This is a genomic window from Martelella mediterranea, from assembly GCF_021021415.1.
In the GTDB taxonomy this organism is placed as follows: domain Bacteria; phylum Pseudomonadota; class Alphaproteobacteria; order Rhizobiales; family Rhizobiaceae; genus Martelella; species Martelella mediterranea_C.
On record NZ_JAINWJ010000010.1, the window covers coordinates 55,722 to 113,392 of the forward strand.

Genomic DNA, 57,671 nt, shown 5'->3' on the forward strand with positions numbered 1-57,671 from the left:
GGCCTGCCCCCTGAAACATCATCCCGCGAATGGAGACCAAGATCATGTCCGAACCAACCGTAAAACCGGACAGGCCGCCGGTACCGATGGCAACCCCGATCCTTTCCTTCAGTCCCGTGACCTTCGAGGTCCCGGGACGCCAGGCGGCGCTCGAAATGCGGGTCGTGGTCCCGGCGACGGGCGACAAACTGCCGGTGATCCTGCTGTCTCACGGCCACGGCTCGTCCAATTTCATCGCCTCGATGCGAGGCTATGGCCCGCTGGTCGACTTTTATGCCTCCCATGGCTTCGTGGTGATCATCCCAACGCACCAGAACTCCAAGACCCTCGGCCTCGATACGAACGGTCCCGAGGGGCCGCTGTTCTGGAAATCGCGCCCGAGGGATATGAGCTTCATCATCGATCATCTCGATGAGATCGAAACCGCCGTCCCCGGTCTTGCGGGACGTATCGACAGGACCCGCATCGCCGCGGTGGGGCATTCCCTGGGCGGGCACACCGTCGCCATGCTGGCCGGCATGCGCGTGAAGGATCCCGCAAATGGTGAAGACGTGGACCTCTCCGAGCCACGAATAAAGGCGGCCGTCCTGTTCTCGCCGCCGGGCAGTGGAAGCGGTGCATCCGCAACGATAGCCGAACGCTATCCGGCCCTGGTCAACAGCGACTTCAGCTTCATGACAACGCCTTGTCTGGTTGTGACGGGCGACAAGGACATCAACCCGATGTTTTCCGAACGTGCGGACTGGCGGGCCGATGCGTACCGGCTTGCTCCGGGCCCCAAATCACTCCTGACCGTGAGAGATGCCGGGCACATTTTCGGCGGCATATCGGGCTATGACGCGGCGGAAACATCGGACGAAAGCCCTGAACGCGTTGCCGTCATCCAGCGCATCACCTGGGCCTATCTCAGAACCGCGCTTTATCCGGGCGATCCGGCCTGGAGCACGATAAAGAGCGAAACTGAAACCGGATCAGAGGGGCGGATCGAGAGCAAATAGACAGGGATTTCAGAAGTCGATTTCCGGCGGCGGACGATTGCACCGCCGGAATGATCTGTATGTCATGAACCTGTCGTCCGGCACCAGCGTTCGGCCAAAGCGCCCCGCCGGAGCGGGCAGCCCTTTTATCCCCGTAATGCTGCTGCAATCTCGGCAGGCAAGGCTGCTGCATCTTAAAACCCGGAGAAGCGATGAGACTCCTGCTGATTGAAGATGAACGGGAGTTGGCAACTGCACTGTCGGCTGCGCTGAGCAGGCACGGCATTGTCATCGACCATGCCGTGTATCTTGCGGATGCATTTGAGCTTACACGTCAAAACACATACGACGCCATTCTGCTGGACCGGCGCTTGCCCGATGGCGAGGGCCTGACATTCATTCCGAAGCTGAGGCGGGCCGGGGTTGATACGCCCGTCATCGTGCTGACCGCAAGAAACGAACCGATGGAGCGCGTCGAGGGGCTGGACCTTGGCGCGGACGATTACCTCGGAAAGCCGTTTCTCGTCGAGGAACTGATGGCGCGGGTGCGCGCCCTGCTGCGGCGGCCGCCAACCCTGGAGGAACAGACTATCCGGGTGGGGCGATTGCACATCGATCCGCTGCATCTCGACGTCATGGCAGGCACCGTGCCGCTCGATCTTCCCCGGCGTGAACTTCTGGTCCTTCAGGCGCTCGCCAGACGGAAGGGAAAGACCGTTCTTCGCTCCACGCTCGAGGAGGCGGTCTACAATTACGAGGAGGAAATACAATCCAACGCTCTTGATGCCCATATTTCGAGGCTGCGAAAGCGGCTGGCGGATGCCGGTGCCGGGGTAACGATCCACAATATACGAGGCGTCGGTTATCTTCTGAGGGAAGAGTGATGCGGGCAGGACGCCAATCCAGTCCCTCGCTCAGATGGCGATTGAGCTGGCAACTCAGTCTCGTGATCACGGCTGTCATTGCCGTCGTCATCGTCGGGCTTTCCGTCTATGCCACGATGGTGCTTTCGCCGAATATCGCCATGGAGCAAGCGGTCAAATCCGCCGTGGCGGAGGCGATTGAGCGCGACCGTGAAGGCGATCTCGCGCTTAAAGATACGCCGGTCCTTCGATCGTTGATCGCGCGCAACGACGGGCTCTGGTTCGTGGCTGCCACAACCGACGGCGATTCCGTCTCCCATGGAACCGTCCCTGCAAACTATGCCGCCATCGCGCCGCTCGTGCATCTGTTTCATTCCGCGGATATTCGCGGGGCAAGCGGTGTGCGTGAAATCGCTTCGATCGAGGACGTCGAGACGCCGATCGGCGACGTCAGGATACTCTTTGGCGGTGCCGGCGGCAAAGGTTGGCCTGTTCTTGCGATCCTGGCGGAGGCCTATCCGATCTACCTCTCGCTGCTTGCAATTGCGCTGCCGGCCATCTTTCTCGCGGTTCCCCGCATCGTCGGGCATGCAATCGCGCGCGTCAGCGACGTCGCTGACATGGCGTCGCACATTGAACCCCACCGGCATGGGGACCGTCTTCCTGTCGCTGGCATTCCCAAGGAGGTTGCGCCTCTGGTCATAGCATTCAACGGCGCGCTCGACCGTATCGAGAATGAGTTCAGGAAACGCCAGCGTTTTTTGATCGACGCGGCGCATGAACTCAGAACGCCGATCGCGATCATGCAGACGCGCATCGAGGGCCTGTCCGAAGGGCCGGAGCGCCGGCGATTGCTGGATGATGTCGCGCGCCTGGCGGATATGGCGGAGCAGCTTCTCGATTTCGAGCGCGGCGGTCAGACGATCGATCTCAACGAAACGGTGGATCTCATCGATATCGCGCGTATAGCGGTAGCGGATCTCGCGCCGCTCGCCATCGCTGCGGGTTACGAGATATCGTTTCATGGCGGCGAAATGCCCGTCGAGCGCAAAGGCGACAGCGCCGCCCTGCGCCGCGCGATCGGAAATCTCATCCGCAACGCCATCGAGCACGGCGGCGGACATGGGACAATCACGGTTACAGCATTGGCGGGCGGCGAAATCAGCGTGAGCGATGAGGGGCCCGGCATTGCGGCGGATCATCTCGAACTGGTGTTCGAGCCTTTCTATCGCGTGGTTCCGAGCAGCCGCGGGGCAGGCCTCGGACTGAGCCTGGTAAAGCAAATCGTCGAGAGACATGGCGGGCATGTCAGCATCGAAAGCGGCTCCAGCGGCACCAAAGTGACAATGCGACTTACCACTACTTTGGCAGAAATATATTTTTTGGAATCCCCGTGACGCTGATTGCGTGATTCACGGGAGCCAGCTTTGACGGAGGCTGGCGATGGACGAGGACTGGCATGCGGATCTTGAGCGGTGGCTGGCGCCACCGCGCGATCGATTTCGACGCTTTTCTCGAAGTCGATCACATGAGCAGGCTCTCCCGCTATTATGGGCGACGAGGAAGCTCATTCAGTGCGGCGGGACCGGTAGAAAAGATGCCGCTGTCAGCCCACTAGACAGGCGCATTTTCTGAACACAAATTGTCGACAACTGGCCGGCGGCGACGTATGCTCAAAGCCCGGACGTCGCCGGCCTGGTCGGATCAAGCCGGCTGAGCGGATAGCATACAGCACCCGCGGGCTTGTGTTGAAGCCCGTGAACCAGAAAAGAGGCAGCGATGGCGGCAGCGGTAGAGGCGGGAAAAACGAAAACGCGCGGTTCCGGAACCCAGAAGGTCTACGAAACGCTGCGCCGCGAAATTCTGGCGATGGAGCTGACGCCGGGCAGCCCACTCGATGAGGTCAGGCTGTCGGAACGCTTCGGCATGTCGCGCACGCCGGTGCGCGAGGCGCTGCTCAGGCTTGCCAGCGACACGCTGGTGACCACGCTGCCCAACCGCAACACGATCGTTTCCGCCATCAACTTCGCCGACATGCCGCACTATTTCGAGGCCTTGACGCTGATGTACCGGATCAGCACCAGGGGCGCGGCCGCGCGCGCGCCGCATGCCCGGGCGATGATGGCGAGCATCCGCAGCCGACAGGACGAGTTCGTCGCCGCGGTGGAAGCGCAGGACGCCTTTGCGATGATCGAGGCCAATCGCGAGTTCCACGTCGCCATCGCCGAACTGGCCGGCAATGCCTACTACACCGGCTTCTTCTCCCGTCTGCTCGACGAGGGCCGTCGTATCCTCAGGCTCTATTATTCCACCTTCGAGGACCAGCTTCCGCGTCAATATGTGAACGAGCACGAGGATATTATCGCGGCGATCGAAGCCGGGGATGCCGAAAGGGCCGATCGGCTGGCCGTCGCCCATGCCGGGCAGATCGTGCGCCAGATCCAGGAATATCTGGCGCGGGAAGCCGATCAGGCGCGCGCGCTGTCGCTGGGGTGAGCCATGGTTCATGATTATGGCGCATTGCCGCCACCTGCCCGCACAACATGAGGACTTGATGAAAGACCAATCCGAAGCAGACGTCGTTGTGATCGGCGGCGGCATTATCGGCTGCATGGCCGCGCGCTACCTCATGGAGGCCGGTCGAAGGGTCACGATCCTGGAACGCAGCGCGATCGCGGCTGGCAGCAGCGCCGGCAATGCCGGCATTCTCGCCTTCCCCGAGATCGTCCCGATTCCCGCGCCGGGGGTCACCTGGAAGGCGCCTGGATGGTTGCTCGATCCGCTGGGACCGCTCACCATCCGTCCGGCCTATGCGGCACGGCTCGCGCCATGGTTCTGGCATTTCTGGCGGGCGAGCTCCAGGGCCGGTTTCGAGCGCGGGCTCAAGGTTCAGGCGGCGATGATGCGGCTGGCGGCCGCCGAATATGAAACGGTCCGCAAGGACGCGCGGCTGGCTTCCTTTATCGTCAATACCGGCACGCTCGACCTCTACGACAGCGAAAAGAGTTTTTCCGCCGCGGCGCCCGACTGGGCGAGAAAGCGCGAAGCCGGCTTCGATTTCCACCGCGTTGGCCGCGGCGAGATCGAGGCGCTTCAGCCCGGCCTCGCCCCTCAGTTCGAACATGCGATCTACAGCGAGGACGGGCTGCAGGTCTCCGATCCGGCCGGCTTTACTCGCGCGCTCGCCGAAAGCCTGCAGGAAGACGGCGCCACGATCACGATCGGTGAAGCCGCCGCCCTCGAACCGACCGACGCCGGTGCGCGCATCCGCCTTGCCGATGGAGGCGTCCTTGAGGCGCGCACCGTCGTGGTTGCCTGCGGTGCGTGGTCCAAGACGCTTGCGAAAAGCCTTGGCGAATCGGTGCCGCTCGACACCGAGCGCGGCTACAACACCACTTTGCCGGCGACCGCCTTTCCGCTGAAGCGCCAGCTTTACTTCAACGATCATTCCTTTGTCGTGACGCCGCTCTCGTCCGGCATCCGCGTCGGCGGCGCGGTGGAGTTCGGCGGCCTCGACCTGCCCGCCAATTTCAAACGCGCCGACATGCTGCTGAAGCTCGCAAAACGGTTCCTGCCCGGGCTTGAGACCGAGGGCGGCGAGCGGTGGATGGGGTTCCGCCCTTCCATGCCCGACTGCCTGCCGGTGATCGACCGGTCCAAGTCCGCGCCGAACGTGCTCTACGCCTTCGGACACGGCCATCTGGGATTGACCCAGTCTGCGGCGACCGGCCGGCTGATCGCGGAGCTGGCCGGCCAGCAGAAGCCGTCCGTAAACCTGGAACACCTGCGCGTCGACCGGTTCGCCGGCCGGTAGCGCTCTCAGGCTTCAAGAGCCCGCGTCGATCGCATGAGAAAGTCGCGGGCATCGTCGCTGACATGGTCGGCAAGCGTTTCGCGCACCGTTGCGTGATAGTCGTTGATAAAGGCGATTTCCTGCGGGGAAAGGGCAGCGATGTCGACCGGCTTGAGGTCGATCGGCGCAAGCGTGAGGGAGCGGAACCGGCAGAAGCCGGGCAGGGCGGCTGTTACTTCCACCTGGTTTTCGATCCGCAGCCCGTAGCCGTCGGCTTCATAATAGCCCGGCTCGATGGTCATGATGTTTCCGGGTTCGAGCCCGTAATGATTGGCCTTCTTGGCGAAACGGTGTGGATATTCGTGCACCAGAAGATTGTGCCCGACGCCGTGGCCCGTGCCGTGATCGTAGTCGAGCCCCATCTGCCAGAGCGGCAGGCGGGCGAGCGCATCGAGCTGATGGCCGCATGTGCCTTCGGGAAACTGCGCCGTGATCAGCGCAATAAAGCCCTTGAGCACCGCCGTATAGGTGGCGCGCACACGGTCTTCGGGGGCGGCCAGAAACAGGGTTCTGGTGACATCCGTCGTGCCGTTTTCATACTGGCCGCCGGAATCAATCAGATAAGGGCCGTCTGGCGTGATCGCCGCGTCGCTTTGCGGTCCTGCATTGTAATGGCACATGGCCGCATTGGCGCCCGAGGCCGAAATCGAACGGAAGCTGGCTTCGAGAAAACCCTTCCGCCGCGCGCGAAAGGCCAGAAGCCGATCCTCCGCCTCGATCTCGCGGATCGGATTGCCGTTTGCGGCGCGCCCCGGCGCTTCGCGTTCCAGCCAGGCCAGAAATTCGGTGAGCGCGATCCCGTCCTCGACATGGCAGGCGCGATAGCCGGCAAGTTCAGCGGGCGTCTTGCGCGCCTTGGCCAGCGTCAACGGGTTGTCGGCCGAGAGAACCGTGCCGCCCGCGCCTTCCACCGCAAGCCGCAGGGCCACAGGCGCGAAGGATTGGTCGATCAGCACAGTCCTGCTCGCGGCGGCACTGTGCACGAAAGGAATAAATTCCTCTGCCGGTCTGACGCTGACCTCCTCCAGCTCGAAAGCGGTAAGGTCATTCGGCAGTTTGCGGCTGTCGACGAACCAGACGACCGCGCCATCGGCGTTCAGGACCATGAATGACTGGGGCACCGGGTTCATGGCGATATCGCTGCCGCGCAGATTGAGCAGCCAGGCGATATTGTCCGGCAGCGTCTCCGCCATCATGTCGGCCCCGGCATCGGCAATCTTCCTGCCCAGGCGCGCCGTCTTCGCCGCAACGGTTTCGCCGGCAAGGGTAGGCGACATCGGGCGAATGCGACCGAGGGGCTTTTCGGGCCGGTCAGTCCAGATCGCGTCGAACGGGTCTTTCGAAATGGGCACCAGTGTGAAGCCGGCCCGTTCCGCCGAGGCTGCAAGCCGGTCGTAAAGCGCGGTGTCGATCAGCATCGGATCGAAGCCGATCCGCCATCCCTTGCTTCCATGGGCTGCAAGCCAGCTGTCGATTGGATCGTTGTGCAGGTGGTGAACCTCGTAAAGCGCAGCGCTGACCTCGTGGCGCACCTGGATTTCATAACGTCCATCGACGAAGATGAGCGCCTTGTCTTCCAGAACGAGCGCCAGCCCGGCGGAGCCGGTGAAGCCAGTGATGAAGGCCAGCCGGTCGTCGTGCGGGGCGGCGACCTCGCTTTGGTGGGCATCGGCGCGCGGCACGATTAGCCCGTCCAGCCCTTCGGATTTCAGCAGGGTTCTGAGTGCCGACAGGCGCGCGGCGATATCGGATTTTGAAGCCATGGAATTCCCCGGCCGTCAGGCGCCGCGCACGCGCGGGTCGAGAACGGCGTAAAGCAGGTCGACAATGATATTGGTGATCACGATGAAGAAACCGCCCATCAGCACAACACCGATGATCACGGGCCGGTCGAGATTGCGCACCGACTGCACGGCCAGCGCGCCGACGCCCTGCAGCCCGTAGATCTGCTCGATGACGATGACGCCGCCCAGAAGCAGCGCGATATCGGCGCCAAGCTGGGTGATCAGCGGCGTCAACGTGGCGCGCAGGCCGTGCTTGTAGACCACCTTCGCTTCCGAAAGCCCTTTGGCGCGAGCGGTGCGGATATAATCCTCGCCCAGCACCTCGATCAGCTTTCCGCGGGTCAGACGGGCATAGATCGCGGCCGTGACCAGCGCCAGCGTCGTCCACGGCAGGAACAGGTGCCATGCCCATGTGACCGGATCGTCGAGAAACGGCTTGTAGCCGCCGGGCGGAAACAGCATGAAACCGGCCTTGCGCGGCAGGAAATAGAAGACATAGAGCGACAGCATGCCAAGCACGAAGGTCGGGAAGGACAGGCCCAGCAGGATGAAGCCTTGCCCCAGACGGTCGCGGAAGCCGCCGGGAAACCGCGCCGACATGATGCCGATGGGAATGCCGAGCGCCAGCCAGAAAATAACGCCGCCGATGACCAGCGAGATGGTGGCGGGCAGGCGGCGCACGATCAGTTCCGTTACCGGCTGCTGGTTGCGGTAGGAAAAGCCGAGATCGCCGGTTGCCGCCTTGGCGATGAATTTACCGTACTGCAGGTAGATTGGCTGATCGAGCCCGAGATTGGAGCGGATCTGCGCAAGCTGGGTTTCCGTCGCCTTGTCGCCGGCGATCATGCGCGCGGGATCTCCGGGTGCGACGAAGAACAGGACAAAGACGAAGACGCTCAGCGAAAACAGGATGAGCACGGCAAAGCCGATGCGCTGGATCAGATAACGGGTCATGGGCGCGCCTCCTTCTTCAGCCGTTTGAGGAACGACCGGCGCACCGGCCGCGCTTTCGGATCAAGCGCATCGCGCAACCCGTCGCCGAGAATGTTGAAGGCAAGCGTGGTCAGAAGCAGCGCCAGCCCCGGAAACACCACCAGCCACCACGCCACCAGATAGATCGAGTTGGCCGAGGCATCGGCCAGCATGCCGCCCCAGCTCGGCGTTGGCGGCACGATACCGAGACCGAGGAAGGAAAGCGTGGCCTCGAAGACGATGGCGGTCGGTATCATCATGGTCGTGTAGACGATGATCGGAACGGAAAGATTGGGCAGGATATCGCGCAGCACGATCGAAACCGGCCCGGCCCCGAGTGAGCGGCTGGCGGCGACGAATTCCCGGCGGCGCAGCGAGGTGACTTCGGCGCGGATCACGCGGCCCATTGTGGTCCAGGAGAAGAACACGATCACACCGATGCTGAGCGACAGGCTCGGCCCGAAGACCGAGACGAGGGCCAGCGCGCACAGAAGAAACGGGACGCTCATCACCAGATCCATGATCCGGCTCAGCACCATATCGACCTTGCCGCCGGCGAAACCGGCAATCGTGCCGATGGTGATGCCGATCAGGGCGGCGGCGAGCGAGGCGACGACGCCGACAATCAGCGAGATGCGCGCGCCATAGGCAAGGCGCACCAGAACGTCGCGGCCGAGGTGATCGGCCCCAAGCCAGAAGTCATGGTTCGGGCCGACGGGAAGACCCATCGGGCTCATGCCGATCTGGCGATATTGCTCGATCGCCGAGTGTCCGGTGATGTCGGCCACGAGCGGTGCCGCAAGCGCAAAGGCGATCAGAAGCACGATGAAGCAGGCGGCGACAAGGCTGGCGCGGTCACGAACAAGCCGCCGGAGCGTCAGTTCCAACGGACCGCGTTGAACCACTGCGTCCTTGTCGTCGTCTTCGATATCATGCTGCGTGACGGCGCTCATGCGGACTCTCCTCCGATGCTGTCGATGAGCTTGCGCCCGGGCAATGCCCCGGCCGCAACCTCATGCATGGAGGCGGCCATCAGCTCGCGGGTATAGGGATCGCGCGGCGCGGCATAGATGTCTTCGGCCGCACCGAGTTCGACGATGCGCCCCTTGTTCATCACGGCAATCCGGTCGCAAACATGGCGGACCACGGACAGGTCATGCGAAATGAACAGGTAGGTGAGGCCCATGTCTTGTTGCAGATGGCGCATCAGGTTGAGGATCTGCGCCTGAATCGAGACGTCGAGCGCGGAAACCGGTTCATCGAAGATGATGATGGCGGGATGAAGCGCAAGCGCGCGAGCGATGCCGATGCGCTGACGCTGGCCGCCGGAAAATTCCGAAGGATAGCGGTTGTAGTGTTCCGGGTTGAGGCCGACGCGCTCCATCAGCGCCTGGACGCGGCGCTTGCGTTCCGCGCCGGAACAGACGTTGTGGATACGGAACGGGTCGCCGATGATCGAACTCACCCGCCGGCGCGGATTGAGCGAGCCGAAGGGGTCCTGAAACACGAGCTGGATGCGTTTGCGCATGGCGCGCCAGTCGGCATGGGAGAGCTCGTCGAGCCTTTGGCCCTCGACCACGACATCGCCGGAACTGGCGGGGATAAGCCCTGCCAGCACCCGCGCGAAAGTCGATTTTCCGCAACCGGATTCGCCGACAAGACCAAGGGTCTCGCCCTTGCAGAGCGTCAGGTCGATGCCCTTGAGCACATGAAGCTCTTTCGGCAGGCCGCGCATGCCGCCGCCGGTTTCAAAGCTCAGATGCACATTGGCGGCCTCGATCATGGCCGTGCGTTCGCCGGGCGGCGCGACGGGTTCGCCGGCTTCGGCAGGTGCGCGGCTTTGCGCGCGATCCTCGCTCTCCTTCCAGCAGAGCGCTTCCGTGCCATCGTCGAACAACCTCAGCGGTGGCACCCGCGTACAGATATCCATGGCGCTGGCGCAACGGGGGCGAAACACGCAACCCTTCGGCGGGGCGAGCAGGCTGGGCGGGCGCCCGGTGATCGGCTCGATCATGGAGCCGGGCGTGTATCGCGCCGGCGACGAGTTCAGCAATCCAGCGGTATAGGGGTGCACGGGTGCGGAAAACAGGGTCGCGGACGGACCGAGCTCCATCCGGTTTCCGGCATACATCACCATGACCCTGTCGGCGATCGATGACAGCAGCGACAGGTCGTGGGTGATCATGATCACCGTCGTGCCAAGCTCGCGGCGCATCTCGTCCAGCAGGGCGATGATCTGTGCCTGCACCGTGACATCGAGCGCGGTCGTGGGCTCGTCGGCGATGATCAGCGGCGGGTTGAGGATCAGCGCCATGGCGATCATCACCCGCTGGCGCATGCCGCCGGAAAACTGATGCGGATAATCGTCGTAACGGTGCTTGGCATCACGGATGCCGACGCGCGACAGCATCTCGATCACCCGTGCTTTGGCCTCCTTGTGGCTGACCTTTTCATGGGTATGGATCATTTCGGCGATCTGCGCGCCGATCGTGTAATAGGGGTGGAGGCTGGAGAGCGGATCCTGGAAGATCATGCCGATGCGCGCGCCCCGCAGAGCGCGCAGCCGCCGCGATGAAAGCGTCAGAAGGTCGTCACTCTCAAATGTCGCCCGTCCGGAAATCGCGGCATTGGGCAGAAAGCCCATGATCGCCTGCGTCAGCACGCTTTTGCCCGAGCCGGATTCGCCGGCAATGCCAAAGAGCGTGCCCTTTTCGACGCGGAAGGAAACCTTGTTGACCGCATGAACGATGCCGTCCTCGGTCGGGATGTCGACGGTCAGGTCACGCACGTCGAGAATGGGTGTCAATAAACTGCCTCCAATACGGAACGGGAACAGGCGGAGAGACCCCGCCTGCCGGTCTGCATAGGGCGGCCGCAGCGCGCGGCCGCGGCGAATGTCAGCGGTTCAGCCAGACATTGGTCCAGTCGCCCTGGGCGCCGAGCGCGTAGGGCTGGAAGTTTTCGACCGCTGGCCCGCGATAGAGTATCACGTTTTCTGTGGTGTAGGGCGCCACCGGCGAATCCTGCATCACCAGTTCGTCGACCTGGCTCCAGAGCTCGGCCGCCTTTTCGGGCGTGGTCGCATTGATCGCCTGTGTGGCGATCTCGTTGGCCTCGGGGTTGTTGTAGTCGACATAGTTGTAGGTCTGGTGCGTGCCGTTATAGGTGAACTGCGGCTGGAACACCGAGCGCGCTGCGCCGCCGACCCAGTCCGGCGACCAGCCCACAGGCGCGATATCCCAGAGACCGGCCTTGGTGTTTTCCTGGTTGGTCATGAATTTCGAATAATAGTCCGACGGCGCGACCGGCGTCAGTTCCAGCTCGATGCCGGCCTTTTTCAGGCTGGCCTGAATGGTCTGGGCAATGGCCGGCTCGGCGTTCTGGTTGCGGAACGGCATTTTCAGCGTGATGCCATCCGGATAGCCGGCCTCTGTAAGCAGTTCCTTCGCCTTTTCAGGGTCGCCGGCGGCATTCTCGCTCGGATAGAGGTCGAATTCGTGGAAACCCAGCACGCCGGGGCCGAAAATGCCGTTTTGCGGCGCGGCCACCATCGGGCCGCCCATCTGCTGGACGATGGCTGCCTTGTCGAGGGCATATTGCACGGCCTGGCGGATGCGCAGGTCGCGCAGCGCGCCGTCATTATTGTCCGTCAGCGTGTTGAACCAGAGGAAGGACGTGCGACCGACCGACATGGTGGTCAGCTTGTCGTCGCCGGTTGCCGCCAGCATCTGCAGGATCGCCGGCGGAATGAGGATGTCATAGGTCATGTCGGCATCGCCGGCCTGAAGCTGCTGGATGGCCGCATCGGGCTGGATGCCGAAGGTGATGTCGATATTGTCGACATAACCGCCGCGCAGCGGATCGGATTCGGCGGTCCATGCGGGGTTGCGCGTCAGCTTGATGGTGCTGTCCGGCACGTAGGTTTCGACGGTGTAGGGGCCGGAGGCGATGAAGTTATCACGGTATTCCGGTCCGTCCGGCATATAATCCAGCACCTCGACGGGTGCGGGCGCCGCCGTCGGCAGCGAGAGCATGTAGACGAAATCGCCCGCCGTTTCGGTGAGGTTGATGACGATGGTCTTGTCATCCGGCGTCTCGATACCGGAAATATCGTTGTTTTCGATATAGTCCTTCATCGCGGCAGCCGTCGGCTCGACCTTGGCAAAACCGTCGCAGAACGTGCGCATGCCTTCGATCAGATCGATGAAATAGGTCAGCCCCGCCGAGCCGAGAGAGGGGTTGCACATGCGCTTCATGCCGCGCTCGAAATCGGCCGCGACAATCGGACGCGGGCCTTCCGGCGCATCCCAGGCAACGCCGTCGCGCAGGATAAACGTGTAGGTCAGTCCGTCATTGGTGGGCTGGGGAACTTCTGTCGCCAGATCGCCCTTCGGCTGAAGGCGGGCATCGTCATCGGTCGAAGCCTCGTAGCTGATCAACTGGCGGCTGACGGCACGCAGGAAATTGTTGGAGGTGACGAGCGCCGCCGAGGTCGGATCGAAGTGGTCGATATCGGCGGTTCCGACGATCTTCAGCGTTCCGCCGGTCTGCGGGTCTGCCGCAAGCGCCGCCGTGGCGGTCGAGGCGGCAAGTAGTGAGACGGCGAGTTTCAACAGTTTTCGTTCTGTGAATGCAGTCATGGAACTGTTCCCTTTCTTTTGGTGTCACGTTCATGCTCGTCGGTATCCGATGCAATTTTTGCGATTGTGAAAAGCTTGTCAACGATATTGTCGACAAACTGACGACAAATATGGTAGGCGGGTTGGTGAGTGAAAAATCTCGGTCATTGATCGAGTGAAGACGGAGAGACCGCTGCGATGACCAACCGCCCCGAACCGATCAGCAAAGACGAACGCAAGGGCCGGATCGCACGGCTGCGCGCGGCCATGCAGGCCGCCGGCGCCGATGCGGTGCTACTGGGCTCGACCACCAGTCTCACCTATTTCACCGGGCTTGTCTGGCATGCGAGCGAGCGACTGGTCGGCGCGCTGGTCACCGCCGACGGCCTGACCTATATCGCGCCCGCCTTCGAGGTCTCGAAGATCGAGACGCTCGATCGCCTCGACGGCGACATCGCCGCGTGGGACGAGCACGAAGATCCCGCGGCGCTGACGGCGAAGCTGCTCGGCCAGGGCCGGACGCTGGCGCTCGACGATGCGCTGCCGTTTGCCATCTATTCGGCGCTTGCCCGGCAGATCGCGCCGGAGCGGCTCGTTGACGGCGGGCCGATGATCTCTTCGCTGAGAGCAGTGAAATCGCCCGCCGAGATCGCGCTGATGCAGTATGCGATGGATGCCACCCTTGAGGTGCACAAGCGCGTTCACGCGCTGATCGAGCCGGGCATCCGCGCTTCCGAGGTCGTGCGCTTTATTGACGAGACCCACCGGGCGCTCAGCGGCTCGGGCAGCACCTTCGCGATCTGCTCCTTCGGCGCGGCGACATCGCTGCCGCATGGCGTCGATGGCGACCAGACCTATGCCGAGGGCGATGTCATTCTCGTCGACACCGGCACGATTGTCGGCGGTTACCAGTCGGACATGACGCGCACCTATGTGAAGGCGGAGCCTTCGCCCGAGTTTTCGCGGATCTGGATGATCGAACGCGAGGCGCAGCAGGCCGTGTTCGACGCGGCGAAGCCGGGCGTTGCGGCCGAAACCCTCGACGATGCGGCGCGCCGCGTGATCGCCGCCCATGGCCTCGGCCCGGATTACCGCCTGCCCGGCTTGCCGCACAGGGCGGGGCACGGGCTCGGCATGGATATCCACGAAGCGCCGTTCATCGTGCGGGGCAATGCCACGCCGCTTCTGCCCGGCATGTGCTTTTCCAACGAGCCGATGATCGTCGTGCCCGAAAAATTCGGCGTCCGGCTGGAGGACATCATTCATATGGGCGATAACGGGCCGCTCTGGTTTACCACGCCCGGCAAGGGGCCGACCGAGCCCTTCGCCTGAGCGCCGGGCTACCCATCGACTTCATCCATGGGGCAGATTGCTTCCGGCGCGCTTTCAGCAAGGCGCGCATGCGACACCACGCCTGAAGGGAGACGGCATGAGCGACGATTTCGAAACGATTGCGATCGATGAGGCGCGGGCGCTGGGCGAGGGCCTGTTGCTGGCGGCCGGCTATTCCGAAGACCATGCCCGCACGATCACCGATTGCGTCATGCGCGCGCAGATGGACGAGTGCCATTCGCACGGGCTCTACCGGCTGATCAGTTGCCTGGAGCTGATCGAGCGCGGCAAGGTCGATCCGACTGCCACGCCGGTGATCGAGGACCGCGCGCCGGCAATCGTCCGCGTCGATGCCCGCCGAGGCGTTTCGCTTGTCGCATTCGAGGCCGGACTTCCCGTTCTCGCCGAAAAGGCGCGGCATTGCGGGCTCGCGGCGCTTGCGATCAACAATTGCTTTCATTTCTCCGCACTCTGGCCGGAGGTGGAAAGGATTGCCGATCAGGGTCTTGTCGCCATTGCCGTCACCGTCAGCCATGCCTGGGTCGCGCCGGCGGGCGGCAGCAGGCCGGTATTCGGCACCAATCCGTTTTCATTCGGCTGGCCGCGGCCCGGCAAACACCCCTTCGTGTTCGATTTCGCCACCTCGGCGATCGCCCGCGGCGATATCGAGCTGCACCGGCGCACGAAAACGCCGCTGCCGGAAGGAACGGCGATCAATGCCGACGGCAAGCCCACGACCGATCCGGACAAAGCCGCAGAAGGCGCCATGCTCACCTTCGGCGGCCACAAGGGCTCGGCGCTTTCGGCGATGATCGAACTCTTGGCCGGGCCGCTGATCGGCGATCTCACCAGCGCCGAATCCATGGCGTTTGACGATGACGCCAAGGTCACGCCGCTTCATGGGGAATTGATCATCGCGCTCGATCCCGCCTCCTTCCTGGGGCAGGCGGCGCTCGATAATCTGAAGCGCGGCGAGACGCTGTTCGACGCGATTGAAGGGCAGGGCGCGCGCCTTCCCTCCGCCAGGCGTTACCGGGCGCGGTCCCGCAATACCAAGGCCGGCGTTATGCCGGTGCGCAAGAATGTGCTCGACGAGTTGCGGACACGCGCCGCGGCTTCGTCACCGAAATCGAACTGAGAAACAGACTGAGGATGTACCAATGAAGATCACCGGCGAATTGCTGATCGGCAACCAGACGCGCATGGGCGCAAACGGAACACTGACAGCCGTGGAGGCGGCCACCGGCAAGGCGCTTTCCGGCGCGTTCGGCGGCGCGAGCGCGGCCGATCTCGACGAGGCGGTTCGGCTCGCCTGGCAGGCTTTCTTCGCCTATCGCGAGACGGCGCTGGAAGACCGGGCGGCGTTTCTTGAAAAGGCTGCCGCAAATATCCTCGCCATCGGCGAGCCGCTGATCGAGCGCGCCATGGCCGAAAGCGGCCTGCCGCGTGCGCGGCTCGAGGGCGAGCGCATGCGCACGGTCAACCAGTTGCGTCTCTTCGCCGGTGTGGTGCGCGAGGGCGCGTTTCAGGATCTGCGTTTCGACCCAGCCGATGCGGCGCGCACGCCGCCGAAGCCCGACCTCAGGCTGCGCAAGGTCGGCCTCGGCCCGGTCGCCGTTTTCGGGGCATCGAATTTCCCGCTGGCGTTTTCGGTGGCCGGCGGCGATACCGCCTCGGCGCTGGCGGCCGGCTGCCCGGTCGTGGTCAAGGCCCATCCGGCCCATCCCGGCACATCGGAACTGGTCGCCCGCGCGGTACAGCAGGCGGTGATCGATTGCGGCATGCCGGCGGGCACGTTCTCGATGCTGCATGACACCGGCTATGAGATCGGCGGCGCGCTGGTGGCTCATCCGCTGATCCGCGCCGTCGGCTTCACCGGCTCGCGCCGGGGCGGGCTGGCGCTGGTGGATATCGCCGCAAAACGCGCCATGCCGATCCCCGTCTATGCCGAGATGAGCGCGATCAACCCGGTCCTCCTGTTTCCCGGAGCGCTGAAGGCGCGCGGCGGCAAGATCGGCGCGGCGTTCGCGGCATCGCTGACGCTCGGCGCAGGCCAGTTCTGCACCAATCCCGGGCTGATCCTCGCCGTCGAAGGCGAAGGACTCGATGCCTTCAAGGCGAGCGCTGTCGAGGCGCTGAAGGCCGTGCCGGCCCAGACGATGCTGACCGCCGGCATCTGCAAGGCCTATCGCGACGGTGTTGCAAAACTGGTCGGCCACAGTGATGTCACGCAGCTTGCCGAAGGGCAGGCAGGCGACGAGTTTCACGGCCAGGCCGCGCTTTTCGAAACGGCTGCCGCGTCCTTCCTCAACGATAAGAGCCTGCATGACGAAGTCTTCGGCGGTGCGGGCCTGATCGTCAAATGCCGCGATCTGGCGGAGCTCGAAACCGTGGTCGATGGCATCGAGGGCCAGTTGACCGTCGCGCTTCACATCGACGAAGGCGACCATCCGGCGGCGGCGAAACTGATGCCGAAGCTCGAAATGCTGGCCGGCCGCCTGCTCGTCAACGGGTTTGGCACCGGCGTCGAGGTGTCGCCTGCCATGGTCCATGGCGGTCCCTATCCGGCAACCTCGGACGTGCGCTCGACCTCGGTCGGCACGCTCGCGATCGACCGCTTCCTGCGCCCGATCTCCTATCAGGACATGCCGGCGGACCTGCTTCCGGACGCGTTGCGCGGGTAACGGCTGCCGGACCCTTCGAAAACCTGGCCGTGCTGCAAAGGCCAACGGTGATCGACAGCGCAAAAAAAGCCCGGCCGAAACCGGGCTTTCTCGACTTTCGGCGTGTCGACGCTCAGGCCGGGGCAGCGGCCGATGCGCGGATACGCACGCCGAACATCACCGTGGTCGCGGAGAGCAGCAGCAGGACGCCGCTTGCAAACACCGTCCCGGTGCCGCCCGCCGCGTCGAACACGATGCCGCCGAGGCCGGCTCCGAGCGCGATCGCGAGCTGGATCGTGGCGACGAACAGGCCGCCGGCGCTCTCGGCCTCGTCCGACACGGTGCGCGCGATCCAGCTCGACCAGGCCACCGGAACGCCGCCGAAGATCATGCCCCACAGTACGACCGAGACGGTGTCGCTCATCGGATTGCCGCCGAAGGCGACCATCACCATCGCCAGTGTCCCCATCGAAAGCGGCACGAGCACCAGGGTCAGGCGAAGGCTCAGCTGGGCCATGCGGCCGGCCAGGACGGTGCCGAAGAAATTGGCGATGCCGAAACCGAGCAGGATGATGGCAATCGCCTCGATCGAAAACCCGCCCCGGGTTTCCAGATAGGCCCTGAGATAGGTGAAGAACACGAAGTGGCCGCCGAAGACCAGGAGGACCGCCATCATGCCGATGCCGATGCCGGGGCGCAGCAGCACCTCGCCAAGCGTTCTCAACCGGGCCATGCCGGCAGGCCGCATGCTGGGCAGGCTGCGCCACTGCGCGACCAGCGAAATCGCGCCGAGAAGCGATGCCAGCAGGAAAACGCCGCGCCACCCGATGATCTCGCCGAGATAGCTGCCGACCGGCGCGGCGAAAACCGTCGCGGCGGATACGCCGCTCATCAGGATGGAGAGCGCCCGCGGAACCAGGCCCGGCGGAACGAGGCGCATGGTGACCGCCGTCGACATCGCCCAGAAGCCGCCGAGCGCGATGCCCAGCAGAACCCGGCCCGCCAGAAGCATATAGACGCCCTGTGCGAAAGCGACCATCAGATTCGAGACAATCAGCAGAACGGAGAAGATCATCATCATGTGACGCCGGTCGGCGCCGCGCGCGGCGGCCGAGATCAGCAGGCTCGCGGCAAAGCCGAACATCGCCGTCATCGTCACCGCCTGGCCGGCGGCGCCTTCGGAGATGCCGAGATCGGCGGCAATCGGCGTCAGCAGGCTCGCCGGCAGGAATTCGGCGGTGACAAGTCCGAAGACGCCCAGCGTCATCGCCGTCACGGCGCCCCATGCGGGCGCGCCGTCAGCGCCCGCCTTCTCGTTCATAACAGGGTTCATTGCGATATCCTTCGCGATGGGAGGTGGAGGAGGATGGGCTGAAGTTAGGCTGGACAGGCCGGACTTTCTATGCCAGTAAATCCGCTATGCATGATCATCCGTCCGAAACATCACCGCGTTCACGCGATGCCGATCTCGTCAGCGAGCTTCTGCTCGGCATGCGGCTTGTCGGCATCGACTATCGCCGCATCGAGCTTGCCGAACCGTTCTCCTATTCCTTCGGCGCTCAGGACGACCTGCGCGCGAAATTCATCTTCGTCGCGCGCGGCCGGACCGCGCTTCTCGCGTCGGGCGGCGAGGTCCATGTCATGGGCGCCGGCGATGCGGCTTTGTTGCCGCATGGCGGATTGCACCGGCTGGCGTCATCGCCCGACAATCCCGCGCCATGCGCCGACCTGACGGCCCTGCCGTCCTCCCCGATCTGCCCGAGCGTCAAGGAGATCAGGACCTGCGAGGCGACGCCGCCGGAAGAGCGGGTCGTGCTGTTTTCCGCGTGCATGGATTTTGACCTCGGCAGCATGCACCCGCTGGTGGCGATGATGCCGGAGGTGATGCGCGTCGGCACGCTGACCGACCGCTACCCGGAGATCCTGCCGATGCTGGAGGCGATGGCCCGGGAGGCCAGGGATGGCCGCGCCGGCTATGCCGGCATTCTCGCCCGGCTTGCGGATGTGGTCGCTGCCTGCATCGTCCGGGCATGGGTCGAATGCGGCTGCGGTGATGCCACCGGATGGATCGCGGCGCTGCGCGATCCGCGTCTGGGTCGCGTGCTCTTGGCGCTCCACCGCGAGCCCGGGCGCAACTGGTCCGTGGCCGAACTCGCGCGCGAGATGGGTGTTTCGCGCTCGGTCTTCGCCGAGCGCTTCCTCGATGTCACCGGCGTGACGCCGGTGCGTTATCTCACCGAAATGCGCATGCGCCTTGCCGCCGACTGGATAAGCCGCGAGGGCGTGCCGATCGAAACCGCCGCTCATCGCCTGGGTTACGGCTCGCAGGCCGCGTTCAGCCGCGCCTTCAAGCGCATTACAGGCCAGCCGCCAAGCCGCATCGCCGCCGGCACCACCGCCCAGATTTAGACGGTTACGCGGCCTGAACCGCGCCTGCGCTAGTGAACAGCGAGCGCCTGTTCGGTTTCGAGGTCGAACAGGTGCATGCGGTTGAGGTCGAAGGACAGCGGAACGGTGGTGCCGGCGCGCAGGCTTTCTTCGGGCTCGACGCTGGCGCAGATCTCCTGACCCGCGATGCTGAAATAGGCCATGGTGGTGGCGCCGAGCGGTTCGACGAGGTCGATTGCGGCATCGAAAGGCACGAAGCCGCCGCGCTCCTGCCGAAGCGTGATCGCCTCCGGGCGGATGCCGAAGGTAGCACCGCGGCCGGCATGAGAGCGGAAACCGGCGGCCCTTGTCTCGGGTATCGCCATGCGGTTGCCGTCCTCGAACACCACGAAAAGCCCACCGCCGTCCTCTTCGAGCCTCACCGGCAGGAAGTTCATCGACGGCGAGCCGATGAAGCCGGCGACGAACTTGCTGACCGGCCGCGAATAAAGCTCCTGCGGCGCGCCCATCTGCTCGACGAGGCCGTGGTTCATCACCACCACGCGATCGGCCATGGTCATGGCTTCCACCTGGTCGTGGGTGACGTAGACGGTCGTCGTCGGCAGCAACTGGTGCAGCCGCTTGATTTCGGTGCGCATGCTGACGCGAAGCTTGGCGTCGAGGTTGGACAAGGGCTCGTCGAACAGGAAGACCTTCGGATCGCGCACGATGGCGCGGCCCATGGCCACGCGCTGGCGCTGGCCGCCGGAAAGCGCGCCGGGGCGGCGTTCCAGCAGTTCCGAAATTCGCAAGGTATTGGTCGCCTCGGTGATGCGTTTTTCGATTTCGGCCTTCGGCAGGCGCTGTTGTTCGAGGCAGAAGGCGATGTTCTCGCGCACGCTCATATGCGGATAGAGCGCGTAGTTCTGGAACACCATGGCGATATCGCGCTTGCCCGGGGCCAGGCGGTTGACGACATCGTCGCCGATGAGGATTTCTCCGCCGGAGATGTGTTCCAGCCCGGCGATCATCCGGAGCGTCGTCGACTTGCCGCAGCCCGACGGGCCGACGAAGACCACGAATTCCTTGTCCTCGATATCGAGATTGATGCCCCGGACGGCCTCGTAGATGCCGTAGGACTTGACCACATTCCTCAGTGTCAGCCTTGCCATGTCCGTCTCCTATCTTTCCGCCAGCCAGACCTGCATGGCGCCCGCTTCCCGATTGGCCCAGAGGTGGTAGGGAATGGCGCGGAACGGCTTCGGCTTGAGGGCAGGGGGCGCGGTCCGGTAAAGCCCGCCGTCAAAGCCGTCCGCCGCCGCCTCATAGCCTTCGCCCTCCAGCACCACCGCGCCGCCGAGAAGATCGGCGTCATAGCGCGGCTCGAGGCGGGCATCGGGCGCGAGACGCAGGCGCTGCGGCTCGGTGCCGATATCGGCTTCCTCGACGCAGTAGACCACCGGACCGCGGCGAAGCGCCACCCGCCCGGCATCCTCGCCGACGGCCGGATGGGCATAGAGCCGCTCCACCGGCATGTCGAAGTGCAGGCGCAGTTCGTCGCCGTCCTTGAAAGTGCCGCTGACCTCGGCATAGCCCTTGACCGGGGCAAGCGGAATGTCGCGCCCGTTGAGCGTCGCCCGCGCCCCCCCCCCGCACCAGCCGGGAATGCGCAGTTTCAGCGTGAGGTCGGTCGGTTCGAAAAGGCCGAGCGCGATGCGGATGTCGCCGTCCCAGGGATAGGCCGTGTCCTGCCTGAGCCGCACGAAGGTGCCGTCGAGATCGAGTTCGGCGACATTGGCGCCGTAGAGATGCACCGCGATCTCGTTGCCCTTCGTGGTGTAGAAATACTTTCCGAGCGAGGTGATAAAGCGGGCGATATTGGTCGGGCAGCAGGGGCAGTAGTGCCATTTCCAGCGACGGTTCTGGCCGTGGCTTTCCAGCACGTTCTCGTAGAAATAATGTTCGCCATCGCGGGCGATGCCGGAGAGCGCGCCGTTGAACAGCACGGTTTCCAGCTGATCGGTATATTTGCCGTCGAGATCGATCTCGGCCATGCGCGAACACCAGAAGCCGAGCGCGACCGCCGCGCAGGTCTCGGCATAGGCGGTCTCATTGGGCAGGTCGAAGGCGCGGGTGAAGCCTTCGTTTGCGCCCGATGGTCCAAGTCCGCCGGTGACATAGAGCTGGCGACCGGTGAGATCGGCAAACAGCCGGTCGGCGGCGTCCTTCAGGGTCGGATCGTCGTTTTCAAACGCGAGGTCGGTCATCGCCGAGAGCAGATACATCGCGCGCACCGCATGGCCGACGACCTCGGTCTGCTCGCGCACTGGCTTGTGGGCCTGGCTGTAGGCATAAGTTTCGAACACGTAATCGGCCGGGTCTTCGCCGCGCCGGCGGGCTTCGTCATCGAAATAGGAGGGCATCTGGCCGCGTTCGTCGACCAGCCATGTCGCGAGCTTCAGATGGCGCGGATCGCCGGTCACCCGGTAGAGCTTGACGAGCGCCAGTTCGATTTCTTCATGCGCGTCATAGCCACGGAGCTTGCCGGGTTCGGGGCCGAAGGTGTCGATGATGTGGTCGACGGCGCGGATCATCACGTCGAGGAAGCGGCGCTTGCCAGTCGCCTCGAAATAGGCGACCGCGCCTTCCAGCAGGTGGCCCATCGAATACATCTCGTGCAGGTCGCGCAGATTGGTCCAACGCTTTTCCGGCTCGCGGCGGATGAACCAGCTGTTGAGATAGCCGTCCTGCATCTGGCCGTGTTCCAGCTTTTCAACGATGGCGTCGATCTTCGCCTCGATATCCGGGTTCGGATGGTTCTTCAAAGTGTAGCTTGCCGCCTCGATCCACTTGCCGAAATCGGAATCGAAGAAATGCTGCATCGACAATCCGCTCGGCTGGATCGGCCGCGCCAGCGGGCCGGGCGGGTTGTCGAAATCCAGAACTTCGAGAAAGCCTTCCTCCTCCAGCCGCTTGTGCTGGGTCGGAATGGTGACGTCGCGGACCGTCTCCTGCCAGCTCTTCCAGAAACCGCCATCAAAGGCGACGCGGGTGTGATCGACGGGCACATAACGTTCGAAACTGCGCGCAGACGCGGGAGACGTCTTTTCCGACGCGGACGATGACATGGAAACTCCTTGGGACATGGTATTCATTTGACGGCCCCGGCGGTCAGCCCACGCACATAGTAGCGCTGCAGCGCCAGGAACATCACGATGCAGGGGATCATGGTGAGCGAGATACCGGCCTGGAGCGCGCCCCAGTCGATAATGCCGTAAATGCCGGAGGAGACGTTCACCAGCATGATCGGCAGGGTGAACTTGTTCTGGTCCGACAGGAAGATCAGCGCGGCCAGGAACTCGTTCCAGGAATTGAGGAAGGCGAACATCACGACCGTGGCCACACCCGGCAGCGCCAATGGCATCAGGATGCGCCGCACCAGCGTCCATTGCGACGCGCCGTCGATCCGCGCGGCCTCGACCAGCGCCTTCGGGATGGCGTCGAAGGCATTGCGCATCATGAAGATCGAGAAGGGGAGCTGAAAGGTGGTGTAGATCAGCACCAGGCCCAGAAGGCTGTTCTGCAGATGCAGGAATTTCAGGATCAGGAACAGCGGCGTCAGGATCGACTGGAACGGGATCATCATCGTCGCCATGACGAGGACGAAGATCAGCGTCTGGCCGGGGAAGCGGAATTTGGAAAACCCGTAGCCCGCAGGCACCGCGACGGCCACGGTGAAGGCGATGGTGCCGAGCGCGATCAGCACCGAATTGGTCGCGTAGACATACCAGCCGGCGCCGACATTTTCGAGACGGCGGTAATTCTCCAGCGAAAACGCCTTGGAAAACAGCGCCACCGGATGGGCAAGCGCCTCGGCCGCCGGTTTGAAGGAATTGGCGAACGACCAGATGATCGGCATCAGGAAGAACACCGCCAGAATGATCATCGCCAGAAGCATGAGCAGACGGGTGGCAACCGCGCCATAGCCTTCATCGGCTTCCATGAACAGGCTTTTCACGCTCATCGTCCGTCCTCCGGCCGCTGGCGCATGAAGGAAAGCTGGATCGAGCTGATGGCGACGAGAACGACCAGCAGGGCGAAGGACAGCGCGGAGCCGTAGCCCAGCCGATAGGACGAGAACGACGCGAGATAGATGGTGAATACCGCCGAGATTGTGCTGTTGTTCGGCCCGCCCTGGGTGATGATGAAGAACTGATCGAAGGCAAGCATGGACGAGGTCACGTTCAGGATCAGCGCCAGCAGAACCGAATTGCGCATCAGCGGCAGGATGATCCGTCGGAAGCGGCTGAAGGGGCTCGCACCATCGATCCGGGCGGCCTCGATCACGTCATTGGGGATGCTCTGCAGGCCGGTCAGAAGGATGACCATGGTGAAGCCGGCGGTTTTCCAGACCACCATGAGAATGATCACGGCGAGCGCCGGCCAGAAGCTTTCAAGCGGGCGCGGCGCATGATCGACAAGGCCAAGCCCGGTCAGAAGCCGCGCGAACACGCCGCTATCGGGATTGAGCAGCCAGAGCCACAGCGTGGAAGCAGCACCAAAGCCGATGACGACCGGCATGAAGAACACCGTGCGGAAGAAGCCGACGCTGCGCAGCGGCCGGTCGACCAGGAGCGCCAGGGGCAGGGCAACGGCCATGATCGCGGTGGTGACGAGCACCGTATAAAGCAGGGTGAAGCCGAAGGACTGCCAGAGCTGGGTATCGCCGAGAAGTTCGGCGTAATTTTCAATGCCGATGAACTTGCGGCGGCCGAGCAGCGGCCAGCGGAAGAAGCTCATCCACACCGTCATGACCAGCGGAATGATGAACAGTCCGATGATGAACACCATGCTCGGCGCGATGAAGGCGAGGCCCAGCCAGCCATGCGGCTCATCGCTGCCCGCCTGCCGGCGTTTCTGTAACGCGCGCTTGAGAAACAAGACGTCAAATCCCTGGGTTCGGTGATGTCTGCGGGTCCGCGCGGCGGCTTTCCCGAGGCTCTGCTATCCCCTGCGGGGGGAGGGACGCGGGCGGCGCGGGCCGCCCGCAGCCGGGCGTCACGGATTGGTGCGGTCGAGGATCTTGGTGAAATCCTCCTGCGCGGTTTCGATCGCGCCATCCACATCATCGCCGAAGACCGCGCTCTGGATCAGGTTCAGAAACGGACCGGTGCGGCTGACGAAAAGCTCGTCCGAGGCATAGGTGTAGGGCGTGCGCGCCTTCGACAGGATGTCATAGGCGATGAGGTTGCGCGGGTCGAAATTGGCATAGGCCTCTTCCGCCAGATCGGTGCGCGAGGGCATGCCGGCTTCCTGTGTGATGAAGACCTGCTGCTCGGGCTCCATGTAGAACTTCACGAAATCCTCGATCACCGCCTTCTTCTCAGGCGCGATGCCCTTGATCATGGCAAGCGTGTCGCCGCCTGCAAAGCTCGACTGACCGCCCGTCGGGCCGGGGATCGGAGCGACGGCGAAGTTGACGTCCGGATAGGTGCTGGTCAGCAGGTTGACGATGTAGGAGCCGGTCATCAGCACGCCGACCTTGCCCGAGGCGAAGGCTTCCACGGCATTGTTGCCGTTGCCGGAGCGCGACGTCGGATGGATCGTGCCGGCCTGCCACATCGTGCGGTAGTCTTCCAGCGTTTCGCGCATGGCCGGCGTATCGATGGTCGCTTCGCGGCCGTCATCGGTCAGGATATCGGCATCGGCCGCCCAGATATGCGGCAGGAAGTCGTAGATCAGCCAGCTTCCGGAATTGGCAACGAAATAGAAGCCGTAGATGTCGTCGCCGAGCGCGCTGATCTTCTCGGCCGCCGCGACGATCTCGTCGAGCGATGCGGGGGCCTTCTCGGGATCGAGGCCGGCCTGCTCGAACAGGTCGGTGTTATAGGCGATGATCGATGCGTCGGGCAGGGCGGGCACGCCGTAGATATTGCCGTCATAGGTGGCAAGCCGGATATGGGACGGGCTCAGCGCATCGGCATAGGGCAGGCCCTCGACGAAGCCGGTCATGTCTTCCAGCGTATCGTTGGCGGCAAATGTCGGCAGATAGATCAGGTCGAGCACCGCGCCTTCGGGCGGCGCACCGCCGGCGATCGCGGCGCCGAGCTTCGGCACCATCTGTTCGGCGATCACCGCAGTGACGTTGACGGTGTCGTCGTGGGCGGTGTTGTACTTCTCGGCGAGCGCCTGCAGCACGGCGGCCGACGAGGTGCGAACCCAGAGGTTTACCTCCTCCGCCTGGGCCCATGAAGCGGATGCCGCCAGCGTGACTGCAGCAAGCATGAGTTTGGTTTTCAGCATGTCATTCCCCTTCTCGTTTTCGTCATTCCTCTTGACGTTTGATAACGGTATGGGAGAAAAATTTCGTTGTCGACAATTTGTGTTCATCTGCTTGCAAAAACCTTTTTGCAACATTGTTTTTGTTTGATAAAAGCTTTTATCAGCAAACTGGAACCGTCATGATAAAGCCCATTCAGCACCGCAGATGCACCCTCAGGGATGTCGCCAGGGCGGCCGATGTCAGCCTGTCGACGGCGTCGAATGCGCTGAACGGCGTCGGCCGTGTCAATGCCGAGACCCGGGAGCGGGTGCTGCGGGTGGCAACGGAAATCGGCTTCCGGCCGAACGCGCTCGCCCGCAGCCTTTTGAGCCGCCGAAGCCTCACCATAGGCATCATCACCGATGATACCTATGGCCGGCTGACCCTGCCGATCAGTTCCGGCGTGTCGGAGGTTCTGGTCGATCACGGCGTCTCGGCGTTCCTCTGCGCCACCAGTGGCGACAAGCGGCTCGCCGAGCTCCATCTCCAGGCGCTGCTCGACAAGCAGGTCGACGGCATCATCCTGACGGCGACACGCCTCGACGTCGATCCCCCCATCGATCTCACCGCGCTCAACATTCCTGTCGTCTATGCCTTCGCGGCCGGACCGCCGCACAGCACCAGTTTCGTTCCCGACGACGCCCACGGCGCGATGCTGGCAATCGCCTGTCTCGAGGAGGCCGGGTGCCGCGACATTCTCCACATTACCGGGCCTGAAAACTGGCTTGCGGCCCGACATCGCGCGGCGGCCTATCGTGCCCGATGCCGGCCGGCGTCACCGGTGATGTTCGGAGAATGGTCGGAAGAGTGGGGCCATGAGGCGATCGAGCAGGTGCTGGCCACGCGGAAAAAGCAGCCCGACGGCATCTTCTGCGGCAGCGATGAGATAGCGCGTGGTGTCCTCGACGGTCTGCGTGATCACGGCATCTCGGTGCCGGATGATATCGCCGTGGTCGGTTTCGATAATTGGGAAGTCGTGTCGCGCCAGACCCGCCCGCCGCTGACAACCATCGACATGGAGCTCAAGGAAATCGGCCACCGCGCCGGGCTGGCGATGTTGCGGCTGACCCGGAACGAGCCTGTCGACAAGGGCATCATCCGGCTTCCGTGTTCGCTGGTTCAGCGCGAGAGCGTTGCCAAGCCTGCGTAGACAGAAGCCGCTTCAACCTCTGGCGACGCTCAGGCAGAGCTGTGCGGGGATGGTAAGATCACGCACGATCGCCGCGACGCGCTCCGGCTTATAATGACGGGGCAAGCTTCGCCGAGGTCGGCATCAATTTCGACATCATTCCGGGGACCGGCGCGACCCGCAAACGGGGCGGCCTTTTTTCATTTCGTCTCGATGCCGCGGCAGCGTTGCGGGTCAAAGCACGATGCCGTTGCGGAAGGGGTCGTTGGGGTGGAATACCAGTTCGGCCACCGACATGACATAGGCTTGGCCGGTGATTGACGGGATCACGCCGCCCTTCTCTCCCGCCTTGTAGGAGAGCCGATAGGTGGAGCCGATAATGCTCTCCTGCACGATTTCCTGTCCCTCTCCCAGTTGACCGGCGGCGGCAAGGCAGGCGAGCCGCGCCGAACAGCCGGTTCCGCAGGGGGAGCGGTCATAGGCATCGTCCGGGCAGAGCACGAAATTGCGGCTGTGCGCCGCCGTATCGCCGGCAGGACCGTAAAAGATGACATGGTCGACCGGCTCGCCGTTCTCGCCGCCGATCTTCTGTGCATTGAGCGCGGTCCGGGTGGCGACGGCGAGATCGGTAAGCTGGCGGATATTGTCCGGCGTCACCGGGATGGGGCTCGGGTCGACCAGGAAAAACCAGTTGCCGCCATAGGCGACGTCGCCTGTGAGGACGCCGAACTCCGGCACCTCGATCGTGACGCCCGCTGCGACCCGGCGGCTTTCTATATTGGTGACCGTGACCGTGCTTTCATCCTGCACATCGACGGTGACGACGCCGGCGGGCGTTTCGATGCGATGCAGACCCGTGCCGATCCGGCCCATATGGTAAAGCGTAACCGCGAGACCGATCGTGCCATGGCCGCACATGCCGAGAACCGCGCCGACATCGAAATAGATGACGCCGGTGACGCAGGTCGGATCCACCGGCGGCACCAGCAGCGCGCCGACCATGGCGACCTGGCCGCGCGGCTCCAGCACCACGGCGCGGTAGTCGTCGTAGTAGCGCGTCGCAAGCAGCGCCGCGCGTTCGGAAAGCGGGCCCGAACCGAGATCGGGAAAGCCGTCGAGGATGACCCGCGTCGGCTCGCCCGCAGTGTGGCTATCAATCACATGCATTCGCTGCTCCCTGGCAAGGCCCGCTCCGCCGGTTTCAGGCCGCCCAGTTGGCGTACCAGGTCTTGAACTGCCGGTACTGTTCCTCGACGAAGGCCTGCTGCGGCGCGGTCAACACATCGGTCTCGTTGAAGTGCAGGCTATATTCTTCGTCGCCGTTCAGCACCATCAGATATTTGTAGAACAGCACGAGATCGACGCCCTCGTCGAATTTCGACAGCACCATCAGGGCTTCCTCGAGTTCGCGCGCCTTGACGCGGGCCTCGCTGTCGCCTTCGGCGGCGGTCTTGCAGAGCGAAACGAGATGCAGAACCTCCTTCGGCAGCGCATTGCCGATGCCGGTGATCGCGCCGGTGGCCCCGCATTTGACGAAGCCGTGGAAGACCTGGGTATCGACGCCGACCATCAGGGTCAGATCGTCATTGCCGGAGGTGATGTGCTCGGCTGCGTAGGAGAGGGAGGCCGCACCGCCGAATTCCTTGAAGCCGATCAGGTTGGGGTAATCGGCGCGCAGGGCGAAGAACAGGTCGGCGCGGGTTTCAAAGCCGTAATGCGGGCTGTTGTAGATCACGGCGGGCAGGCCGTCTGCCGCTTCGAGAATAGCCGAGAAATGCGCCTTCTGCGCAGCAACCGAACTGCCGCGCGAGAGAACGCGGGGGATGACCATCAGGCCGGCGGCGCCGACGCGGGCGGCATGGGCCGTGATCGCCACGGCGGACTTGGTGTTGATCGCGCCGGTTCCCACGATCACCGGAACGCCGGCCTCGACCAGCGCCTCGACGCCCTGCATGCGCTGCTCGTCGGTCAGAAGCGGCCAGTCGCCCATCGATCCGCAATAGACCACGGCCGACATGCCCGCCTCCACAAGCTCGCGGCCCTTGCGCGCAAGCGCGGCAAAGTCGGGCGTGCAGTCAGCCTTGCAGGGGGTCATCAAAGCCGGAATACAGCCGGTGAAAATCGTGTCGCTCATCTGGGGTCCTTTCATAGGCACAAGGGATCGATCTCGGCGGGGCAACCTGCTGGCAATCTATGGCGCTGCGGCCCGGAGCCGGTCAGTTGCAAATTCAGTAGCATCGATGATTCATCTTGTCGACAAATAAAATACTTAAAAGTGCGGCGCGCCTGTCCGTCCCTCGGGAAATTCGCGAACCCTACAGCGCGATTGAGGAAACGCTGCGGGAATCCGCGGAGATATAGGCCCGTATCTGGCGCACGATCTGGTCGGCATGCGCCGTTGCGAGCCGGTCGCATGCGTCTTGGTCACGCGCGATCATGGCGCTGACGATGTGCTCGTGCTCGGCCACATACTGGCGCGGCAGGTCGTCGTCATAGGAACGGTAGTAAAGGCGAAGAATCCGGCGTCCGTCATCGAGCAGGCGCCGGAACAGGTCGGTATAGTATTTGTTGCGCCCGGCCTCGGCGATGGCGATGTGAAAATCGCGGTTGGCCGCGATCATGCCGAGCACGTCGCGAGCCTCGACCGCCTCGGCAAAACGCCTCTGGTGGGCGCGTATCCCGGCCAGATCGGCCTCGTTGTAATGAATGGCCGCAAGCCGCGCGGTGACGCGGTACATCAGCGTCAGGGCATCAAAAAATGCGCCGAGCTGCACGAAATCGATGTTGGAAACGATCGTCGTGCGATTGGTCAGCGCCGTGATCAGCCCTTCCGCGGCAAGCCGGACGAGCGCCTCCCGGATGGGCGTGCGCGACATTGCGAAGCGCTCGGAAAGCTCGGTTTCGTCGATCGGGCTGCCGGGCGCGAGCTTCAACTCGATGATTTCGTTGCGCAGCGTTTCATAGACATGCGCCACGCCGCCGCCGCGCCTGACGTGCTGGCTCTGGAGCCCGCCGCTCTCCAACGATGTCTTGACCATGATGCTCCGCTCTCCGGTTATTTTCACCAATATGCAACACTCCATGCACACAATCCATCACGCGATTTAAATTTTTTTTGTCGACATAACAAATTTTCGGCATTAGTGTGACGACCTGTTCCACGATGATTGCCACCTGAAACGGACAGCGCCAACATGAAACCCGCCCGCATGAAAATCGCTCTGATCGCGCTTGCATCGGTCAAGTCTCCGCGCGGCGGCAGCGGGCCGGAGCGCTGTGGGCTCGCCATGAAGGGAGAAAGCTGATGCCGTGCGATACGGCAGAGATCTTTCGCCTTGCGGCGGAGCCGGACGCGGCGCGGCGGGTCTTTGCCTATCTGCTCGACGGCCTGAACGAAGATGTCGGCAAGGGCCTGACCACCGCCTCAATCTACGATCTCCCGCGCATGCGTTCGCGCCGGGTATTTTCCGAGGATGTCGAGGCTTATGAGCCCGGCGGCTTCAAACCGCTTGAGCGCAATCGCTATTTCGAGACGGTGATTGCCGGCAACCGGCATTTCAGCACCACCAGCATCGATGAGATCGCCGAGGTTTTCTTCGACTGGGAAAAGATCCGCGATCTCGGCTTCGAATCCAACATGAACCTTCCGGCGGTCGCCGGCGGGCGCGTGATCGGAACGGTCAACATGCTGGGCCCGAAGGGCCATTTCACGCCAGAAACCGTCGCCCGGGCCCTCGCCTGGCAGCCGGCGGTGACCATGGCATTCCTTCTTTTGCATCTTGAAGACATCGAGACGGCCACATTTCACCCGGCATGACGGAAACAACCCGACCAAGGATGTCCAAGGGACCGGAGAGTCCCACTAAATGGCCCTCAAAGGGCCGCATAATCAAAATGAAAATATCTCAACCCGGAGAAACCGACCCATGAAAACAGCACTCACAGCAGCAATCCTCGCCTCGGCGCTTGCCGCGCCGCTGGCCGCCGAGGCCGAGGATTTCAACATCGCCTTCCTTGCCGCCTCGTCGCAGAACGGCTTCAACCAGGCGATCTATGATGGCATCAAGGAAGCCGCGTCCGGCTACGACAATGTCAGCACCCAGATTTTCGACGGCGAGTTTTCCGCCACCGCGCAGTTCTCGCAGGTCGAGGACATCGTCGCCGGCGGCAAGTTCGACGCCATCATCATCACGCCCAACGATACGGTCGGCATCGCAACAGCGCTGGAAGACGCGGTAAAGGCTGGCGTCAAGGTCGGCACGACGCTGTTTCCCGTCGGCCCCGAACTGACGGAAATGGAACCCCAGGTGCCGGGCCTCACCGTCACCGTCGCCTCCGATCCCGTCGTCGGCGCCACCGCCCAGGCCAATGCGGTGGTCGATTACTGCGCCGACAAGGATCCGTGCAAGGTCGTGGTCCTGATCGGCCAGCTCGTCTTCCCCTTCGACAATGTGCGCAACGACACCTACAAGACAATCCTCGGCGAGCATGACAATATCGAGATCGTCGCCACCGGCGAGGGCAATTACTCGCCCCAGGATTCGATGATTGCCATGCAGGACATCCTGCAGGCCAATCGCGATATCGACGTCGTGCTCTCCAATGCCGACCAGCATCTGATGGGCGCCGAAGTCGCGATTGCCGATGCCGGTCTCGACATCACGCAGATCTACACGCTGGGCGGCGGGCTGAACCAGATCGCCGTCGACGCGATCAAGGCCGGCAGCTGGAGCGGCACGCTGGCGCAGTTCCCGAAATCCATGGGCGCGGCCGCGCTCGACGCCATGGTCGATACGCTCAACGGCGAAACCGTTCCGACCTGGATCGATGAATATTCGCTGCGCGAAACGCCGAAGATCATCACCCAGGAATGGCTGGACGAGAATCCGGACTTCGAACCGGAATGGCAGGGCTGATCCAGATATTCCCGGCGCGCATCTAACGCGCCGGAACCCGGCTTCACACGGCGCGCCGGCAAGGCTGGCGCGCCGAAGATGAAAAGGAAAGCCATGACCGATATCGCCATCCGGCTTCGGGGCGTCGCCAAGAGTTTTGGCGGCATGCGCATCCTGAATGACATCAATATCGACATTGAAAAAGGTTCGGTTCACGCGCTTGTCGGTGAAAACGGCGCCGGCAAGTCGTCGGTCGGCAAGATCATCGGCGGCTATTATTCGGCGGATGAAGGCGTCGTCGAGGTGTTCGGCGAGGCCGTCACCCGGTTTTCGCCGCGCGACGCCCTTGGCCGCGGCATTGCCATGATCCATCAGGAGCTTCAGCTCGTCCCGGAACTGACGGTTCTCGAAAACGTGTTTCTGGGGCTGGAAAGCAATACCGCGGGCTTCCTGCGCAAGGGCGATCTCGCCCGCTTCCACGCGCTTGAGGAGACCTGCGATTTCGGCCTCAACCCGCATACCCGGATCGCCGACATGCGGATCGCCGAGCGCCAGAAGGTCGAGATCATGCGCGCGATCGCCCGTGAGGCGCGGGTGATCATCATGGACGAGCCGACCTCGTCGCTGACCGAAGACGAGGCCGAGCGCCTGCACCAGTTGATCGCCCGGCTGAAAGCGCGCGACGTCACCGTGATCTATGTCAGCCATTTTCTCGATCATATCCTCGCCAATTGCGACCGGGTCACGATCATGCGCGACGGCAAGGTGATCCGCACCGACGCCATTGCCGGCGAGACCAAGAACAGCCTCGTCGATTCCATGCTGGGCGAGGCCTCTGAAATCAGCTGGCCCACCCTGCCGCCGCGCCCGTCCGAACAGGCGGCGCCGGTCGTAGAGATGGAGAATGTCGTTACGAGCACCGGCCTTTCCGATATCACCCTGAAGATTTTCCCCGGCGAGATCGTCGGGCTGATCGGCCTTGTCGGTTCCGGCCGCTCGGAGGTCGCGCGCGCGCTGTTCGGCGCCGATCCGATCGTCTCCGGTCGCTACGCCATAGGAGGCGTCGCGCAGAATCGCCGGCTTAAGGTGCCGCGCGCCATTGCCCAGGGCATTGCCTTTGTGCCCGAGGACCGGCGCAAGCAGGGCCTGGTACTCACCCAGACGACCCGTCCCAACATTTCGCTCGCCTCGCTCGGCAGCATCTCGCGTCACGGCTTCATCAATCACGGGCTGGAGCGCAGCCGGGCGCGCAAGATGATCGACCATTTCGGCATCGTCCCCTCCGCAACGGACGGCGAGGTCGCCTTTTACTCCGGCGGCAACCAGCAGAAGGTGCTGCTGTCGAAATGGGCGGTGGAAAAGCCGCGCCTGCTGATCCTCGATGAACCGAGCCGCGGCGTCGATATCGGCGCCCGGCAGAGCATCCACGAATTCATCATTGAAATGGCTGAGAACGGCGTGGCCGTGCTTCTGATCTCCTCGGAACTCGAGGAGGTCATCAACCTTTCCCATCGCGGCTATCTGATGAGCGACGGCCGCATCTTCGCGGAGACCGACTGCCGGGACACCACGGTCGACGAGGCACTGCACCGCATCTTTGAAGAACAAGGCGCCGTCTCCCGCGGCAAGGAGGTCACCCAACCATGAGCGACGTTCAGACACCTGCCCGGCGTTTTTCCATCACGCCCGGCGATTTCGCACGCGAATACGGCGTTCTCACCATCATCGTCATTTTGATGATCGGGCTCAGCCTGATTTCCGACAGTTTCCTGACGGCTCGCAACCTGCTCAACATCGTCAACCAGTCGGCGCCGCTGGCGATCATCGCCTGCGCGCTCACGCTGGTCATCATCGGCGGCGGGTTCGACCTGTCGACGGGGGCGATCTTTGGCGTGTCCTCGGTCGCGGCCGGCTGGATCGCCGTTCATGTCGATCCTTATACGGCCATTATCGCCGGACCATTGATCGGTTTTGCGCTCGGTACGCTGAACGGCGCGATCATCACCGGTTTCGGCGTGCACTCCTTCCTCGTCACGCTCGCCACCAGTCTCGTCTATCGCGGCATCGCCATCCTGATCACTGGCGGCGCGCTGATCCCGGTCCGGATCGCCGAATTTTCCTGGATCGGCCGTGGCCGCATCGGCATGGTCAATATCGCCGTGATCGTGCTGATCATCTTTATGGTGATCTTCATGGTGCTGCTGAACCGGACCACATTCGGACGCCGCGTCTTCGCCGTCGGCGGCAATGAAGAGGCCGCGATCCTGTCGGGCATCCGCACCAATCTGATCAAGATCGTCACTTTCTCGCTGTCGGGCATGGCCGCCGGTCTTGCCGGCGTCATCGCGGTGTCGCGCATCTCCATGGCCTCCCCGCAGGCCGGCATCGGCATGGAGTTCGAGGCGATCGCGGCGGTGATCCTCGGCGGAACGTCGATCATGGGCGGTTCGGGCGCGATCTGGCGCTCGGTCGCGGGCGTGCTGTTGATGGCGCTGATCGGCAACGGTTTCAACATTCTCAACGTGAACCCCTTCTTCAAGGACCTCACCACCGGCGTGATCATCGTGGTCGCGGTCGCGCTTGCCGCATCGGGCCGGCGCAGCCGTTGATATTCCTCACGCATTGAACAGAGACTTTCCATGACTGACAAAATCACGCGCGTCTCGACCGATGTCGGCGGCACCTTCACCGACCTCGTTTATTTCGAGACCGACCTTGAAACCGGCGTTCAGACCGTGCGCACGGAAAAATCCGACACCACGCCGCCGGATTTCGAAAAGGGCGTTCTCAACGTTCTGGAAAAGGCGAAGGTCGATGTCGGCTCGGTCGATTTCTTCGCCCACGGCACCACCGTCGTCATCAACGCGCTGACCGAGCGCAAGGGCGCGAAGGTCGGGCTGATCACCACCAAGGGGTTTCGCGATTCCATCGAGATCGGTCGCGGCAACCGGCCGGACTTCTTCAATCTCAGATACAAGAAGCCGGCACCCTTCGTGGAGCGTTACCTGCGCCGCGAGATCGTCGAGCGGATGGATTATCACGGCAACGAGGTCACGCCGCTGGACCTCGCCTCGCTCGACGAAACGCTGGAGCTGTTCCGCGCCGAAGGCATTGAGGCGATCGCGATCAGCCTGCTGCATGCCTATGCCAACCCCGAACACGAAATCCGCCTGAAGGCCGAGGTCGAGGCGCGCTGGCCCGAGGTGACGGTGGTCGCATCGCACCAGATCACCCGCGAATGGCGCGAATATGAGCGCACCAACACCGCCATCCTTTCGGCCTATGTTCAGCCCAAGGCCCAGCGTTATCTGGAGAAGCTGGAGGCCGGTTTGACCGGGAAGGGCTATTCCGGCCAGCTTTTCATCATGCAATCGAATTGCGGCGTCGATTCCCTCGATGCCATCAAGGCCGTGCCGATCACCATGGTCGAAAGCGGCCCGGCCTCCGGCTTCTGGGGCGCGGCCGAGCTCGGCCGGATCATCGGCGAGCCGAACATCCTGGCGCTCGACATCGGCGGCACCACCGCCAAATGCTCGCTGATCGAAAACAACCAGGTGACGATCAAGACCGATTACTGGATCGAGCGCGACGGCAAATCGGCGGGTTACCCGATCATGGTGCCGGTGGTCGATCTCGTCGAGATCGGCAATGGCGGCGGGTCGATCGCCTGGGTCGACGATTTCGGCAAGCTGCATGTCGGCCCGCATTCGGCCGGCTCCACGCCCGGCCCCGCCTCATACGGACGTGGCGGCGAGGACGCGACCACCACGGACGCCAATCTCGCACTTGGCCGGATCAACAAGGACTATTTCTGCGGTGGCTCCGTCGAGGCGGATATCCCGGCGCTGGAAAACGCGCTTGGAAAGCTAGCCGAGCGCATGGGCAATTCGCCCGAGGACGTTGCGCGTGGCATCATCCGAATTGCAAATTCCAACATGGTCAACGCGCTGAAGCTGGTCTCCGTCAATCGTGGCTACGACCCGCGCGACTTCACCCTGGTGGTGTTCGGCGGCGGCGGGCCGATGCACGGCGTGGCGCTTGGCCAGGAACTGGGCGTGAAGAAGGTGGTCGTACCGCGCGGCGCGCCGGTGTTCTCCGCCTGGGGCATGATGATGTCGGACCTGCGCCGCGACTATTTCGTCACCCGCCTGATGGATAGCGCCGACCGCGAGGGCCTCGATGCCCTGCTTTCCCACACGATGGAGCGGGCGCGCGCCGAATATGCCCGCGAGGGTTTCGGCCCCGAAAAAGTTTCGCTGAAGCCGATGGTGCGCTGCCGCTACCAGAACCAGGAATTCGCCGTCGAGGTGCCGGTGCCCGCCGGCCCCGTGACCGATGAAACCCTGTCGAAGATGGTCGCGGAATTCCACGAGATCTATGAGCGCGAATATACCTATCGCCTTGCCGCCGGCGTCGAGGTTATCGGCCTGCATCTGGTCGCCGCCGCCGAGGTTGGCAAGCTCGAACTGGTGGCGCTGCCGAAAACCGGCGCAAAACTGGAGGACGCGGTGAAGGGCAGGCGCATGGTCGACTACGCCACCGAGGGCCGGCATGAGGCCACCATCTATGACAGCACGAAATTCGAGCCGGGCATGCGGTTTACCGGCCCCGCGGTAATCGAGGATCCGGGCACGACCATCGTTGTCCATCCCGGTAACCGCGTCTTCATCGACGATTTCGGCAACACGCATATCGAGACGAGGGGCTGAACCATGACCGACAAGACCTTTGATCCCGTCACCTTCGACATCATCCAGAACGCGCTGGAAGCGATCGCCGACGAGATGTTCTATGCACAAGTAAAGACCTCGATGAGCGCGATCATCTACGAGGTGCTCGACCTCTCCACCTCGATCCTCAACCCGAAAGGCGAGATCGCCGCGTCGGGCGCAGGCATCCCGGCCTTCATCGGCGTACTGGACAAGGCGATCGCGGGCATTCTCGCCAAGTTCCCGCTCGAGGACATTCGCGAGGGCGATGTGTTCGCCTCAAACGACCCCTATTTCGGCGGCGTCACACACCTCAACGACATGGTGCTGGCAGCGCCTGTCTTCCATGACGGCGTGATGGTCGCCTGGGTCGCCAATATCGCCCACTGGAACGATGTCGGCGGCAATGTGCCCGGTTCGATGTCGGCTGAGGCCACGGAAATCTTCCAGGAAGGCATTCGCATTCCGGCGGTGAAACTGTTCACTGCGGGCGTCGAGAATTCCGCCGTCTTCGATATCATGAAGATCAATTCCCGCCTGCCGGATTACCTGAACGGCGATCTGTGGGCCGCGATCGCGGGTCTGCGCATCGGCGAGCGCCGGGTGCTGGAACTGGTCGCGAAATACGGCGCGGACACGTTCGCCGCGGCCGTGACCGACTATATGGACCTCGGCGAACGCCGCGCCCGGGCTGCACTCGCGAACATTCCCGAGGGCACTTACAGCTTTGCCGAGGAGCAGGACAGCGGCGTGGTCCACAAGGTCACGCTGACGGTCACCGCCGACGAATTCATCGTCGACCTCACCGACAACCCGGCCCAGTCCGGTTCGCTCAACTGCTCGCGCGAGGGCACGGAGATCGCCGTGCAGCTCGCCTTCAAGGATTTCACCGATGCCGACGCACCCGGCAATGGCGGCTTTTTCCGGCCGCTCAAGGTGGTGACCAAGCCCGGCACAATCTATCATGTCGAGGCCCCCGGCGCGCTCGGCTATTATGCCGAGGTCGAGATCCGGCTGTTCGACATGCTGCTGCGGGCGATGGCGGAGCATTTTCCGGGCTCCGTGCCGGCCGGCAATTTCGCCTCGATCTGCGGCACCAATATCGGCGGTCCGCATCCCGATACCGGCCGCCACTACACTATCGTCGAGCCGCAGGTCGGCGGCTGGGGCGCGTGGGAAGGCTCCGACGGCGTGTCGGGCCAGTTCTCCGGCTTCCACGGCGAGACCTTCAACTGCCCGGCCGAGGTCGCCGAGGCCCGCTACGGGCTGGGGATCGAGCAGGTGGCGCTGAATTCCGAACCTGGTGGCGAGGGCCAGTGGCGCGGCGGCAAGGGCATCGAGGTGCATTACCGGGTCCGCGCCGACAACAACTTCCTCTCGGTCGGCTACACCCGCTCGCGCATGCCGCCCTGGGGCGCTTCCGGCGGGCTGGACGGCTCGGTCAACTACGTCGAGGTGATGCGCCGTGACGGGACCCGCGACCGCCATGCCTTCACCACCAATCTCACGGTCAACGAAGGCGACATCATCCGCGTCGTCACCGGCAATGGCGGCGGGTACGGCGATCCGCGTGAGCGCAGCCGCGCCGATATCGAGCGTGACCTGAAGAATGACTACCTCACGCCCGAACGCGCCAAGGAAATCTACGGCTACGACGCCTGACCGACCGGGCGGTGTACGCCTGCCATCCCGCGCCATTGTGGCAAGGGATGGTGCGGCTTGGACAGAGCTGCTGTCTTGCGCGGCTCCGGCATCCCTTCGATCGGGTCTCTTGTATTAGCATGCCGGGCATCTTCGAGACGCGTCATGCGAGCATTGTCGCGCCTTCGGTGGCAAGACGCCAATGAGATCGAGAGGACGAACGTCGCAGTCTCTCTGCTGGGTCTTGTTTTGCCGCTAAGGCCATTGCAGCTGTGCATTTTGAAGGCGAACTCCTTTGGAATCCTGGCTGCAAGTATTATGGCCTCGCTTCGAGGAGTGTGTCGGCCGCCGCGTCGGAGAGGGAACAGGCCGCATACATTTCTTCGGCGCGGACGGCGGACACGTCAGCGGCCCTCGAACTGGCCGGGTCGCACCTGGCCAGCGCCTCAAGGAGGTCGAGTTCGAGTGCCGGAAGTCTAATCTGCCGCACCTGCGACAGAGTGACCGTGATCGCTTGGAAATCGTAGCTGCCATTTTGAAGCAGCGACGCCAACACGGGCGAGAATCGCGATGAGCGCATCGTTCCGAACGGAATCGTTCCCGATCTCCTGGCCGATGCGCGGGTCTTGTAGCGAACGAGAGACTGTGCCGTGACCCTGGCACTAGCCTGATCGCAGGCGTCAAAGGGTGAGACTGGTAAGGACTGCATGGCAGCCAGATCGCGCTGCAGCCGTTCACCGATCGTCTCGCTCTCACCGCGCAGCCTGTCTCCATGGCGCTTGCGGCACTGTTCTTCCAGAAAGGCATTGAAAGCATCCCAGGTCGCAAACTGCGGGATGGGCACCATGACGTTACGCCGGGCATAGCCCATGTGGCCCTCGACGAGGCAGTAGTGACCATAGACCTTATAATGCACATATGTGCATATTATCTCCAAAAATTATTCTTGTTTTATAAAATAGTATTTTAAATCAAAAAGTTATGACGATATAGAAGATGCACACAAGTGCTATATCTATCTTTTTCTCTTTGACATCGCCCGTTATTGCTGCGAATGTGAGGCCCAAATTGTCGGGTAGCAGCCGCATGGCTTTCAGGGATGCAAGGGAGTGCATCGAATTAGAACGGTCAGATGGCCTGCTCGATCCGTCATGCTTGGGAGGAAATAGATGAAACAAAACCTTTTGCCGCACACACTTGCGCATGCGAGGTTTGCTCGATGAGCCACGCCGCAGAACCCGTAGGCCGGCCGGTCAAAACGAGTTGGGTGACGAGGCTGAAATACCGCACCCGGATCGCGATGCGGGAGCCGACCACGGTGATCGGCCTGCTGATGGCGGCCCTGTTCACCTATCTGATCGTCGTTCCGATCATCTCGATCCTGCTCGACGCCGTGCAGACGCAGTTCGGCGATGCGCGTCGCACCGGAACCGCCGTCGGCGAGTGGACCTCCTACTACCTGCACAGGACATTCTTCTCCCCTGTCGCCCGCGACATGTTCTGGGAGCCGTTGCGCAACACGCTCAGCGTCGCCTTCGGCGCGATCATCGTATCGGTAATCGTCGGCGGCATCCTCGCCTGGCTGATCAGCCGCACCGACATGTTCGCAAGGCGCTGGTTCGCGACCGCGCTGATCGTGCCCTACATGCTGCCGGCCTGGACCTTCGCGCTGGCCTGGACCACGCTGTTCAAGAACCGCACGGTCGGCGGCCAGCAGGGCTGGGTCGAGGCGATGGGTTTCTCGCCGCCGGACTGGCTGGCCTATGGCCAGGTGCCGATCACCATCATTCTGGCGCTGCATTATACGCCCTTCATCATCCTGCTGTTCGGCAGCGCGCTGCGCCGCTTCGACAGCCAGCTCGAGGACAGCGCGCGCATGCTCGGCGCCAGCCGCGGCCGGATCGCCTGGTCGATCGTGCTGCCGCTGATGAAACCGGCGCTGATCTCGGCGATCGTGCTGATCTTCGCAAAATGCCTCGGCGAGTTCGGCGTCGCCTATGTGCTGGGCCTGCCGGTGAAGTTCGACGTGCTCGCCACCTCGCTCTACCGCAACCTCGGCTCGCGCCAGACCGGCGTTGCCGGCGTTCTCGCCGCATCGATCATGATCCTCGGCATCATGACGCTGCTGATCGACGCCTATCTGATCCGCGAGGCGCGCCGGTTCGTCACCGTCGGCTCCAAGGGGTCGATGAACCGGCTGAGCCGGCTGCGCGGCCTGCGGCTGCCGGCAACCGGCTTCGCCGCCTTCATCTTCCTGATCAGCGTCGGCCTGCCGGTCCTGACCCTGTTCCTGTCCACCGTCATGCACGTTCCGGCGCGCTTTACCTGGGACAATTTCACGCTGGATTACTGGCTCGGCACCAATCTGGACACGGTCGCGCTGCAGCAGGGCATCCTGTTGACGCCGGAGCTCTGGAGCGCTGCCTGGAACACACTTTGGATCGTCGGCTCGGCCTCGGTCGTGTCGGGCCTGCTTGGCCTGTTGGTCGGCTATGCCGTGGTGCGCACGCCGCTGCGCCCGCTCGGCACTTTCCTCAGGCAGGTGACCTTCTTCCCCTATCTGGTGCCGGGCATCGCGTTTGCCGCCGCCTATCTGTCGCTGTTTGCCGTGCAGCGCGGCCCGATACCGGCGCTTTACGGCACGATGGCGATCCTGATCCTCGCGCTGATCGCCGATCAGATGCCCTATGCCTCGCGCGCCGGCATCTCGGCGATGATGCAGCTCGGCAAGGAGCCGGAGGAGGCCGCGCAGGTCGCGGGATCGGGCTGGTTCCACCGGATGACCCGCATCGTGGTGCCGATCCAGAAGGGATCGCTGGTCACCGGCGTGCTGCTGCCGTTCATCTCGGGCATCAAGGGCCTCAGCCTGTTCGTGGTGCTGGCCGTCCCTTCCACCGACGTGCTGACGACCTATTCGCTGCGGCTCGTCGACTACAACTACACCCAGGCCGCCAATGCGGTGGTCCTGATCGTCGCGGGGCTCGCCTATTTCGGCACGCTCGCGGCACAGAAACTCACCAAGACAAATCTCGCCGAAGGCCTGGGAGGATAAGCCATGCCGGGAATTACGCTGAAGAACATCAAGAAGAGTTACGGCGCCTATGAGGCGATCCACAAGCTGGACCTTTCGGTGGCGGACGGAGAGTTCCTCTGCCTGCTCGGCCCCTCGGGCTGCGGCAAGACCACGACGCTCAGAATGATCGCGGGTCTGGAGAACCTGTCCAGCGGCGAACTTGCCGTGGGCGACCGCGTGGTCGACTGCCCCGAAACCGCCACCTTCGTCGCGCCCGAAAAGCGCGGCATGGGCCTGGTGTTCCAGAGCTACGCGCTGTGGCCGCACCTGACCATCGAGCAGAATGTCGAGTTTGGCCTCAAGCTGCGCAAAGTGGCCAAGGCCGAGCGCCAGAAACGCACCGCCGAGGTGATGGAGGCGCTCGGCATCGGCAAATACGGCAAACGCTACCCCTCGCAGCTTTCGGGCGGCCAGCAGCAGCGCGTGGCGCTCGCCCGCATGCTGGCGGTGAACCCGAGCGTGCTGCTTCTCGATGAACCGCTGTCGAACCTCGACGCCCGCCTGCGTCTTGAAATGCGGGCGGAACTGAAACGCATCCACACCCAGTTCTCGACCACCATCGTGTTCGTCACCCACGACCAGTGGGAGGCGATGACGCTTGCCGACACGATCGCGGTGATGAACGAGGGCACGCTGCAGCAACTCGGCACGCCCGACGACATATACGAGCGGCCCGCCAACCGCTTCGTCGCGGAATTCGTCGGCTCGCCGCCGATCAACATCCTCGATTTCGAGCGCAAGGATGAACTGGTCCAGACCGTGATGCGCTTTCTTGCCAGGCGCCATCCGGAGATTTCGGGCATCGGCTCCGTCGGCATCCGTCCCGAGGCGATTTCGCTGGTCGCCGGCAAGGACGACCTCGCCGACAGCGATTTCGGCGCGCCGGCGCGGGTGGCCGCGATCCTGCCCACCGGCGGAAGCTGGATCATCGAGCTCGAGACCGGCAACGAGGTGATCTTCATGAACACGCATGTGGCGCCCACCGTGCGCGAGGGCGACCGGATGTATTTCCGCGTTCCGGCGCGCGCGCTCAACGTCTTCGACGCCAAGGGCGACCGCATCCGCGCGGCGGACGAAGTTCTGGCCGCGGCCGCCGCTTAAACCACTGTTTCAAAGGGAGGAGAAACATTTGACCATCAAACTGAAAACCGCCACCGCGCTCGCGACGTTGGCCATCGGGGTCGCGCTTGGCGGCGCGGCTGAGGCCCAGGAGAGCGAGTTCAATCTCGACGCGCTTGTCGAGGCCGCACGGGCCGAGCCGCCGATCACCGTCTATGCGGTCACCGGCAAGATCGTGCGCACCGCCGAGGCCTTCACCGCGCTCTACGGCGTGGAGGCCACCGGCAAGAAGGTGAACGAGGCCGACCAGATCGACCTGATGATCCGCGAATATCAGGCCGGCAACATCGTCGGCGATCTGAGCGTGGCCGCCGATGTCGGCTCGATCATGGCGCAGCTGATCCCGGAAGGGATCGTCACAAGCTGGCTGCCGCCGGACCTTGCGGGCAACATTCCAGAAGGCCAGCAGGACCCGCTGGTCGTGGTCTCGGACCCGCATGTCTGGGCCTATTCAACGGAGGCTTATGACACCTGCCCGGTCGACAACATCTGGGCCCTGACCGAGCCGGAATGGCACGGCAAGGTCGCCATGCTCGACCCGCTGGTGAAACCCAATTACGCCGACTGGTTCAACCAGCTCGAAACCCATCACGACGACGCCATGGCGGAAGCCTACGAGGCCCATTTCGGCAAACCGATCGATCGGTCGGAGGAAAGCGCAACCCAACAATGGGTGCGGATGTATGGCGAGAACGCGCCGCTTCTTGGCGACAGCACCTCGGTGGCCGAAGCCGTGGGCGCGGTCGGGCAGGCAGAACCGTTCTTCGGCATCATGTCCACAGCCAAGTTCCGCTCCAATGAGAGCGGCGAAACCGCGCTCGGCATCTGCGGCGGCATGCAGCCCTTTGCCGGCTGGCTCTATCCGGGTCTCGCCGTGATGGCTTCCGGCACCGACAGCCCGAACGCGGCGAAGCTCTTCGTCCACTACCTGCTCAGCGAAGAGGGCATCGCGCCGATGTCGGTCGACGGCAAGGTCTCGTCCAACGCCGCCGTGCCGGCCAATCCGGATGAAGTATCGGGCGTGGCCGACTACATGGACGAACTGATGGTCTACGACACCGCCACCGCGGCGGAAGACTTCGACAAGCGCCAGGACTGGCAGGATTTCTGGCGCATTCACTACAGCCGATAAATGCCGGCCCGCCGGAGGAGCGGGCCGCAACCATTTCAACGGGAGGAGAGGAAAGACATGAGACTGATGATGTTGAAAGCCACCGGCGCGCTCGCCCTTTGCCTGATGGCGACAGGCGTTCAGGCCGAGGAATTCGATCTCGACGTGCTGATCGAGGCGGCGAAGGGAGAGCCGCAACTGACCGTGTTCGACAGCACCGGCAAGATCGTGACCATGGCGGAGAATTTTTCCGCGAAATACGGCGTCGACGCGGTCGGCCAGAAGGTCAAGGCCCACGCCCAGCTCGAGATGATGGCGCGCGAGGCGATGGCCGGAAACGTGCAGGGCGACGTCTCGATCATCTCGGACGCGCCGGCGGCGATCGCCGAGCTTCTGCCGAACGACTTCGCCGTCAGCTGGGTGCCGCCGGACCTCGCCGACGTGATCGAGGCGCGTTACCAGGACCCGCTGGTCGTGGTCACCATGGCCAATGTCTGGACCTATAATACCGAGCTCTATGATACCTGCCCGGTCTCGAATGTCTGGGAACTGACCCAGCCGGAATGGCACGGCAAGGTCGCCATGCAGGACCCGCTGAACAAGTCGGTTTACACCGACTGGTTCAACCAGATGGAATCCCATGGCAATGACGCGCTCGCCGCCGCCTATGAGGACTTCTTCGGCAAGCCGCTTGACACGTCCGAGCAGAGCGCGACGGAACAATGGGTCGCCATGCTTGCGGCCAATGCGCCGCTTCTGGGCAGCTCTGACAGCAACGCGGCAGAAGCCGTGGGCGCGCCGGGCCAGAAGGAAGGCTTCATGGGCCTGATGAGTTCGGCCAAGTACCGCGACAATGCGGACTCGGACTACAAGTTAGGCCTTTGCGAGGGCATTGAGCCCTGGCTCGGTTTCACCAATGCCGGCGTCGGCCTGATCGCCACCGGTACCGACAGCCCGAACGCGGCCAAGCTTTTCATCCACTACGTGATGACCGCGGAAGGCATCGCTCCGCAGGCCGATGACGGCAAGAAATCCGCCAACACCGAGGTCAGCCTTCCTGAGGACGAGCCGTCCGGCATCGGCGCCGCCTGGGACCAGCTGCTGACCTACGACCTTTCCACCGCCATCGATGACTATGACACGCGGCAGGATTGGCAGGATTTCTGGCGCCTGAACTACGAGCGGTGAACGTTCTGGCCGGGCGGACCAACCGCCCGGCCATCTCAAGGGGAGGAGACCCGAAATGAAGAGATTGACGCAGATGCAAACAAGCATGTCAGCCCTGGCCCTCGTCGCCGCGTTAGCGACGCCGGCCCTTGCACAGGATTTCAACCTCGATGCGCTGGTCGAGGCGGCAAAGGGAGAGCCGCAGCTCACCGTCTATGACAGCACCGGCAAGATCGTGGAGATGGTAGAGGCCTTTTCCGACAAATACGGCATCGATGCCATCGGCCAGAAGGTCAGCGCGACCTCGCAGCTCGAAATGGTGATCCGGGAATCGCAGGCCGGCAATGTGCAGGGCGATGTGCTGATGATCACCGACGCGCCCGCAGCGCTTGCCCAGCTTATTCCCGAGGACTTCGTCTACAGCTACCTGCCGCCTGACATGGCCGACGTGATCCCGGCAAGCTATCAGGATCCGCTGACGGCGACCACCAACGCCAACGTCTTCGCCTATAACACCGAGGTCTATGATGCCTGCCCGGTGGACAATATCTGGGCGTTGACCGATCCGGAATGGAACCGGCGCTTCGCCATGATCGACCCCTTGTCGAAGTCGAGCTACACCGACTGGTTCAGCCAGATGGAAAGCCATCACGACAACGAGATCCGCGCCGCCTACGAGGCACACTACGGCAAGCCGCTCGAAACCGAGTTCGACAGCGCCACCAAGGCCTGGGTCGCGGCCATCGGGGCGAACGCGCCGCTGGTGACCGAGGGCGACGACAACACCTCCGCCGCCGTCGGCGCGCCCGGCCAGAAGGAGCCGTTCTTCGGGCTGATGTCGTCCGCCAAGTTCCGCGATATCGAGGACAAGGGCCACAAGATGGCGATCTGCGACACGCTGGAGCCCTGGGTTGGCTGGACCTACTCGAAGCTGGCGCTGATCGCGACCGGCACGGACAGCCCGAACGCAGCCAAGCTGTTCGTCCATTACGTCCTGACGGAAGAAGGCATCGCGCCGCAGATGGTTGACGGCAAGGTGCCGACCAACACCACGATCGCCATGCCCTCCGACGAGCCATCCGGCATTGTCGATCTCTGGGACAATTTGCAGGCCTATGATTCCACAACCGGCCTGGAAGACTGGGACACCCGCCAGGACTGGCAGGATTTCTGGCGCATCCACTACAGCCGCTGACCTCCCGAGCCGCGAAACCCCGGGCCTCGAAAGGGCCCGGGGACAGGACAATGAAGGACAAACCCCAATGACCGCCATCGCCGATCCCGCGATCCCCTCCCCCGCCCGCCTGCGCGAGGTCGCCGAGGCCGTGGCGCGCGCGGCCGGAACACCGTTGACCCAGGTGTTTCGCGCCGACATGGCCGTGGACTACAAGGTCGACCTGCACGATCCGGTGACGGTGCATGACAAGCGCACCGAGGCAACAATCCGCGAGCATCTTCTGGCCGAAGTCCCGCAGTCGGCCATTGTCGGCGAGGAAGGCGGCGAGATCGGCAAGGGGCCGGTCAAATGGTTCGTCGATCCGATCGACGGCACCTCGAATTTCGCCGCAGGGCTTGCCTTCTGGTGCGTCTCGATCGGGGCCGTGGTCGATGGCCGGATCGTCGCCGGCGCTGTCTATGACCCGATGTCAGACACGATGTTTTCCGCAGACAGCGACGGCGCCTTTGTCAACGGCGCGCCGCTCAGTTGCCCGCAAGCCCGCGACGAGGCGCGGGCGACGCTGATTACCGGCTATCCGGTCCAGCGCGACTTCCGCCTTGAAGGCCGCGAGGCGGCATTGGCCGGGCTCGGCGACCTCATCTCCGCCTTCTCCTGCCTGCGCCGCCCGGGCAGCGCGGCGCTCAGCCTTTGCCATGTCGCGGCCGGCTGGGCGGATGCAGCAGCCGGTTTCGGCGTCAACGCCTGGGACGTCACCGCCGCGATCCTGATCCTGGAGCGCGCTGGCGGCATCTACCGCCCGCTGACGCTGGGCAAGCAGCCGGACGGCGCGCCGGCGCATCATTGCCCGGGCTACGTCGCCCACGGCCCCGGCGGCCGGTTTCCGACGCTCGACCGGGTCGCAGACGCCATCGATTTCCGCCGCCGCGCCAGCGCGCTCGCCCCCGCCCTATGAGGGGCCAGCACATACCGAAACACTGGCGCCCGCGCGCCGCTTCTTGAACGGAGTTACTCCTGCATGAACCAAGCAGCCAAACCCGCAGACCAGCAGATCATCGATCGCGCCGAGCTGTGCCTTTCCATTGCCCAAAGCGCGGGCCGGATCGCGCTCGACGGTTTCCGCCGCCGCGAATCCGAAGAGATCGCGATGAAGGGATCGCAGGACTTCCTGACCGAGACCGACGCCGCCGTTGAAGCCCACCTGAAGGCACGGCTCGCGGAAGCCTTGCCGGATGACGAATTCCTCGGCGAGGAAACCGGCGGCGCGGTCTCCGGCCGCTCGGTCTGGGTCGTCGATCCGATCGACGGCACCGCCAATTTCGCCCGCGGCATCCCGCATTTCTGCATTTCGATCGCCTATGTGCGTGACGGCATCACCGAGATCGGCGCGATCTACGCTCCGGCGACGAAGGAACTGTGGTTTGCTCGGCGCGGCGCGGGCGCGACCTGCAACGACCGGCCGATCCATGTCGCCGGAACCCGCAGCTTCTCCGCCGCCTGCCTGGAGCTCGGCTGGAGCAACCGCCGCCCGCAGAAGGATTATCTGACTGTCATGAACCGCTTGCTCGACTACGGCGCGAATGTCCGCCGCGCCGCCTCCGGCGCGCTGGGGCTGGCCTATGTTGCCGATGGCCGCTCGGACGGTTATGCCGAACTGCACATGAATGCCTGGGATTGCCTCGCCGGCCTGCTTCTGGTCGAAGAGGCCGGAGGCCGCGTCAGCGACCTGCCGGCAGATGGCCTCGGCCAGGGCGGGCCCGTGCTGGCCGTCGTGCCGGCGCTGGCCTCGGAAGTCAGCGCCGCGACCGGCATTCCGCTGGCGTCGCTTTCCAATGAAACAGATCGCGCAAGGATGATCGCATGAACCACGCCAGCCCGATGCCCAAGTCGCCCCGCTATGACCGTCCCGAAATCAGCCTGATCGAGGAGCGGCTGGAGCCCTATGGCATCGCCGTCTATGTCGGCGGCCGCGAAGGCATGTCGAACCTGCCGCTGCTGCGCAAACATAACATCACCACCGTGGTGAACTGCGCCGTCAATCTCGACATCAACGTCGTCGACGCCCCTGATCCGGAGGTGGAAGAAGGCCATCTGACCTATGGCCACGGCGCCTACCGCTACTACAAGCTCGGCCTTGTCGATGGCGCCGGCAATGCCGAAACCATGATCCTTGCCGGCTACTACCAGTTGCTCGGGGCACTGTCGCAGATCCTGCCGAACCGGGCCTCCTATCCGCTGCGCGAACGCGGCAACCTTTTGGTGAACTGCCGCGGCGGGCGCAGCCGCTCGGTGGCGCTGGTGGCGCTGCTGCTGCACAAGCAGATGCCCGACCGCTACCCCACGCTGGAAGTCGCGCTCGACCATGTCCGTACAAGGCGCGAACTGCGCCCCGACGAATGGTTCGAGGCGCCGAAGCCGATGCTGGTCGAGGCGACGCGCAAGGCTTCCGCCTGGATCGACCGGATCGACCATCGCGATCCTGAACAAGCGGACAAGGAGCCGCGATGATCCGCATCGCCGTCCTCGCCGATCCGCATCTGCATGACGTCCGCTTCGGCAGCGCCGCCGCCGAAGCGCCGTTCGTGCGCTCGCTTGCCGACAGCCTGCACTCCACGCGCGTCTTCAATGAAAGCGAGGCGGCGTTTCGCGCGGCGCTCGATGCCGTGGCCGCCGAGGGGATCAGGCTCTGCATCATCGCCGGCGATCTGACGGATGACGGCCAGCCCGCCAACTGGCAGGCCGTCTCGGACCTTCTGGCAGACTACAGCCGGCGTCACGGCATCCGCTTCTTCGCCACGCCCGGAAACCACGACCAGTGGTCGATGACCGGCAAGCCGCTGGCGAAGAATTTCGTCGACCCGGTCGGAAATGTCGAAGCGTACGCTGCCCCGGGGGCTGCGCCCGGAAAGGAAACGCGTTCCTGCCCCGGCATGCGCATGGTCGGTTACGACGAGACCCTGCCCTATGCCGGCCAGTTCGGCTATCGCCCCCAGCCGTCAGACCTCTACTGGGAAACGCCCTTCGGCGCATCGCCCGACATGGCGGATCGCAGGGCGCGGACCGCCGTTGAAGGCGGCGAGAGCGCCCTTATCAGCGACATGTCCTATCTGGTCGAGCCGGTCGAGGGGCTGTGGCTGCTTTCCATCGACGCCAATGTCTATCTGCCGAATGCGGATGGCGGCTATGACGACTGCAGCAAGGAGGGCTGGAACGCGACGGTGCGGCACAAGCCCTACCTGCTCGCCTGGATGCGCGACGTCGCGCGCCGGGCCGAGGCCAAAAACAAGCGGCTCATAGCCTTTTCGCACTACCCCGTCGCGGATATCTTTCGCGGGCTGACGGCGGCGCTCGAAACCCTGCCCGGCTCGCGCGCCGGCGCGCGCCGGATGCCGACGCCCGATGTCGCCGCCGCCATAGCAGCCACCGGCATTCCGCTCCACTTCAGCGGCCACTGGCATGTGGAAGCCACCGCCGCCGAAGCCGGGCTTGTGAACGTCTCCGTTCCCTCGACGGTCGCCTATCCGGCCGGCTGGAAGTGCCTCGAGATCGGCTCCGAGGGCATGGACATATCGGACCGCGCCGTTTGCGACGCCCCCGGTTTCGACGCCTGGTTCGCCCGCTATGTCGCCGAGGCCGACCGCACGGGACAGGACGGTTCTGTCCTGGCTGTCGCGAATTACCGGCAGTTCCTCAATCGTCACTTCCGCGCCGTTGTCGCCCGCCGACTGCCCGAGGACTGGCCGCCCCGCATGCAGGCCATGGTGAAGACCGCGCGCCTCTCCGAAATTGCCGACCTTCTGTCGCTCCCGCAAATCGGGCTCCCCGACATTGCCCTCGCCGATATCCTCGTCGATTGGTACCGCCTGCGCGAGGCCGGTGGAGGTGCTGCGGCCGGCGTCTCGAAAGAGCGCCGCGCGCTTTATGCCGAACTTGCGCGAAACTGCGCCGGGATGGATTTTCCGGAAGGCTCAGACGCCGCGATCCTCGCCGTTTTCCTGCGCACGCTCGGCCTACTTCTGACCGGAAATGACGCGAAAAGGACGGCGCTCGACCGGCTAAGGGAGGCCTTCGTGCCGTGCTAGAGCGACTACGCCTATGCGTTAACGGCGCCCTCGCTCTATCCCATGCGCACCGTCTTGCGCCAGACCGGCAGGGCCTCGAAAGCGGAATCGCTGCCGCTGGTATCAGACGTCAGGATCTCGGCAATGCGCGCCACCATCTCGTCCATGGGCTGGCGGAACGTGGTGAGTTCATAGCCCGACCAGCGCGCCTGCGGCACGTCGTCGAACCCGATCACGCAAAGATCGCGCGGGATTTCGACGCCGAATATGGTGCGGGCGGCATCGATGAAGCCGAAGGCCAGCAGGTCGGTCACGCAGAACACGCCGTCGGGCGGGTTGGACCGCCCGAGCAGCACGCGCGCGGCCTCCTGCCCGGTGTCATAGCTGGTGGGCCCGACCCGGACGACATCGATCTCGACGCCGATCTCGGCGGCAGCGGCGGCAAAGGCGCTTTCGCGCGTGGTCATGGACGAGGTGCGCGCCTGCGAGGACACACAGGCCAGACGCGTACAGCCCGCCCGCCTGAGCAACGCCAGGGCCTCCCGACACGCCGTGGCGTTATCGATGCGGATGCGCTCGGCGCCCTCGGCATCGTCATCGCGGTTGACCAGCACCACGCGCTGCCCGTTCGAAAGGCAGCTCTGCACCAGTTTCGCCGGCGGCGACCCGCTGAGCACGACCGAAGCCTCTGCACGGAAGTGCAAACTTTGCCTCAGCGCCTGGCTGACGCTATCATCGTCGCCGGCGGTATTGATCATCATCGCCACCTTGCCGTGAAGCTGAAGCTGGCGGGTGACCTTGTCGATCATCGCACTATGATAAGGCTGACCGACATCGGCTGCGATCAGGCACACGATCCGGGAGGGCTCGCCGACCAGACCACGCGCAAGGAGATTAGCATGATAGCCCAGTTCCTCCGCCGCTTTCAGCACCTTGCGCCGCGTGGCCGGGGCCACGCTGCCTGCGCCGGAAAAGGTGCGCGACACGGCCGAGCGGGAGACCCCGGCGCGTTCCGCCACCTCGTTGGCGCTGACGTAGGAAACCCTGTCCGCGCGCGGCGTCGTCGATCCAGTCATGCACAACCTTTGAAAATATCTGCACTCATGTTCATTCATTACCGTAATGCCTTGCCCCGCGCCGCTCAAGCAAAAGCTGAGAAAGGCGCGCCGCCCGCGAAATGGCGGGGAGGCGCGGCATGAACTCGACCATCCAGCTCATCGATCTTCTCGGCGCAGGCGCGCTGGTTCTGTGGGCACTCCGCATGATCAAGTCGGGCATCCTGTCGGGCTTCGGCGCCTCGCTCCGGCAGGGCATCGCGAAGGGCACCGGCAACAGGGTTTTCGCGGCGATCTCCGGCATGCTCGTCACCATCGCGGTGCAATCCTCGACCGCGACCGCGGTGATTGCCGGCTCCTTCGTGTCACGCAACATCATTGCGCCCCGCATGGCGCAGGCGGTGCTATTGGGCGCCAATCTCGGCACCGCGCTCACCGCCGCGATCCTGGTGCGCGATCTGCACTGGCTGGCCCCGGCGCTCATTCTCTGCGGCGTCGTGACCCATGGCCGCAGCCGGCTGGCGCGCGGGCGCGGCATCGGCAAGGCGTTGATCGGCCTCGGCCTGATGCTGCTGGCGCTGGAACTGCTCGGCGCCGCGACGGAACCGCTGCGCGAGGCGGAGGTGACCGGCGCGATCCTGTCCGCGCTCGATCAGGGGCTGATCTTCGGCCTGTTGCTTGCCGCCGTGCTCGCCTTCGCCTCGTCCTCCAGCCTTGCCGTCGTGCTGTTCATTTCGATGCTCGCCCAGAGCGGCGCGGTCACGCCCGCGCTGGTGCTGGTGCTGGTGGCAGGCGCCAATCTCGGCGGCGCGGTGCCGCCGTGCCTCGCGGTTGCCGGCGATGGACCCAAGGCGCGCCGGCTTGTGCGCGGCAATCTGGCGGTGCGCGGCATCGGCGCGCTGCTGGTGCTGGCGACCGCCGGCATTGCCGGACCATATCTCGCCAACCTGATGCCGCCGGACGCCCGGCTTGCCATTGCCACGCATCTGGCCTTCAACGCCATTCTTCTGGCGCTGTTCCTGCCGCTGCTCGGCCCGCTCGACCGCCTCTGCCACCTGCTATGGCCCGATCCCGCCACGGAGCGGGGCGAGATCTCCTATCTGGATGACGCGGCGCTTGAAACCCCTGCTCTCGCCCTCGGCGGCGCGGCACGCGAAGTGCTGCGCATCGGGGACAAGGTGGCGCTGATGATGGAGCTGAACCTGCGCTCGCTGCTGGTGGACGACCCTGATGCCGGGCGCGACATCTCCAAGCTCGACGACCGGGTCGACGCCGCGCTCACCGACCTGAAGCTCTATTTCGCCCGCCTCGGCCGCACCGAGCTCAGCAAGGACGAGAACGCCCGCATGCGCGAAATCCTGTCCTACGCCATCAATCTGGAGCATATCGGCGATATCATCGACCGGGACCTTTCGGAAATGGCGCGCAAGAAGACCGACCGGCAGGTGAAATTCTCCACCGCCGGCGAGGAGGAGATCGGCGAGCTCTACCGCCAGACGCTGCTGAACCTCGAACTGGCGCAATCGGTGTTTCTCAGCCGCGACGTGAACCTCGCCCGCCGCCTGACCGCCGAAAAGGTGCATGTCCGCCAGATCGAGGAACGCTCGCAGAAGAAACATATCGAGCGCCTGCAGGATGGACGGCCGGAAACGCTCGGCTCCTCCACGCTCCATCTCGACATCCTGCGCGACCTGAAACGCATCAATGCCCACATCGCGGCCGTGTCCTATCCCATCCTGTCCGAAGCCGGTGAATTGTCGGCCAGCCGCGTGACCTCGCTGCAGGATGCGAGCTAACACTACTTTGGCAGAAATATATTTTTTGGAATCCCCGTGACGCTGATTGCGTGATTCATGGGGAGCCAGCTTTGACGGAGGCTGGCGATGGACGAGGACTGGCATGCGGATCTTGAGCGGTGGCTGGCGCCGTAACTGGAGGATCTGGGCAACAAAACGCGTCGTCGGATGTGCCCGGCCTATATCGCAGGCCTGATCGGGCCAGGTGATCGCAAGAGCATCCAGCCCATGGAGGCTCGCTCGGACGCGATACCCGATGACCGGCTGCATCATTTCATCGGGGCGGGCCTGTGGGACAGTCGCCCGCTGGAAGCAAACTTGTGGAAGCTCGCTGGCGCGATCAAGGCGCGCTGGATTTGCGAACAGGCCCATCAGCAACTCAAGGAAGACCTTGAACTCGATCACTTCGAGCGGCGATTCTGGACTGGATTTTACCGCCATGCCTTGATGTCGACGATGGCCTACGCCTTCCTGCAATCCCGAAGGCTTGCTCAGGCGGGCGGAAAAGGAGACTTCGGCCCTCCTCCTCAACACAACCTGCCAGCAGCGCGCCACGCGATCCTTGCCCGCCTGGCGCGCTCACCGACGGGACATTGCCCTCACTGTCGATGCAGGCTCACCAAACTTCTGCCAAAGGAGTGCTAAGCCAGAAAGCGGTCCTCAGGCCCGAAAAGAGAATGCCTCGCTGACAGGGGGCGTTCGCCTGCATTCATGGCGCGGCCCGTAATGTCCACGCAATTCTTCCGTTCCATCGTTGCTCGCGAACCACCCGCCGCAGCCCGCGGCGGCGTCAAAAAGAGAGCAAACTTTATGAGAACCGACAATCGCACATCATGGGCAGGAGGCCGGTCGGCTTCGCCGATAGCCAAGAACCTCGCGCTCATCTCAATCGCACCTTCCGCTACCCGTTACCGGAGGCTGTCCTCATGACCTGGGATCCGAGCGCGGAATGGAAGGGCTATGCCGCACCAACATCGTTCGATGACTACGCGAAGCGTTATGAGAGTTTTTTCAGGATGCGGCGCGAGGGCGGCATCATCGAGCTACGCATGCACACCGACGACGGCCCCTACAAACATACCCATGCCGCCCACAACGCATGGGCCCGCGTCTGGCAGGATGTCGGCAATGATCCCGAGAACCAGGTGCTGATCCTGACCGGCACAGGGGACAAGTGGATGATGGGCGATCCGAAAGGGCTCAATCCGAAACCGGCGGCGGAGCTGGACCCGGACCATATCTTCCAGCGGATGATGGACGGGTGGAAGCACATCGAAAGCTTCATCTACGGCATCGACATGCCCACCATTGCAGCCGTCAACGGTCCCGGCGTCCATACGGAATTCGCGCTTTTGTCCGACGTCACTTTTTCAGCGCCGGACGCGGATTTCATGGACCCCCACTTCTGGCTGGGAAGCCCTCCGGGCGACGGGCAAGGCATGGCGCTGCAAGCCCTGATGGGCCCAAAACGCGCCGCCTACTATATCTACGCGGCCAAGTCCATTCCCGCGCCAATGGCCCTCGAACGCGGTCTCGTCAACGAGATTTTTCCGCGTGAAGAGCTTCTCGATAGGGCCTGGGATCTGGCCCGCTACATGATGAAAAGACCGCGCTACACGCGCTGGGCGACCCACAACATCCTGTCGCGACACTGGAAGAAGGCGATCTCCGAAGATTTCGGCTTCCACATGGCGCACCAGATGCTGGCAAATGTGGCGAGCAAATCGGTTGTACCGGACCCGGCGCTGCTGGCCGATCCCCGCAACCCCTTTTAACCAGACATCGGGTTGTCCTGCCGAGCAGCCGAAGCCGCCCGCTTTGATTGCTCGGCAGGGCGCACCTCTTTTCGGAGTGAGCATGATTGACGATCACGTAGGTCCCGTCACCGTGCAAAGACGCGGACCATTCCCATTGACACGCCGCGCACTGCTCGCTGCCTCATTGGCGACAATTGCCGCCGCCCCGGTCTCGAAAGCCTTTGGCGGTAGCGCGCGGCCCTTGGCGGAGCAGACCGACCCCGAATGCGCCTACCCGTATGCCTATGTCTATGTCCTGGAGTAGCCGGGAATGAGCATCATCGGTCCCTGCCGATCCCAGGTGCGCGGAATGGCACGAGACATCCAATGGAATGCAACTTTTCCGCTCGCAGGGGGCGGATGGGGCTTCCTGACCAGCATTTGGCCAGACAACCGCAGAGGAAATCAGGTGCATCGGCTTATCACTCGATGCAGACCGTCGGCGCGTTGCCGGATGCATGAGCAGCTCATCCGCATCGTAACGCATTCCACCGCCTGCTGGCTTTCGCCCAAGCTGCTGACCTCGCAAGGGCGCGGGGTCGCCAAGTCCTGGATCTGGCAGGCAACACGAGCGCCGCTCTCACCGGGGTGGAATCTTCTCCCTCGGGATGAACCAACGGCTCGGGATTGCGACTGCTTTGCTTGGCGGTTCGCGCATTCTCGCCCTTGAGGGAACCGCTCGACGGGCTTGCCCCGGAAGGAATCCGCTGGATGCGGGCCTTGTTTCGAACTCTGGTGAATGACGGACGTACCAGCCTGTTTTCGAGCCACCTGATGTCCGGGTCCGATCCGCCACCCCGGCGATCTCGTATCGACTGAGTCTATTGATTTCGCCGATTTTGGCTGTCGCGGCTTGGCTGCGGTTGCCGCACCGCTTGCATGTGGTATCGAAGTTGGTAATGCCGATTCATGGTGCTATGAAGGATTGCAGATAGCACGCTGCTTGATAGAGCGCGGTAACGGAGACCCGATGAAGCCGTCTGAGATCATCAATCCTAAGCCACGCCTGAGCATAGCATACCTTCTGGTTTCTCGCATTGCTCGACAGTGTACGATCCACGCCGGGCGGCTGGAAGAGATTTTTCTTGCCCCTTTGCCGCTGGTCTGCCGTTTGAGGCGTTCCAGGATGCAGCTCGCCGAGGAAATCCGCGCCGAGGTGATTGCTGCGGCGAGCCGGGGCTGAGAATGGGCGAGGATAGTCGTCCGCTGGCGCTGCATGCCCGTATCGAGCGGGAGGTGGAGGATCGCATTCTCTCCGGCGAGTGGCCGCCCGGCACCCGTATCCCGTTCGAGCATGAACTGACGGCGCATTACGGCTGCTCGCGCATGACGGTCAACAAGGCGCTGTCGCAGCTCGTGAAAAAGGGCCTGATCGAGCGCCGGCGCAAATCGGGCTCCTATGTGCGTCAGCCGGAAGTGCTCTCCGCCGTCATGGAGATCCACCAGCTCGAGCGCGAGGTGCGCGCACTTGGCCTTGCCTATGCCTTTCGGCTGATCGAGGCCACGGAGCGCAGCGCCGGCGAGGCCGATCGCAAGCGGCTCCTGCTGTCCGCTCCGGCGGCGGTGATGCATATACGCGGCATCCACAGCGCCGGCAGCCGCCCCTTCTGCCTGGAAGATCGGCTGATCAGCCTTGCGGAAGTGCCGCAGGCGCGGGAGGCGGATTTTTCGAAGTATCCGCCAGGCTCCTGGCTCCTGGAACAGGTGCCGTGGAGCGCCGCCGAACATCGCATCAACGCCGTCGCCGCGGGGCGCGCCGAGGCCGAGCTGCTCGATCTGCGCGAGGGCGCGCCCTGCCTGGTGATTGCCCGGCGGACATGGAATGCCAGCGGGTCGATCACCCAGGTCAATCTTACCTATCCCGGCGATATGCACACGCTCGTCGCCGAGTTTTCGCCGTCGGGCCGGGCGGGGTAAAACCAGTGGGGACAGCGGCGATCGCTTGTCAGTGCGCGGCCGACATGTCGCCCAGCACGGTCTTGTCGGCGACCGTGGAATCCGGGTTGAGCGTGTAGACGATGGGAACACCGGTCGCGAGATTGAGCTTCAGGATCTCCTCCTTGCTCATCCTGTCGAGGATCATGATCAGCGCGCGCAGCGAATTTCCATGGGCCGCGACCAGCACCTTCTCACCCCTGAGAACGCGCGGCAGGATGTCGGTCAGGTAATAGGGCCAGACCCGCGCGCCGGTGTCCTTCAGGCTTTCGCCTCCGGGCGGCGGCACGTCATAGGACCGGCGCCAGATATGGACCTGTTCCTCGCCCCACTTCTTGCGGGCGTCATCCTTGTTGAGGCCGGCGAGATCGCCATAGTCGCGCTCGTTGATCGCCTCGTCCTTGATGGTCTCAAGGTCGGATTGTCCGATCTCGTCGAGAATGATCTGGCAGGTGTTCTGGGCGCGGATGAGGTTCGAGGTGAAGGCGATGTCGAACTTGATCCCGGTTTCGGCCAGCGCCTTGGCGCCGGCAAGGGCCTCGGCTCTGCCCTGATCGGTGAGATCAGGGTCCTTCCAGCCGGTGAAAAGGTTCTTCAGGTTCCATTCGCTTTGGCCGTGACGGACCAGAACCAGCGTTCCGCTCATTTAATCAGTTCCTTCGTTGCTATTTGGAAAGCCCGAGCACATCGAGCATGGAATAAAGTCCGGGTTTCTGGTCGCGCGCCCAAAGTGCTGCCGCGACCGCGCCGCGGGCGAAGATGCTGCGGTCGGTGGCCTTGTGCGACAGGCTCACGGTTTCACCCTCGCCGGCAAGAAGCACGGAATGTTCGCCGACCACCGAGCCGCCGCGCAGCGTGGCAAAGCCGATCGTGCCTTCCTCGCGCGCGCCGGTATGGCCGTCGCGCACCTTCACCGCCTTGTCCTTCAGCGAGACGCCGCGCCCTTCGGCGGCGGCCTCGCCCAGAAGAAGGGCGGTGCCGGATGGCGCGTCGACCTTGTGGCGATGGTGCATTTCCAGCACCTCGATATCCCAGCCCCTGGCCGACAATGCCGCAGCCGCCTCTTTCACCAGAACCCCGAGAAGATTGACGCCGAGGCTCATATTGCCGGATTTGACGATCCGGGCGTGGCGGCTTGCAGCCTTCACTTTTGCCTCATCCTCCTCCGACATGCCGGTGGTGCCGATAATGTGGACGATGCGCGCCTGGGCGGCCAGTTCCGCATATTCGACGGAGGCGGCGGGTACTGTGAAAT

General features: G+C 63.7%; 47 protein-coding genes and 3 pseudogenes (1 of these 50 only partly in view). 32 read left to right on the forward strand and 18 right to left on the reverse strand.

From position 1 onward, the window contains the following. The first annotated feature begins 44 nt into the window (after window positions 1-44). The 5 genes from K7H91_RS08110 (at window position 45) to K7H91_RS08130 (ending at window position 5,654) form a co-directional block, all read left to right on the forward strand. The gene (locus K7H91_RS08110) at window positions 45-998 is read left to right on the forward strand and encodes an alpha/beta hydrolase family protein (protein WP_230719720.1); all 954 of its coding nucleotides are present in this window, start codon (window positions 45-47) and stop codon (window positions 996-998) included. Window positions 999-1,189: 191 nt separating this feature from the next. Beyond that, the gene (locus tag K7H91_RS08115; protein WP_230719721.1) at window positions 1,190-1,861 is read left to right on the forward strand and encodes a response regulator transcription factor; all 672 of its coding nucleotides are present in this window, start codon (window positions 1,190-1,192) and stop codon (window positions 1,859-1,861) included. Continuing rightward, window positions 1,861-3,237: a sensor histidine kinase gene (locus tag K7H91_RS08120; RefSeq protein ID WP_230719722.1), complete on the forward strand. Its 1,377-nt coding sequence runs from the start codon at window positions 1,861-1,863 to the stop codon at window positions 3,235-3,237. Before K7H91_RS08115 ends, K7H91_RS08120 begins: the two co-directional genes overlap by 1 nt. A 382-nt stretch (window positions 3,238-3,619) precedes the next feature. Beyond that, on the forward strand, window positions 3,620-4,336 hold the full coding sequence (locus K7H91_RS08125; RefSeq protein WP_230719723.1) for a GntR family transcriptional regulator: 717 nt from the start codon (window positions 3,620-3,622) through the stop codon (window positions 4,334-4,336). A 16-nt stretch (window positions 4,337-4,352) separates the two neighbouring features. Beyond that, entirely contained in the window at window positions 4,353-5,654 is a 1,302-nt protein-coding gene (locus K7H91_RS08130; RefSeq protein WP_330165997.1) for an NAD(P)/FAD-dependent oxidoreductase, read from the forward strand. Window positions 5,655-5,659: 5 nt separating this feature from the next. On the opposite strand, the gene K7H91_RS08135 is transcribed toward K7H91_RS08130, so the two are convergent. The 5 genes from K7H91_RS08135 to K7H91_RS08155 all read right to left on the reverse strand — a co-directional run bounded on the left by K7H91_RS08135 (window position 5,660) and on the right by K7H91_RS08155 (window position 13,089). Next, entirely contained in the window at window positions 5,660-7,456 is a 1,797-nt protein-coding gene (locus K7H91_RS08135) for an aminopeptidase P family protein (RefSeq protein ID WP_230719725.1), read from the reverse strand. Between the two features lie 15 nt (window positions 7,457-7,471). Further along, a complete protein-coding gene (locus K7H91_RS08140) occupies window positions 7,472-8,431 on the reverse strand; it encodes an ABC transporter permease (protein WP_230719726.1) in 960 nt (319 codons plus the stop codon). Continuing rightward, entirely contained in the window at window positions 8,428-9,402 is a 975-nt protein-coding gene (locus K7H91_RS08145) for an ABC transporter permease (protein ID WP_230719727.1), read from the reverse strand. Before K7H91_RS08145 ends, K7H91_RS08140 begins: the two co-directional genes overlap by 4 nt. Next, window positions 9,399-11,255, reverse strand: a complete 1,857-nt coding sequence (locus tag K7H91_RS08150; RefSeq protein WP_230719728.1) for an ABC transporter ATP-binding protein — start codon at window positions 11,253-11,255, stop codon at window positions 9,399-9,401. The genes K7H91_RS08145 and K7H91_RS08150 overlap by 4 nt, the downstream gene beginning before the upstream one ends. A 91-nt stretch (window positions 11,256-11,346) precedes the next feature. Then, on the reverse strand, window positions 11,347-13,089 hold the full coding sequence (locus K7H91_RS08155) for an ABC transporter substrate-binding protein (protein WP_230719729.1): 1,743 nt from the start codon (window positions 13,087-13,089) through the stop codon (window positions 11,347-11,349). A gap of 177 nt (window positions 13,090-13,266) precedes the next feature. On the opposite strand from K7H91_RS08155, the gene K7H91_RS08160 reads away from it, so the two are divergent. The 3 genes from K7H91_RS08160 (at window position 13,267) to K7H91_RS08170 (ending at window position 17,084) form a co-directional block, all read left to right on the forward strand. Continuing rightward, a complete protein-coding gene (locus tag K7H91_RS08160; RefSeq protein WP_230719730.1) occupies window positions 13,267-14,400 on the forward strand; it encodes a M24 family metallopeptidase in 1,134 nt (377 codons plus the stop codon). Between the two features lie 97 nt (window positions 14,401-14,497). Then, window positions 14,498-15,538 carry an Ldh family oxidoreductase gene (locus K7H91_RS08165; RefSeq protein WP_230719731.1) on the forward strand — a complete coding sequence of 347 codons (1,041 nt, stop codon included), beginning with the start codon at window positions 14,498-14,500 and terminating at the stop codon, window positions 15,536-15,538. 22 nt (window positions 15,539-15,560) lie between these two features. Further along, window positions 15,561-17,084: an aldehyde dehydrogenase (NADP(+)) gene (locus tag K7H91_RS08170; RefSeq protein WP_230719732.1), complete on the forward strand. Its 1,524-nt coding sequence runs from the start codon at window positions 15,561-15,563 to the stop codon at window positions 17,082-17,084. 112 nt (window positions 17,085-17,196) lie between these two features. Here the strand turns inward: K7H91_RS08170 and K7H91_RS08175 are convergent, their stop codons facing one another. Next, a complete protein-coding gene (locus K7H91_RS08175) occupies window positions 17,197-18,396 on the reverse strand; it encodes an MFS transporter (RefSeq protein WP_230719733.1) in 1,200 nt (399 codons plus the stop codon). 86 nt (window positions 18,397-18,482) lie between these two features. Between K7H91_RS08175 and K7H91_RS08180 the strand changes: the two genes are divergently transcribed. Next, the gene (locus tag K7H91_RS08180) at window positions 18,483-19,472 is read left to right on the forward strand and encodes an AraC family transcriptional regulator (protein ID WP_230719734.1); all 990 of its coding nucleotides are present in this window, start codon (window positions 18,483-18,485) and stop codon (window positions 19,470-19,472) included. A gap of 29 nt (window positions 19,473-19,501) precedes the next feature. Here the strand turns inward: K7H91_RS08180 and K7H91_RS08185 are convergent, their stop codons facing one another. The 5 genes from K7H91_RS08185 to K7H91_RS08205 form a co-directional block, all read right to left on the reverse strand. Then, window positions 19,502-20,602: an ABC transporter ATP-binding protein gene (locus K7H91_RS08185; protein ID WP_230719735.1), complete on the reverse strand. Its 1,101-nt coding sequence runs from the start codon at window positions 20,600-20,602 to the stop codon at window positions 19,502-19,504. Between the two features lie 9 nt (window positions 20,603-20,611). Then, window positions 20,612-22,558, reverse strand: a complete 1,947-nt coding sequence (locus K7H91_RS08190) for a glycoside hydrolase family 127 protein (RefSeq protein ID WP_230719736.1) — start codon at window positions 22,556-22,558, stop codon at window positions 20,612-20,614. A gap of 23 nt (window positions 22,559-22,581) precedes the next feature. Further along, complete coding sequence (locus tag K7H91_RS08195) at window positions 22,582-23,388, reverse strand: carbohydrate ABC transporter permease (protein WP_328286106.1); 807 nt, start codon at window positions 23,386-23,388, stop codon at window positions 22,582-22,584. Window positions 23,389-23,450: 62 nt separating this feature from the next. Further along, window positions 23,451-24,371, reverse strand: coding sequence for a carbohydrate ABC transporter permease (locus K7H91_RS08200; RefSeq protein ID WP_230719738.1), 921 nt, complete (start codon window positions 24,369-24,371; stop codon window positions 23,451-23,453). 117 nt (window positions 24,372-24,488) lie between these two features. Further along, the gene (locus K7H91_RS08205; RefSeq protein ID WP_230719739.1) at window positions 24,489-25,733 is read right to left on the reverse strand and encodes an extracellular solute-binding protein; all 1,245 of its coding nucleotides are present in this window, start codon (window positions 25,731-25,733) and stop codon (window positions 24,489-24,491) included. A 161-nt stretch (window positions 25,734-25,894) separates the two neighbouring features. Between K7H91_RS08205 and K7H91_RS08210 the strand changes: the two genes are divergently transcribed. Next, window positions 25,895-26,902: a LacI family DNA-binding transcriptional regulator gene (locus K7H91_RS08210; RefSeq protein ID WP_419197461.1), complete on the forward strand. Its 1,008-nt coding sequence runs from the start codon at window positions 25,895-25,897 to the stop codon at window positions 26,900-26,902. Window positions 26,903-27,115: 213 nt separating this feature from the next. Here the strand turns inward: K7H91_RS08210 and K7H91_RS08215 are convergent, their stop codons facing one another. The 3 genes from K7H91_RS08215 to K7H91_RS08225 all read right to left on the reverse strand — a co-directional run bounded on the left by K7H91_RS08215 (window position 27,116) and on the right by K7H91_RS08225 (window position 29,919). Next, entirely contained in the window at window positions 27,116-28,048 is a 933-nt protein-coding gene (locus K7H91_RS08215) for a proline racemase family protein (RefSeq protein ID WP_230719741.1), read from the reverse strand. 34 nt (window positions 28,049-28,082) lie between these two features. Next, window positions 28,083-29,015, reverse strand: coding sequence for a dihydrodipicolinate synthase family protein (locus tag K7H91_RS08220; RefSeq protein ID WP_230719742.1), 933 nt, complete (start codon window positions 29,013-29,015; stop codon window positions 28,083-28,085). A 181-nt stretch (window positions 29,016-29,196) separates the two neighbouring features. Next, a complete protein-coding gene (locus K7H91_RS08225) occupies window positions 29,197-29,919 on the reverse strand; it encodes a GntR family transcriptional regulator (RefSeq protein WP_230719743.1) in 723 nt (240 codons plus the stop codon). 266 nt (window positions 29,920-30,185) lie between these two features. On the opposite strand from K7H91_RS08225, the gene K7H91_RS08230 reads away from it, so the two are divergent. The 6 genes from K7H91_RS08230 to K7H91_RS08255 all read left to right on the forward strand — a co-directional run bounded on the left by K7H91_RS08230 (window position 30,186) and on the right by K7H91_RS08255 (window position 38,147). After that, window positions 30,186-30,698, forward strand: a complete 513-nt coding sequence (locus K7H91_RS08230) for a hypothetical protein (RefSeq protein WP_230719744.1) — start codon at window positions 30,186-30,188, stop codon at window positions 30,696-30,698. A gap of 109 nt (window positions 30,699-30,807) precedes the next feature. Further along, entirely contained in the window at window positions 30,808-31,797 is a 990-nt protein-coding gene (locus K7H91_RS08235) for a sugar ABC transporter substrate-binding protein (protein WP_230719745.1), read from the forward strand. 93 nt (window positions 31,798-31,890) lie between these two features. Continuing rightward, the gene (locus K7H91_RS08240) at window positions 31,891-33,423 is read left to right on the forward strand and encodes a sugar ABC transporter ATP-binding protein (RefSeq protein ID WP_230719746.1); all 1,533 of its coding nucleotides are present in this window, start codon (window positions 31,891-31,893) and stop codon (window positions 33,421-33,423) included. Next, the gene (locus tag K7H91_RS08245) at window positions 33,420-34,385 is read left to right on the forward strand and encodes an ABC transporter permease (protein WP_230719747.1); all 966 of its coding nucleotides are present in this window, start codon (window positions 33,420-33,422) and stop codon (window positions 34,383-34,385) included. The genes K7H91_RS08240 and K7H91_RS08245 overlap by 4 nt, the downstream gene beginning before the upstream one ends. Before the next feature lie 30 nt (window positions 34,386-34,415). Next, on the forward strand, window positions 34,416-36,485 hold the full coding sequence (locus K7H91_RS08250) for a hydantoinase/oxoprolinase family protein (protein WP_230719748.1): 2,070 nt from the start codon (window positions 34,416-34,418) through the stop codon (window positions 36,483-36,485). A 3-nt stretch (window positions 36,486-36,488) separates the two neighbouring features. Continuing rightward, the gene (locus K7H91_RS08255; protein ID WP_230719749.1) at window positions 36,489-38,147 is read left to right on the forward strand and encodes a hydantoinase B/oxoprolinase family protein; all 1,659 of its coding nucleotides are present in this window, start codon (window positions 36,489-36,491) and stop codon (window positions 38,145-38,147) included. A gap of 601 nt (window positions 38,148-38,748) precedes the next feature. On the opposite strand, the pseudogene K7H91_RS08260 reads toward K7H91_RS08255, so the two are convergent. After that, window positions 38,749-39,009: pseudogene (locus K7H91_RS08260) on the reverse strand (IS21 family transposase); the annotation flags it as partial. Between the two features lie 417 nt (window positions 39,010-39,426). Here K7H91_RS08260 and K7H91_RS08265 point away from each other — a divergent pair. The 9 genes from K7H91_RS08265 (at window position 39,427) to K7H91_RS08305 (ending at window position 49,855) form a co-directional block, all read left to right on the forward strand. Further along, a complete protein-coding gene (locus K7H91_RS08265) occupies window positions 39,427-41,178 on the forward strand; it encodes an ABC transporter permease (protein ID WP_419197462.1) in 1,752 nt (583 codons plus the stop codon). Window positions 41,179-41,181: 3 nt separating this feature from the next. Next, a complete protein-coding gene (locus K7H91_RS08270) occupies window positions 41,182-42,300 on the forward strand; it encodes an ABC transporter ATP-binding protein (RefSeq protein WP_230719751.1) in 1,119 nt (372 codons plus the stop codon). A gap of 28 nt (window positions 42,301-42,328) precedes the next feature. Further along, window positions 42,329-43,450 (forward strand): ABC transporter substrate-binding protein, encoded by a 1,122-nt coding sequence (locus tag K7H91_RS08275; protein WP_230719752.1) that lies wholly within the window; start codon window positions 42,329-42,331, stop codon window positions 43,448-43,450. A 66-nt stretch (window positions 43,451-43,516) separates the two neighbouring features. Beyond that, a complete protein-coding gene (locus K7H91_RS08280) occupies window positions 43,517-44,617 on the forward strand; it encodes an ABC transporter substrate-binding protein (RefSeq protein WP_230719861.1) in 1,101 nt (366 codons plus the stop codon). A gap of 55 nt (window positions 44,618-44,672) precedes the next feature. Then, complete coding sequence (locus K7H91_RS08285; protein WP_230719753.1) at window positions 44,673-45,791, forward strand: ABC transporter substrate-binding protein; 1,119 nt, start codon at window positions 44,673-44,675, stop codon at window positions 45,789-45,791. Between the two features lie 67 nt (window positions 45,792-45,858). Then, window positions 45,859-46,728 carry an inositol monophosphatase family protein gene (locus tag K7H91_RS08290; protein WP_230719754.1) on the forward strand — a complete coding sequence of 290 codons (870 nt, stop codon included), beginning with the start codon at window positions 45,859-45,861 and terminating at the stop codon, window positions 46,726-46,728. 63 nt (window positions 46,729-46,791) lie between these two features. Then, on the forward strand, window positions 46,792-47,637 hold the full coding sequence (locus K7H91_RS08295; protein ID WP_230719755.1) for an inositol monophosphatase family protein: 846 nt from the start codon (window positions 46,792-46,794) through the stop codon (window positions 47,635-47,637). Next, window positions 47,634-48,281 (forward strand): dual specificity protein phosphatase family protein, encoded by a 648-nt coding sequence (locus tag K7H91_RS08300; RefSeq protein WP_230719756.1) that lies wholly within the window; start codon window positions 47,634-47,636, stop codon window positions 48,279-48,281. The genes K7H91_RS08295 and K7H91_RS08300 overlap by 4 nt, the downstream gene beginning before the upstream one ends. Further along, a complete protein-coding gene (locus K7H91_RS08305; protein WP_230719757.1) occupies window positions 48,278-49,855 on the forward strand; it encodes a metallophosphoesterase family protein in 1,578 nt (525 codons plus the stop codon). The genes K7H91_RS08300 and K7H91_RS08305 overlap by 4 nt, the downstream gene beginning before the upstream one ends. Window positions 49,856-49,890: 35 nt before the next feature. On the opposite strand, the gene K7H91_RS08310 is transcribed toward K7H91_RS08305, so the two are convergent. Beyond that, window positions 49,891-50,910 (reverse strand): LacI family DNA-binding transcriptional regulator, encoded by a 1,020-nt coding sequence (locus tag K7H91_RS08310; protein ID WP_230719758.1) that lies wholly within the window; start codon window positions 50,908-50,910, stop codon window positions 49,891-49,893. 119 nt (window positions 50,911-51,029) lie between these two features. Between K7H91_RS08310 and K7H91_RS08315 the strand changes: the two genes are divergently transcribed. From K7H91_RS08315 to hutC, 7 genes and pseudogenes are all read left to right on the forward strand, one after another. Continuing rightward, entirely contained in the window at window positions 51,030-52,685 is a 1,656-nt protein-coding gene (locus tag K7H91_RS08315; RefSeq protein ID WP_230719759.1) for a Na/Pi cotransporter family protein, read from the forward strand. Window positions 52,686-52,853: 168 nt separating this feature from the next. Beyond that, window positions 52,854-52,958 (forward strand): annotated as a pseudogene (locus K7H91_RS25820) (hypothetical protein); the annotation flags it as partial. A 45-nt stretch (window positions 52,959-53,003) separates the two neighbouring features. Next, window positions 53,004-53,330, forward strand: a pseudogene (locus K7H91_RS25825) (hypothetical protein); the annotation flags it as partial. A 281-nt stretch (window positions 53,331-53,611) separates the two neighbouring features. After that, entirely contained in the window at window positions 53,612-54,460 is an 849-nt protein-coding gene (locus tag K7H91_RS08330) for an enoyl-CoA hydratase/isomerase family protein (RefSeq protein ID WP_230719760.1), read from the forward strand. Window positions 54,461-54,596: 136 nt separating this feature from the next. Then, window positions 54,597-54,746, forward strand: a complete 150-nt coding sequence (locus tag K7H91_RS08335; protein WP_230719761.1) for a hypothetical protein — start codon at window positions 54,597-54,599, stop codon at window positions 54,744-54,746. A 705-nt stretch (window positions 54,747-55,451) separates the two neighbouring features. Continuing rightward, window positions 55,452-55,664: a hypothetical protein gene (locus K7H91_RS08340; protein ID WP_230719762.1), complete on the forward strand. Its 213-nt coding sequence runs from the start codon at window positions 55,452-55,454 to the stop codon at window positions 55,662-55,664. A gap of 2 nt (window positions 55,665-55,666) precedes the next feature. Beyond that, window positions 55,667-56,398, forward strand: coding sequence for a histidine utilization repressor (gene hutC / locus K7H91_RS08345; RefSeq protein WP_230719763.1), 732 nt, complete (start codon window positions 55,667-55,669; stop codon window positions 56,396-56,398). A gap of 28 nt (window positions 56,399-56,426) precedes the next feature. Here hutC and K7H91_RS08350 read toward each other — a convergent pair whose 3' ends face one another. Further along, window positions 56,427-57,062, reverse strand: coding sequence for a 2,3-bisphosphoglycerate-dependent phosphoglycerate mutase (locus K7H91_RS08350; RefSeq protein ID WP_230719764.1), 636 nt, complete (start codon window positions 57,060-57,062; stop codon window positions 56,427-56,429). 19 nt (window positions 57,063-57,081) lie between these two features. After that, window positions 57,082-57,671, reverse strand: partial view of a 4-hydroxy-tetrahydrodipicolinate reductase gene (gene dapB / locus K7H91_RS08355; protein ID WP_230719765.1) — the 3' portion only. 232 nt of this gene lie beyond the right edge of the window; the window shows 590 of its 822 coding nt (coding positions 233-822); the start codon falls outside the window, past its right edge; its stop codon occupies window positions 57,082-57,084.

Excerpts from the sequence above, each read along its gene's own strand:
- K7H91_RS08125 (WP_230719723.1), top strand. The coding sequence starts at position 3,620 with ATGGCGGCAGCGGTAGAGGCGGGAAAAACGAAAACGCGCGGTTCCGGA.
- K7H91_RS08215 (WP_230719741.1), bottom strand. The coding sequence starts at position 28,048 with ATGCATGTGATTGATAGCCACACTGCGGGCGAGCCGACGCGGGTCATC.
- K7H91_RS08170 (WP_230719732.1), top strand. The coding sequence starts at position 15,561 with ATGAAGATCACCGGCGAATTGCTGATCGGCAACCAGACGCGCATGGGC.
- K7H91_RS08195 (WP_328286106.1), bottom strand. The coding sequence starts at position 23,388 with ATGCTTCTGGCGATGATCATTCTGGCGGTGTTCTTCCTGATGCCGATC.
- K7H91_RS08340 (WP_230719762.1), top strand. The coding sequence starts at position 55,452 with ATGAAGCCGTCTGAGATCATCAATCCTAAGCCACGCCTGAGCATAGCA.
- K7H91_RS08330 (WP_230719760.1), top strand. The coding sequence starts at position 53,612 with ATGACCTGGGATCCGAGCGCGGAATGGAAGGGCTATGCCGCACCAACA.
- K7H91_RS08295 (WP_230719755.1), top strand. The coding sequence starts at position 46,792 with ATGAACCAAGCAGCCAAACCCGCAGACCAGCAGATCATCGATCGCGCC.
- K7H91_RS08245 (WP_230719747.1), top strand. The coding sequence starts at position 33,420 with ATGAGCGACGTTCAGACACCTGCCCGGCGTTTTTCCATCACGCCCGGC.
- K7H91_RS08280 (WP_230719861.1), top strand. The coding sequence starts at position 43,517 with ATGATGTTGAAAGCCACCGGCGCGCTCGCCCTTTGCCTGATGGCGACA.
- K7H91_RS08255 (WP_230719749.1), top strand. The coding sequence starts at position 36,489 with ATGACCGACAAGACCTTTGATCCCGTCACCTTCGACATCATCCAGAAC.
- K7H91_RS08190 (WP_230719736.1), bottom strand. The coding sequence starts at position 22,558 with ATGTCATCGTCCGCGTCGGAAAAGACGTCTCCCGCGTCTGCGCGCAGT.
- K7H91_RS08135 (WP_230719725.1), bottom strand. The coding sequence starts at position 7,456 with ATGGCTTCAAAATCCGATATCGCCGCGCGCCTGTCGGCACTCAGAACC.
- K7H91_RS08180 (WP_230719734.1), top strand. The coding sequence starts at position 18,483 with ATGCATGATCATCCGTCCGAAACATCACCGCGTTCACGCGATGCCGAT.
- K7H91_RS08265 (WP_419197462.1), top strand. The coding sequence starts at position 39,427 with ATGCGGGAGCCGACCACGGTGATCGGCCTGCTGATGGCGGCCCTGTTC.
- K7H91_RS08350 (WP_230719764.1), bottom strand. The coding sequence starts at position 57,062 with ATGAGCGGAACGCTGGTTCTGGTCCGTCACGGCCAAAGCGAATGGAAC.
- K7H91_RS08270 (WP_230719751.1), top strand. The coding sequence starts at position 41,182 with ATGCCGGGAATTACGCTGAAGAACATCAAGAAGAGTTACGGCGCCTAT.
- hutC (WP_230719763.1), top strand. The coding sequence starts at position 55,667 with ATGGGCGAGGATAGTCGTCCGCTGGCGCTGCATGCCCGTATCGAGCGG.
- K7H91_RS08250 (WP_230719748.1), top strand. The coding sequence starts at position 34,416 with ATGACTGACAAAATCACGCGCGTCTCGACCGATGTCGGCGGCACCTTC.
- K7H91_RS08290 (WP_230719754.1), top strand. The coding sequence starts at position 45,859 with ATGACCGCCATCGCCGATCCCGCGATCCCCTCCCCCGCCCGCCTGCGC.
- K7H91_RS08220 (WP_230719742.1), bottom strand. The coding sequence starts at position 29,015 with ATGAGCGACACGATTTTCACCGGCTGTATTCCGGCTTTGATGACCCCC.
- K7H91_RS08120 (WP_230719722.1), top strand. The coding sequence starts at position 1,861 with ATGCGGGCAGGACGCCAATCCAGTCCCTCGCTCAGATGGCGATTGAGC.
- K7H91_RS08235 (WP_230719745.1), top strand. The coding sequence starts at position 30,808 with ATGAAAACAGCACTCACAGCAGCAATCCTCGCCTCGGCGCTTGCCGCG.
- K7H91_RS08285 (WP_230719753.1), top strand. The coding sequence starts at position 44,673 with ATGAAGAGATTGACGCAGATGCAAACAAGCATGTCAGCCCTGGCCCTC.
- K7H91_RS08300 (WP_230719756.1), top strand. The coding sequence starts at position 47,634 with ATGAACCACGCCAGCCCGATGCCCAAGTCGCCCCGCTATGACCGTCCC.
- K7H91_RS08140 (WP_230719726.1), bottom strand. The coding sequence starts at position 8,431 with ATGACCCGTTATCTGATCCAGCGCATCGGCTTTGCCGTGCTCATCCTG.
- K7H91_RS08205 (WP_230719739.1), bottom strand. The coding sequence starts at position 25,733 with ATGCTGAAAACCAAACTCATGCTTGCTGCAGTCACGCTGGCGGCATCC.
- K7H91_RS08230 (WP_230719744.1), top strand. The coding sequence starts at position 30,186 with ATGCCGTGCGATACGGCAGAGATCTTTCGCCTTGCGGCGGAGCCGGAC.
- K7H91_RS08165 (WP_230719731.1), top strand. The coding sequence starts at position 14,498 with ATGAGCGACGATTTCGAAACGATTGCGATCGATGAGGCGCGGGCGCTG.
- K7H91_RS08315 (WP_230719759.1), top strand. The coding sequence starts at position 51,030 with ATGAACTCGACCATCCAGCTCATCGATCTTCTCGGCGCAGGCGCGCTG.
- K7H91_RS08130 (WP_330165997.1), top strand. The coding sequence starts at position 4,353 with ATGGCGCATTGCCGCCACCTGCCCGCACAACATGAGGACTTGATGAAA.
- K7H91_RS08185 (WP_230719735.1), bottom strand. The coding sequence starts at position 20,602 with ATGGCAAGGCTGACACTGAGGAATGTGGTCAAGTCCTACGGCATCTAC.
- K7H91_RS08225 (WP_230719743.1), bottom strand. The coding sequence starts at position 29,919 with ATGGTCAAGACATCGTTGGAGAGCGGCGGGCTCCAGAGCCAGCACGTC.
- K7H91_RS08110 (WP_230719720.1), top strand. The coding sequence starts at position 45 with ATGTCCGAACCAACCGTAAAACCGGACAGGCCGCCGGTACCGATGGCA.
- K7H91_RS08175 (WP_230719733.1), bottom strand. The coding sequence starts at position 18,396 with ATGAACCCTGTTATGAACGAGAAGGCGGGCGCTGACGGCGCGCCCGCA.
- K7H91_RS08240 (WP_230719746.1), top strand. The coding sequence starts at position 31,891 with ATGACCGATATCGCCATCCGGCTTCGGGGCGTCGCCAAGAGTTTTGGC.
- K7H91_RS08115 (WP_230719721.1), top strand. The coding sequence starts at position 1,190 with ATGAGACTCCTGCTGATTGAAGATGAACGGGAGTTGGCAACTGCACTG.
- K7H91_RS08145 (WP_230719727.1), bottom strand. The coding sequence starts at position 9,402 with ATGAGCGCCGTCACGCAGCATGATATCGAAGACGACGACAAGGACGCA.
- K7H91_RS08305 (WP_230719757.1), top strand. The coding sequence starts at position 48,278 with ATGATCCGCATCGCCGTCCTCGCCGATCCGCATCTGCATGACGTCCGC.
- K7H91_RS08155 (WP_230719729.1), bottom strand. The coding sequence starts at position 13,089 with ATGACTGCATTCACAGAACGAAAACTGTTGAAACTCGCCGTCTCACTA.
- K7H91_RS08160 (WP_230719730.1), top strand. The coding sequence starts at position 13,267 with ATGACCAACCGCCCCGAACCGATCAGCAAAGACGAACGCAAGGGCCGG.
- K7H91_RS08310 (WP_230719758.1), bottom strand. The coding sequence starts at position 50,910 with ATGACTGGATCGACGACGCCGCGCGCGGACAGGGTTTCCTACGTCAGC.